The 57,671-nt window shown below is 55.4% G+C and carries 57 protein-coding genes (2 of these 57 running past the window's edge); 19 read left to right on the forward strand and 38 right to left on the reverse strand.

Features of this window, described 5'->3' with window-relative positions; translation table 11 throughout:
- The 3 genes from IEY11_RS05535 to IEY11_RS05545 form a co-directional block, all read left to right on the forward strand.
- On the forward strand, positions 1–90 hold the end of the coding sequence (locus IEY11_RS05535) for a CTP synthase (RefSeq protein WP_188886029.1). Its footprint begins 1,527 nt before the window's first position; 90 of the gene's 1,617 nt are visible here — the last part of the coding sequence; its start codon lies beyond the left edge, outside the window; the stop codon is at positions 88–90.
- Positions 80–1,258, forward strand: coding sequence for an LL-diaminopimelate aminotransferase (locus tag IEY11_RS05540; protein ID WP_188886030.1), 1,179 nt, complete (start codon positions 80–82; stop codon positions 1,256–1,258). The genes IEY11_RS05535 and IEY11_RS05540 overlap by 11 nt, the downstream gene beginning before the upstream one ends.
- Before the next feature lie 72 nt (positions 1,259–1,330).
- Positions 1,331–1,981, forward strand: coding sequence for a ComF family protein (locus IEY11_RS05545; protein WP_188886031.1), 651 nt, complete (start codon positions 1,331–1,333; stop codon positions 1,979–1,981).
- A gap of 30 nt (positions 1,982–2,011) precedes the next feature.
- On the opposite strand, the gene IEY11_RS05550 is transcribed toward IEY11_RS05545, so the two are convergent.
- From IEY11_RS05550 to IEY11_RS05570, 5 genes are all read right to left on the reverse strand, one after another.
- Positions 2,012–3,061: a helix-turn-helix domain-containing protein gene (locus IEY11_RS05550; protein ID WP_194461862.1), complete on the reverse strand. Its 1,050-nt coding sequence runs from the start codon at positions 3,059–3,061 to the stop codon at positions 2,012–2,014.
- Positions 3,062–3,224: 163 nt separating this feature from the next.
- Complete coding sequence (locus IEY11_RS05555) at positions 3,225–4,433, reverse strand: aspartate kinase (protein WP_118478884.1); 1,209 nt, start codon at positions 4,431–4,433, stop codon at positions 3,225–3,227.
- A 54-nt stretch (positions 4,434–4,487) separates the two neighbouring features.
- On the reverse strand, positions 4,488–5,378 hold the full coding sequence (thrB, locus tag IEY11_RS05560; RefSeq protein ID WP_118360693.1) for a homoserine kinase: 891 nt from the start codon (positions 5,376–5,378) through the stop codon (positions 4,488–4,490).
- A 15-nt stretch (positions 5,379–5,393) separates the two neighbouring features.
- Complete coding sequence (locus tag IEY11_RS05565) at positions 5,394–6,605, reverse strand: homoserine dehydrogenase (RefSeq protein WP_188886033.1); 1,212 nt, start codon at positions 6,603–6,605, stop codon at positions 5,394–5,396.
- A 52-nt stretch (positions 6,606–6,657) separates the two neighbouring features.
- A complete protein-coding gene (locus tag IEY11_RS05570; protein WP_117489913.1) occupies positions 6,658–7,098 on the reverse strand; it encodes an ACT domain-containing protein in 441 nt (146 codons plus the stop codon).
- A gap of 229 nt (positions 7,099–7,327) precedes the next feature.
- Here IEY11_RS05570 and IEY11_RS05575 point away from each other — a divergent pair, with 229 nt between their 5' ends.
- Complete coding sequence (locus tag IEY11_RS05575; protein ID WP_188886034.1) at positions 7,328–8,653, forward strand: sodium-dependent transporter; 1,326 nt, start codon at positions 7,328–7,330, stop codon at positions 8,651–8,653.
- A gap of 184 nt (positions 8,654–8,837) precedes the next feature.
- Here IEY11_RS05575 and IEY11_RS05580 read toward each other — a convergent pair whose 3' ends face one another.
- The 10 genes from IEY11_RS05580 to IEY11_RS05625 all read right to left on the reverse strand — a co-directional run bounded on the left by IEY11_RS05580 (position 8,838) and on the right by IEY11_RS05625 (position 18,773).
- Positions 8,838–9,038: a helix-turn-helix transcriptional regulator gene (locus IEY11_RS05580; protein WP_188886064.1), complete on the reverse strand. Its 201-nt coding sequence runs from the start codon at positions 9,036–9,038 to the stop codon at positions 8,838–8,840.
- Positions 9,039–9,040: 2 nt separating this feature from the next.
- Positions 9,041–9,493 carry a hypothetical protein gene (locus IEY11_RS05585; protein WP_188886035.1) on the reverse strand — a complete coding sequence of 151 codons (453 nt, stop codon included), beginning with the start codon at positions 9,491–9,493 and terminating at the stop codon, positions 9,041–9,043.
- Between the two features lie 12 nt (positions 9,494–9,505).
- Entirely contained in the window at positions 9,506–9,961 is a 456-nt protein-coding gene (locus IEY11_RS05590; RefSeq protein WP_188886036.1) for a hypothetical protein, read from the reverse strand.
- 11 nt (positions 9,962–9,972) lie between these two features.
- Complete coding sequence (locus IEY11_RS05595) at positions 9,973–10,440, reverse strand: hypothetical protein (RefSeq protein WP_188886037.1); 468 nt, start codon at positions 10,438–10,440, stop codon at positions 9,973–9,975.
- Positions 10,441–10,591: 151 nt separating this feature from the next.
- On the reverse strand, positions 10,592–12,550 hold the full coding sequence (gene ftsH / locus IEY11_RS05600; RefSeq protein ID WP_118285015.1) for an ATP-dependent zinc metalloprotease FtsH: 1,959 nt from the start codon (positions 12,548–12,550) through the stop codon (positions 10,592–10,594).
- Positions 12,551–12,587: 37 nt separating this feature from the next.
- Positions 12,588–13,142 (reverse strand): hypoxanthine phosphoribosyltransferase, encoded by a 555-nt coding sequence (hpt, locus tag IEY11_RS05605; protein ID WP_243022094.1) that lies wholly within the window; start codon positions 13,140–13,142, stop codon positions 12,588–12,590.
- Complete coding sequence (tilS, locus tag IEY11_RS05610) at positions 13,132–14,484, reverse strand: tRNA lysidine(34) synthetase TilS (protein WP_188886038.1); 1,353 nt, start codon at positions 14,482–14,484, stop codon at positions 13,132–13,134. The genes hpt and tilS overlap by 11 nt, the downstream gene beginning before the upstream one ends.
- A 3-nt stretch (positions 14,485–14,487) precedes the next feature.
- Positions 14,488–15,855 (reverse strand): replicative DNA helicase, encoded by a 1,368-nt coding sequence (gene dnaB, locus IEY11_RS05615; RefSeq protein ID WP_188886039.1) that lies wholly within the window; start codon positions 15,853–15,855, stop codon positions 14,488–14,490.
- 367 nt (positions 15,856–16,222) lie between these two features.
- Positions 16,223–16,669, reverse strand: a complete 447-nt coding sequence (rplI, locus tag IEY11_RS05620) for a 50S ribosomal protein L9 (RefSeq protein WP_110436125.1) — start codon at positions 16,667–16,669, stop codon at positions 16,223–16,225.
- Between the two features lie 103 nt (positions 16,670–16,772).
- On the reverse strand, positions 16,773–18,773 hold the full coding sequence (locus tag IEY11_RS05625; protein ID WP_116705160.1) for a DHH family phosphoesterase: 2,001 nt from the start codon (positions 18,771–18,773) through the stop codon (positions 16,773–16,775).
- A 168-nt stretch (positions 18,774–18,941) separates the two neighbouring features.
- Between IEY11_RS05625 and IEY11_RS05630 the strand changes: the two genes are divergently transcribed.
- From IEY11_RS05630 to IEY11_RS05640, 3 genes are all read left to right on the forward strand, one after another.
- Positions 18,942–19,310, forward strand: a complete 369-nt coding sequence (locus IEY11_RS05630) for a VOC family protein (protein WP_110436123.1) — start codon at positions 18,942–18,944, stop codon at positions 19,308–19,310.
- A 125-nt stretch (positions 19,311–19,435) separates the two neighbouring features.
- Complete coding sequence (locus tag IEY11_RS05635) at positions 19,436–19,978, forward strand: chromate transporter (RefSeq protein ID WP_188886040.1); 543 nt, start codon at positions 19,436–19,438, stop codon at positions 19,976–19,978.
- Positions 19,975–20,541 carry a chromate transporter gene (locus tag IEY11_RS05640; RefSeq protein WP_118284982.1) on the forward strand — a complete coding sequence of 189 codons (567 nt, stop codon included), beginning with the start codon at positions 19,975–19,977 and terminating at the stop codon, positions 20,539–20,541. Before IEY11_RS05635 ends, IEY11_RS05640 begins: the two co-directional genes overlap by 4 nt.
- Before the next feature lie 198 nt (positions 20,542–20,739).
- On the opposite strand, the gene IEY11_RS05645 is transcribed toward IEY11_RS05640, so the two are convergent.
- The 4 genes from IEY11_RS05645 to IEY11_RS05660 form a co-directional block, all read right to left on the reverse strand.
- Positions 20,740–21,144 carry a C-GCAxxG-C-C family protein gene (locus IEY11_RS05645; RefSeq protein WP_188886041.1) on the reverse strand — a complete coding sequence of 135 codons (405 nt, stop codon included), beginning with the start codon at positions 21,142–21,144 and terminating at the stop codon, positions 20,740–20,742.
- A 57-nt stretch (positions 21,145–21,201) separates the two neighbouring features.
- Entirely contained in the window at positions 21,202–23,010 is a 1,809-nt protein-coding gene (locus IEY11_RS05650; protein ID WP_188886042.1) for an N-acetylmuramoyl-L-alanine amidase, read from the reverse strand.
- 171 nt (positions 23,011–23,181) lie between these two features.
- A complete protein-coding gene (locus IEY11_RS05655; RefSeq protein ID WP_118478860.1) occupies positions 23,182–23,748 on the reverse strand; it encodes a hydrolase in 567 nt (188 codons plus the stop codon).
- Positions 23,749–23,801: 53 nt separating this feature from the next.
- Positions 23,802–24,947: an FtsW/RodA/SpoVE family cell cycle protein gene (locus IEY11_RS05660; protein WP_158578275.1), complete on the reverse strand. Its 1,146-nt coding sequence runs from the start codon at positions 24,945–24,947 to the stop codon at positions 23,802–23,804.
- Positions 24,948–25,446: 499 nt separating this feature from the next.
- On the opposite strand from IEY11_RS05660, the gene IEY11_RS05665 reads away from it, so the two are divergent.
- On the forward strand, positions 25,447–27,117 hold the full coding sequence (locus IEY11_RS05665; RefSeq protein ID WP_118729117.1) for a formate--tetrahydrofolate ligase: 1,671 nt from the start codon (positions 25,447–25,449) through the stop codon (positions 27,115–27,117).
- Between the two features lie 125 nt (positions 27,118–27,242).
- Positions 27,243–28,175, forward strand: a complete 933-nt coding sequence (locus IEY11_RS05670; protein ID WP_188886043.1) for an AEC family transporter — start codon at positions 27,243–27,245, stop codon at positions 28,173–28,175.
- 44 nt (positions 28,176–28,219) lie between these two features.
- On the opposite strand, the gene IEY11_RS14870 is transcribed toward IEY11_RS05670, so the two are convergent.
- Positions 28,220–29,458, reverse strand: a complete 1,239-nt coding sequence (locus IEY11_RS14870; RefSeq protein WP_243183963.1) for an HAD-IA family hydrolase — start codon at positions 29,456–29,458, stop codon at positions 28,220–28,222.
- Positions 29,459–29,541: 83 nt separating this feature from the next.
- Entirely contained in the window at positions 29,542–31,035 is a 1,494-nt protein-coding gene (gene malQ, locus IEY11_RS05680; RefSeq protein WP_188886044.1) for a 4-alpha-glucanotransferase, read from the reverse strand.
- A 287-nt stretch (positions 31,036–31,322) separates the two neighbouring features.
- Between malQ and trmB the strand changes: the two genes are divergently transcribed.
- Positions 31,323–31,982: a tRNA (guanosine(46)-N7)-methyltransferase TrmB gene (gene trmB, locus IEY11_RS05685; protein WP_110436112.1), complete on the forward strand. Its 660-nt coding sequence runs from the start codon at positions 31,323–31,325 to the stop codon at positions 31,980–31,982.
- A 532-nt stretch (positions 31,983–32,514) separates the two neighbouring features.
- Here the strand turns inward: trmB and IEY11_RS05690 are convergent.
- The gene (locus IEY11_RS05690; protein WP_118360675.1) at positions 32,515–33,153 is read right to left on the reverse strand and encodes a phosphoribosyltransferase; all 639 of its coding nucleotides are present in this window, start codon (positions 33,151–33,153) and stop codon (positions 32,515–32,517) included.
- A gap of 60 nt (positions 33,154–33,213) precedes the next feature.
- Positions 33,214–34,059 (reverse strand): PfkB family carbohydrate kinase, encoded by an 846-nt coding sequence (locus tag IEY11_RS05695; RefSeq protein ID WP_118761270.1) that lies wholly within the window; start codon positions 34,057–34,059, stop codon positions 33,214–33,216.
- Positions 34,060–34,310: 251 nt separating this feature from the next.
- Between IEY11_RS05695 and IEY11_RS05700 the strand changes: the two genes are divergently transcribed.
- The 5 genes from IEY11_RS05700 to IEY11_RS05720 all read left to right on the forward strand — a co-directional run bounded on the left by IEY11_RS05700 (position 34,311) and on the right by IEY11_RS05720 (position 38,165).
- The gene (locus IEY11_RS05700; protein ID WP_188886045.1) at positions 34,311–35,609 is read left to right on the forward strand and encodes a glycoside hydrolase family 10 protein; all 1,299 of its coding nucleotides are present in this window, start codon (positions 34,311–34,313) and stop codon (positions 35,607–35,609) included.
- Between the two features lie 28 nt (positions 35,610–35,637).
- On the forward strand, positions 35,638–36,378 hold the full coding sequence (locus IEY11_RS05705) for an acyl-[acyl-carrier-protein] thioesterase (protein ID WP_188886046.1): 741 nt from the start codon (positions 35,638–35,640) through the stop codon (positions 36,376–36,378).
- A complete protein-coding gene (locus tag IEY11_RS05710) occupies positions 36,375–36,686 on the forward strand; it encodes a hypothetical protein (protein WP_118360671.1) in 312 nt (103 codons plus the stop codon). Before IEY11_RS05705 ends, IEY11_RS05710 begins: the two co-directional genes overlap by 4 nt.
- Complete coding sequence (locus IEY11_RS05715) at positions 36,670–37,116, forward strand: HEPN domain-containing protein (protein WP_117489955.1); 447 nt, start codon at positions 36,670–36,672, stop codon at positions 37,114–37,116. The genes IEY11_RS05710 and IEY11_RS05715 overlap by 17 nt, the downstream gene beginning before the upstream one ends.
- A gap of 524 nt (positions 37,117–37,640) precedes the next feature.
- Complete coding sequence (locus IEY11_RS05720) at positions 37,641–38,165, forward strand: transcription repressor NadR (RefSeq protein ID WP_118360670.1); 525 nt, start codon at positions 37,641–37,643, stop codon at positions 38,163–38,165.
- Between the two features lie 301 nt (positions 38,166–38,466).
- On the opposite strand, the gene IEY11_RS05725 is transcribed toward IEY11_RS05720, so the two are convergent.
- Positions 38,467–38,847, reverse strand: a complete 381-nt coding sequence (locus tag IEY11_RS05725; protein WP_188886047.1) for a metallopeptidase family protein — start codon at positions 38,845–38,847, stop codon at positions 38,467–38,469.
- A gap of 168 nt (positions 38,848–39,015) precedes the next feature.
- Between IEY11_RS05725 and IEY11_RS05730 the strand changes: the two genes are divergently transcribed.
- Entirely contained in the window at positions 39,016–39,579 is a 564-nt protein-coding gene (locus IEY11_RS05730; protein WP_188886048.1) for a hypothetical protein, read from the forward strand.
- A 46-nt stretch (positions 39,580–39,625) separates the two neighbouring features.
- Here IEY11_RS05730 and IEY11_RS05735 read toward each other — a convergent pair whose 3' ends face one another.
- The 4 genes from IEY11_RS05735 to murC form a co-directional block, all read right to left on the reverse strand.
- Positions 39,626–40,252 carry a hypothetical protein gene (locus IEY11_RS05735; protein ID WP_188886049.1) on the reverse strand — a complete coding sequence of 209 codons (627 nt, stop codon included), beginning with the start codon at positions 40,250–40,252 and terminating at the stop codon, positions 39,626–39,628.
- A gap of 64 nt (positions 40,253–40,316) precedes the next feature.
- Positions 40,317–40,697: a hypothetical protein gene (locus IEY11_RS05740; protein ID WP_118729127.1), complete on the reverse strand. Its 381-nt coding sequence runs from the start codon at positions 40,695–40,697 to the stop codon at positions 40,317–40,319.
- Positions 40,698–40,795: 98 nt separating this feature from the next.
- Positions 40,796–41,407, reverse strand: a complete 612-nt coding sequence (locus IEY11_RS05745; RefSeq protein WP_110436100.1) for a cytidylate kinase-like family protein — start codon at positions 41,405–41,407, stop codon at positions 40,796–40,798.
- Positions 41,408–41,688: 281 nt separating this feature from the next.
- On the reverse strand, positions 41,689–43,065 hold the full coding sequence (murC, locus tag IEY11_RS05750) for a UDP-N-acetylmuramate--L-alanine ligase (RefSeq protein WP_118729128.1): 1,377 nt from the start codon (positions 43,063–43,065) through the stop codon (positions 41,689–41,691).
- Positions 43,066–43,326: 261 nt separating this feature from the next.
- On the opposite strand from murC, the gene IEY11_RS05755 reads away from it, so the two are divergent.
- On the forward strand, positions 43,327–44,457 hold the full coding sequence (locus IEY11_RS05755; RefSeq protein WP_110436098.1) for an MGDG synthase family glycosyltransferase: 1,131 nt from the start codon (positions 43,327–43,329) through the stop codon (positions 44,455–44,457).
- A gap of 66 nt (positions 44,458–44,523) precedes the next feature.
- On the opposite strand, the gene IEY11_RS05760 is transcribed toward IEY11_RS05755, so the two are convergent.
- Positions 44,524–45,099, reverse strand: coding sequence for a TetR/AcrR family transcriptional regulator (locus IEY11_RS05760; RefSeq protein ID WP_181967672.1), 576 nt, complete (start codon positions 45,097–45,099; stop codon positions 44,524–44,526).
- A 198-nt stretch (positions 45,100–45,297) separates the two neighbouring features.
- Between IEY11_RS05760 and IEY11_RS05765 the strand changes: the two genes are divergently transcribed.
- Positions 45,298–47,784 (forward strand): efflux RND transporter permease subunit, encoded by a 2,487-nt coding sequence (locus tag IEY11_RS05765; RefSeq protein WP_243183964.1) that lies wholly within the window; start codon positions 45,298–45,300, stop codon positions 47,782–47,784.
- The gene (locus tag IEY11_RS05770) at positions 47,771–49,909 is read left to right on the forward strand and encodes a hypothetical protein (RefSeq protein WP_188886050.1); all 2,139 of its coding nucleotides are present in this window, start codon (positions 47,771–47,773) and stop codon (positions 49,907–49,909) included. Before IEY11_RS05765 ends, IEY11_RS05770 begins: the two co-directional genes overlap by 14 nt.
- A gap of 254 nt (positions 49,910–50,163) precedes the next feature.
- On the opposite strand, the gene IEY11_RS05775 is transcribed toward IEY11_RS05770, so the two are convergent.
- The 9 genes from IEY11_RS05775 to IEY11_RS05815 all read right to left on the reverse strand — a co-directional run.
- Positions 50,164–50,715, reverse strand: a complete 552-nt coding sequence (locus tag IEY11_RS05775) for an ECF transporter S component (RefSeq protein ID WP_118360663.1) — start codon at positions 50,713–50,715, stop codon at positions 50,164–50,166.
- A 102-nt stretch (positions 50,716–50,817) separates the two neighbouring features.
- The gene (locus tag IEY11_RS05780) at positions 50,818–52,566 is read right to left on the reverse strand and encodes an S-layer homology domain-containing protein (RefSeq protein WP_118729131.1); all 1,749 of its coding nucleotides are present in this window, start codon (positions 52,564–52,566) and stop codon (positions 50,818–50,820) included.
- Between the two features lie 54 nt (positions 52,567–52,620).
- Complete coding sequence (locus IEY11_RS05785) at positions 52,621–53,463, reverse strand: hypothetical protein (protein WP_118646382.1); 843 nt, start codon at positions 53,461–53,463, stop codon at positions 52,621–52,623.
- 275 nt (positions 53,464–53,738) lie between these two features.
- Positions 53,739–54,680: a 1-phosphofructokinase family hexose kinase gene (locus IEY11_RS05790; protein ID WP_158557304.1), complete on the reverse strand. Its 942-nt coding sequence runs from the start codon at positions 54,678–54,680 to the stop codon at positions 53,739–53,741.
- Between the two features lie 166 nt (positions 54,681–54,846).
- Entirely contained in the window at positions 54,847–55,071 is a 225-nt protein-coding gene (locus tag IEY11_RS05795; RefSeq protein ID WP_118729133.1) for a hypothetical protein, read from the reverse strand.
- Positions 55,072–55,084: 13 nt separating this feature from the next.
- The gene (gene rlmH, locus IEY11_RS05800; RefSeq protein WP_110436090.1) at positions 55,085–55,567 is read right to left on the reverse strand and encodes a 23S rRNA (pseudouridine(1915)-N(3))-methyltransferase RlmH; all 483 of its coding nucleotides are present in this window, start codon (positions 55,565–55,567) and stop codon (positions 55,085–55,087) included.
- Positions 55,549–56,358 carry an MBL fold metallo-hydrolase gene (locus IEY11_RS05805; protein WP_118360657.1) on the reverse strand — a complete coding sequence of 270 codons (810 nt, stop codon included), beginning with the start codon at positions 56,356–56,358 and terminating at the stop codon, positions 55,549–55,551. The genes rlmH and IEY11_RS05805 overlap by 19 nt, the downstream gene beginning before the upstream one ends.
- A gap of 22 nt (positions 56,359–56,380) precedes the next feature.
- Positions 56,381–56,848 (reverse strand): GNAT family N-acetyltransferase, encoded by a 468-nt coding sequence (locus tag IEY11_RS05810; protein WP_188886051.1) that lies wholly within the window; start codon positions 56,846–56,848, stop codon positions 56,381–56,383.
- Between the two features lie 69 nt (positions 56,849–56,917).
- Positions 56,918–57,671 carry the 3' portion of a UDP-N-acetylglucosamine 1-carboxyvinyltransferase gene (locus IEY11_RS05815; protein WP_118729135.1) on the reverse strand. The gene runs 533 nt beyond the window's last position, so the window shows 754 of its 1,287 coding nt (coding positions 534–1,287); its start codon lies off the right edge, out of view; it ends in the stop codon at positions 56,918–56,920.

The raw sequence follows: 57,671 nt of genomic DNA on the forward strand, positions 1-57,671 counted from the left end.
TTCAAGTCCCGTCCCAACCGCGCTCATCCCCTGTTCAAGGCGTTCGTCGCGGCATCTCTGAAAAGGAGCCAGAACAACAATGCAGACTAACAAGAACTACGACAATCTCGAGCAGAGCTATCTGTTCTCCACCATCGCACGCAAGGTGCGTGAGTACTCCGAAGCACATCCGGAGGCTGATATCATCCGTCTGGGCATCGGCGACGTAACCCGTCCGCTGGTACCGGCTGTTATCGACGCACTGCACGCAGCCGTTGAGGATCAGGCCAAGCAGGAGACCTTCCACGGCTACGGCGATGAGCAGGGCTACGGCTTCCTGCACGAAGCACTGGTCGGCTACTACAAGACCCACGGCGTAGAGCTCGCCACCAATGAGATCTTCATCTCGGACGGCGCAAAGAGCGACCTCGGCAACATCCTCGACATTTTCGGTACCGACAACACTGTTCTGGTTCCGGACCCGGTTTACCCGGTTTACGTTGATACCAACGTTATGGCGGGCCGCAAGATCGTATTCGCTGACGCAAACGAGGCAAACGGCTTCCTGCCGCTGCCGGACGAGTCCGTTCAGTGCGACATCATCTATATCTGCTCTCCGAACAACCCGACCGGCGCTGCTTACGACCGCGCAGGTCTGAAGGCTTGGGTAGATTACGCAAACAAGCAGAACGCCGTTATCCTGTATGACGCAGCTTACGAGTGCTTCATCGAGGATGAGACTCTGCCGCGCTCCATTTACGAGATCGAAGGCGCTAAGTCCTGTGCGATCGAGTTCTGCTCCTTCTCCAAGATGGCAGGCTTCACCGGCACCCGCTGCGGCTGGACCGTTGTTCCGACCGCTCTGCTGGACGGCAAGCTGAACAAGATGTGGCTGCGCCGTCAGACCACCAAGTTCAACGGCGTTCCGTATATTGTACAGCGCGGCGCTGCTGCCTGCTTCACCGAGGAAGGCATGAAGCAGATCAAGGAGACCCTCGGCTACTACAAGCAGAACGCTAAGGTTCTGGCTGAGACCCTTGATGAGCTGGGTATCTGGTACACCGGCGGCAAGAGCAGCCCGTACCTGTGGCTCAAGTGCCCGAACGGCATGGATTCCTGGACCTTCTTCGACTACCTGCTTGAGAATGCCAACGTCGTTGGTACGCCGGGTGCAGGCTTCGGCAAGAACGGCGACAGCTTCTTCCGTCTGACCGCATTCGGCGATCAGGCACGCACCAAGGAAGCTGCTGAGCGTCTGAAAAAGCTGCTCCAGAAGTAAGTTTCCGCAATATCGCATAATCAAAGAGCTGTCCCGCGCGGACAGCTCTTTTTGCATAGTTGAGGTGATTCGATGGGCATTCTTTATGGTCACAGGTGTGTTTTATGCGGCGCAGATTTTCCGGTGACGACCAGCCGCACGCTGCAGCTTTGTCCGGACTGTGCCGCTGCAGTCCGGCGGGAATACCGCTGCAATGAGGTCATCTCCATCGCCGGAGCGGACGGTACGATCGCTCCTCTGTATTACCGCGGCACCGTGCAAAATGCCATGAAGCGGTTCAAGTTCAACGGCGCCGCCTACTGCGCGGATTGGTTTGCGGCGCAAATGTCCGTGGCTCTCACGTCACAGCTGGAGGAATGGCAGCCTGATTTGATTACCTATATGCCGATTGGATTCCTGCACTACCGCAAGCGCGGGTACAATCAGGCGGAGCTGCTGGCAAAGCTCATCGCAAAGCCGCTTTCCCTGCCGTGCGAGGCAACACTGCGCAAGCGATGGTTTGTCGGCAAGCAATCCGCGCAGAAGAATTACGCTGCACGGCAGAGCAACGCAAAAGATGCCGTTCTGCCGAAGGGCAGCGTGGATTTGACCGGAAAATCCGTCGTGCTGGTCGATGATATTATCACCACCGGTGCAACGGCGGCTGCCGCCGTCAAGGCTCTGCGGGAGATGGGCGCAAGCCGCGTTTACGTCCTTGCCGCGACATTTACACCGAGGAAATAACAAAAAAGACCGCTTTCGCGGTCTTTTTTGTTATTGGAAAAACTCACTGCTGTACACTCTGCCGTAATTGTCGGTAATCTCGGCTTTCAGCTGGTACTGATCCAATCCACCTTCCAGATCACGCCAGTCAACCTGTGTATAATAATAAACGTCTCCACCGACTCCTGTTTCTATATTCTCGATCTTCTTCTCTTTGATTTGCTTGCCGTTCTGATACAGCAATATACGACCACTGACCGGTGTCACACTGTCATCGCCGCAGTAAATATACGTTGCCACATTGCCACTGGCTGATGTGGTCTTACCATTAAAGCTAAAGCTACCGTTCTCCCACCACGCACGCACTTCGAGAGAAAAACGCTGCTTCAGGTCATACTCAGAGGCAACCATAATATTACGGATTTCTCCGTCCGTACTTGTCAGCGTCAAATAAACAGAAAACGTATCCACCAGCGGCACGCTGATTTCGCCGCTGTAACCGTTCTTGTTTTCTGCGTCGCACTCCCACGACTGATCGCCGCTGCGGACAACAAACTTTGCGGTTTCGCCGTCCCGCATTTCTTTCGGCACGGCGCTCACTGTCACAAGAAGGTTATCCGCGTTCTGCGGATCTACGGTCACGTTCTCCGACCAGTCGGCTAAATCGTTGTTCTCAGCGCTCGTATTATCCGGATAGTAAATCGTACTCGGCCCGCTCTGCATCCGCAGCTGGTCAATCTGGTTCTGCATGACAATCACGCGCCACAGGCTGACCGCGCTGCATACCACGCTGACGCACAGCAGTCCCGCCGCTGCAATCGCTGCGATTTTCCATTTGCGGTTTACGTTCTTCACCGGCCGGTTTCCATTCTCCGCCGTGTCCTCCGTCTTGGGAACAAGCTCCGCATCCGGACGCAGCAGCGTATCCACCGGCACGCCGAACAGCCTGCTCAGTTCCATTAAGTTATCCATCGTGGGCACTGCCTGATCAGCCTCCCACTTGCTGACCGCCTGACGACTGAGACCCAGCTTTTCGCCGAGCGCCTCTTGACTCATGCCCTGCTCTTTTCGCAGTACCGCGATTTTCTCACCTGTTGTCATCTCTGCCACCTGCCTTTCTTTTCTGTCTCCAGTGTGCCTGAAATGCCGCAAAAGCGCCACCAACCCATCGTTTCTTTTTGTCAACCGACGGTTGCGTACGTCTTTCCGGTTGCAAAAAAGTCCCGAAATGTGTATTTCGGGACTTTTTGATATGCCGTATCGGTTAGGCGTTGAAGAACTCCTCGTGGATAGCCTTAACAGCCTTCTCGCTGTCCTCCTCGTTGATGAGGACGGAGATCTTGATCTCAGAGGTGGAGATCATGCGGATGTTGATGCCGGCGCTTGCCAGAGCCTCGAACATCTTGGAAGCAACGCCGGTAGCGGAAGCCATGCCTGCGCCAACAATGGAAACCTTTGCGACCTTGGTGTTGATGGAAATATCCTCGTAGCCGAGCATCTCCTTCGCGTCGCGCAGGATCTTCTCGACGCGCTCTGCATCGTCCTGACGGATGGTGAACGAGATGGACTTCTTGTTATCGCGGCCGACGGACTGGAGGATGATGTCGATGTTGACATTGTGCTTCGCCATCAGCGAGAATACCTTGAATGCAGTGCCCGGCGTATCGTCCAGATTGATGATTGCTACACGCGCGCAGTTATTATCACGGGCAACACCCGAAACCAGCAGTTTTTCCATATTAGAACCCTCCTTGACTTTGGTACCCGGATTGCGGGTAAAGCTCGAAACGACCTCAAGATCGACATTATACTTCTTTGCCATCTCAACCGAACGGTTGTGCAGCACCTGTGCACCCAGAGATGCCAGCTCCAGCATCTCATCATAGGTGATGGCGTCCAGCTTCTTGGCATCCTTTACGATGCGCGGATCGGCAGTGTAAACGCCGTCTACGTCGGTGTAGATCTGGCAGAGATCCGCGCCGAGCGTTGCTGCAATGGCAACTGCGGTGGTGTCCGAGCCGCCGCGGCCGAGCGTGGTCACGTCGCCCATCTTGTTGATGCCCTGGAAGCCTGCAACAATAACGATGCGGCCGTTATCCAGTTCTGCCTTGAGGCGCTCGCCTGCGATACGCTTGATGCGGGCATCCGAGTAATTGCTGTTGGTTTCCAGACCGATCTGCCAGCCGGTCAGGGATACGACCGGAAAGCCCAGCTTCTGGATGGCCATCGCCAGCAGAGACATGGAGATCATCTCGCCGGTGTTGAGCAGAACGTCCATCTCGCGCTTGGAAGGACGGTCGTTCAGCTCGGCAGCCTTTACGATCAGATCATCCGTGGTATCGCCCTGCGCGGATACAACTACAACAACCTGATTGCCTGCCTGTGCGGTCTTGGTAACAATGTCCGCAACATTCTTCAGTCGCTCGGTGTTGGCAACCGAAGTGCCGCCGAACTTTTGCACAATAAGACTCATACTAACTATGTTTCCTCCTTATATACACGGACGAGAGCACTCATCCGTCCCCTATTACAGTCGTTTTACGGTCGCACCAACCTCATCACAGCGCAGCTGCACGGCTTTCCAGTGCGGATAGTGCTTTTCGCACAGCTCCTGTGCACGGGTGATGTAGTCGCGGTCGCCCTTGTAGACGATAGCCACGATGGACGGGCCTGCGCCGGAAATGAACGCGCCGAGCGCGCCCAGCTTCTTGGCCTCACGCACGATGTCCTCGCCGTTTTCGATCAGACCGAAACGGTACGGCTGGTGCAGACAGTCACCGGTTGCCGCGTCAAGGTTTTCCAGCTTTCCGGTGGTCAGGCTGCCCGCGAGCAGCGCTGCGCGCGCCAGATTGTAAACCGCATCGTGATGGTCGATGGTCTTTGGCAGCGCCGCACGCGCCTTTTCGGTGGACAGCTGGAAATCCGGAATGAATACCACGAAGTCGATCGCGCCGTGAACCGGCACACGCACGTGATGCACATGGCCGTTTTCGAGCAGCGCCACGCAGAAGCCGCCGAGAATCGCCGGTGTGGAGTTATCCGGGTGACCCTCGATGGTAGCCGCCAGATCAATGACCGCGTTGCGGTCGAGCGGCTCACCGAGCAGCATGTTTGCACCCATGATACCCGCAACCGTGCACGCCGAGGACGAACCCAGACCGCGAGTCTGCGGGATAGCGCAGTCCTCAACGATGGTCAAACCGGAAAGCGGCTTGCCGCACTCGTCGTAGACGCGCTTCGCACACTGATAGATCAGGTTGCTCTCGTCCTGCGGAACATACTGACCGTTTTTATCCGAAATATCAATATGATCGTTCTCTGCGAGGTCGATCACGTTGTACAGCTCGAGCGCAATGCCGATGCTGTCATAGCCCGAGCCCATATTGGCGCTCGTAGCAGGAACGGTTACACGAACCATTGTATTTTCTCTCCTTTACAGAATACGCATTGCCGCACGAACTTCACCGCGTGCGTTCAGCTTTTCGGCTGCGGCGTTCATCTCTGCGGTGGACAGCTTGCGGGTCTGAACCACGAATACGCCCTCAGCAGGCTCGGTCAGACTCTCAACCGGCAGCAGCTCCTCAACATCCTTCTGTGCACCCTTGAAGCGAACGTACCATGCACTCTGCAGGGTATCCAGCGGACGGAGCAGGTGCTTGGAGCCATCGCCCCAGAAGATACGGCGGCGTTTGTCCTTGTGCTCGATGCTGTCCAGCATATCGGCAACAACAGCGGAAGCAGTAGCCAGCTTGCCGGCGCCCTTGCCGTAGAACATAACCTCACCGGTCGCATTGCCGTCGATCATGATGGCGTTGAATACGTCCTCAACAGCGGCCAGCGGGCTTTCCTTGTGGATGAGATGCGGTGCAACATAAGCGTAAGCGGTGCCGTCCTCGCAGCGGACCGAGCGGCCCAGCAGCTTGATAACGCAGCCCAGCTTGTCGGCGTTTGCTACGTCCTCGAGGGTGATCTTAGTGATGCCCTCGCAGGAAACCTGATCCGGATCGAACTTATCGCCGTAAGCAAGGTCGGACAGAATGCAGATCTTGCGGCAGGCGTCGTGACCCTCGATATCAGCGGTCGGGTCCTTCTCGGCATAGCCGTTGAGCTGTGCCTGCTTGAGCGCATCCGCAAAGGTAACGCCGTTGTGGATCATCTGGGTGAGAATGTAGTTGGTCGTGCCGTTCAGAATGCCGCAGATTTCGTTAAACTCGTTGGCAGCCAGGCACTGCAGCATCGGACGGATGACCGGAATGCCGCCGCCGACGGAGGCCTCGAACATATAGTTTACGCCGTGCTCCTCGGCAATCTTGAGCAGCTCCTCACCCTTGGTAGCAACCAGCTCCTTGTTGGAGGTGCATACGCTCTTGCCAGCCTCGAGGCAGCGCTTGGTGAACTGGTACGCAGCGCCTACGCCGCCCATCACCTCGGCAACGACTGTTACCTCGGGGTCGTTCTCGATGACAGAGAAATCGGTTACAAATTTATTGCCATACGGCAGAGAGGAGAAGTCGCGCAGGTCGAGGACATACTTTACCTCAACCGGCTCGCCAACGGTCTTGGCGATCTTTTCGGCGTTCATGTCAAAAACCTCGTATACGCCCGAACCGACAGTGCCGTGTCCCATGATTGCTACTTTAATCATATGCTGATTTCCTTTCATCAGTTAAATTAGCGTTCTGTATACCGCCGGACGGTCATTCAGATGCCAGAATTTCCACTTTGCTGACGCCTTCCATTGCTTCTGCACGGTGCACAAGCTCTTCGGATGAGTATTTCATCTCACCGGTGCGGGCCGAAATAGTGACCGACGCCATTCCTCTCATCGGAATGGACTGGTTCACCGTCAGCAGGTTTGCACCCGAGCGTGCCATCAGTCCGAGAATGCTCGACAGAACACCCGGCTGATCGTGCAGCATGAAATGGTAGGTGACGATACGGTCGGTGGTTGCCTCAAAGAAAGGGCGAACGCCGTCCTTATATTTGTAATACGCACTGCGCGACAGACCGGCGATCTTTGCCGCTTCGCTTGCCGTAGCCGCCTTGCCCGAAGCGATGGCTTCATTCGCTTCGATCACGCGCTGAAATACCTCCGGCAGCAGGGTGCGCTCCACGAGATAATACTTTGGTTTTATCATGCGATGTCTGTCCTCCCCAAAAAGACACTTGTCTTTTTCACGCTCATTTATCATACCATATCCATCCACCGAGCGCAAGAGAATAACTGATAAATTTCCCTAAATTCCGACGAGTGTTTTGTTACTTCTGTCAAAAGCTCCCGCTTTTCCTGTGAAAAGTGTAAGTGGCTTTTTGCTTTATTTTGTGTTATACTATGTTTACATCTGTAAACAATCGGAGAGTTTTATTATGCATCAGAAAAACGAAAACGGAACCTTTACCTCAAAAATCGGCTTTGTGCTGGCGGCGGTCGGCTCTGCGGTCGGCATGGGCAACATCTGGATGTTCCCTTACCGCACCGGTCAATACGGCGGCGCGGCTTTTTTAATCCCCTACCTGCTGTTTATCGCACTGTTCGGCTATGTCGGCCTGTCCGGCGAGTTCGCCTTCGGCCGTATGACCGGCACAGGTCCGATCGGCTCGTATGAATTTGCGATGAAGTCCCGCGGCAAAAGGGGCGGCGCCATCCTCGGTACGATTCCGCTACTCGGCTCGCTCGGTATCGCCATCGGCTACGCCATCATCGTCGGCTGGGTGCTGCGGAGCGCGTTCGGTGCACTGACCGGCTCGCTGATGAGCACCGAACCGGAGCAGTTCTTCACGGAAATGAGCAGCACGAATTTTTCCAGTGTGCCGTGGCACACCCTGGTTATCCTGCTGACGGCGGCTGTGCTGATCTTCGGCGTGTCCGGCGGCATTGAAAAGATCAACAAGGTGATGATGCCCGCATTCTTCATTCTGTTCATCATTATTGCTGTCCGCGTAGCCTTCCTGCCGAATGCGATCGAAGGCTACAAATACCTGCTCGTACCGCAGTGGGAATACCTGTTCAACCCGCGCACATGGATCATGGCGATGGGTCAGGCGTTCTTCTCGCTGTCGATCACCGGCTCGGGCATGATCATTTACGGCTCTTACCTGCCGAGAAATGAGGATGTTGTACATTCGTCGTGCATGACCGCTTTGCTCGACACCTGCGCCGCTATGCTGGCCGGCTTCGCCATCCTGCCGAGCGTGTTCGCGTTCGGTCTGGACCCGGCCTCCGGCCCCAAGCTGCTGTTCATCACCCTGCCGCGTGTATTCCAGCAGATGCCGTTCGGCCGTCTGTTCGCGTTCTTCTTCTTTATTTCCGTGCTGTTCGCGGGCATTACCTCGCTGGCGAACATGCTGGAAGCAGTCTCTGAGGCCGCGCAGACGCGCCTCAAGCTGAGCCGAAAGGCCGCTGTCCTGCTGTCGTGCGGCGCCGCATTGGCGGTTGGCCTGTTTATCGAGCGCGATACGCTCATGGGTACGCTGATGGACGTTATCACCATTTACGTCGTGCCGATCGGTGCAATCCTCGGTGCGGTTATGGCGTACTGGGTGCTCGGCATCGACAAGATGGAGCAGGAGCTGATGAACGGCCGCAGCAAGCCGCTCAGCCGCGCCTTTGCGCCGCTTGCGAAGTATGTGTATATCTTCCTTGCCGCACTCGTTGTATTCTTCAGCTTTATTATCCCGGGCGGTATTGGGTAAATCTGTGCTATAAAAAAGGACTTCCTGCGGGAAGTCCTTTTTTCATGCAGGAATGCAGAATGGAAAATGAACGTAAAGATTGCATTTTCCGAACCATTTGCAAACGTGTACCCGCAGGGGCGGCCATTGGCCGCCCAGAATCGAGGTATGCCATCGCACTTCATTCTCCATTTTCAATTCTCAATTACGATTCTTCATCGAGGAAGAAAATCTCCTCAACCGGCCGTTCCAGCAGCCGCGCGGTTTTAATCGCCAGCTCGAGGGTCGGGTCGTATTTATCGTTCTCCATCGCCACGATGGTCTGCCGCGATACCCCGAGCAGCTTTGCCATGTCCTCCTGCCGCAAGCCGCGTGCCTTGCGGAGTTCTTTAATATTGTTCTTCATCTTCAGTGCCAGAACTTCCATATCAAATCTGCGAATATCACGACCGGAATGAAAATACGCTTTACAATATCCCCGGCAAGTGCACGTTGGGACGGCGGATTTTCCTCGTCATCTTTTGTGGCACGGTAGGTTGCGATCGCTCTGTAAACACCCTCGAACACCATGCACACGAACCACAGAATTGCAAACTCGCTCACATTTTTGCCGAATGCAATGATATCCACCAACATCACCACGAACAGTCCGACCGTCATCAAGCGATAGGCGATAATCGCACCATTGCGTGTGATTGTGTTCTGCATTTCGTCCTGCTCCCAGCCGTTGGCCTTCGCGGAAGCGCGTGCACGAGCGGTTTTTCCGGCCTGTCCCCAGTCCTCCCAGAGCATAAAAGCCAGCCAGATTGCCGCAAAAACGACCATTACGACCACGCCTATACCGGTTTCGGTTGTAAACATAGGTGCACCTCCCTACATCCAGAAAACCTTCACCACAATCCACAGATACATCAGATTATTGAACACACTATGTCCTATCTGTTTCCACATTTGCGTTTTATCCTCATCGCCCGCCATATTGCGAATGGTTTTGATGATAATAAACAGCACCTCAGCAACAATGGACACGATTGCCAGGACACTGAGTTCAATCGAGCGATAATCACGGAAAAAGCGGCTGTAACCAAGATAAATGATAACACCGGCCTGCAGCACACGGTAGCCAATCAAGCGGCCCTTCACATTGACGGCGTGCGCCATCTCATCGATATTCCATTCCCAGTCCTTCATGATTTTTCTCGCTCGCGGCGATTGTCCTTCTTCTACCCAGTCGTGCCACAGGCTCGCTGCAAGAATGACCAGCGGCAGCACAATCGCAACCACAACAACCTGCACCTTCTGTGTCATATCGTACATATCCCAGCTCATAAGCGCACCTCCTACCAGTTTTGCGTTAGAACCGTCATTCCGATGGCCAATCCGATCAGCACCGCGCAGAACGTCAGCTTTGCGATAAGGAAAACCAGTCTCGGCGGATGCTCCTCGTCGTCCTTTGCTTTGCGGAACGTCTGCACAAGCATAATAGCCGCCTCCGCCATGCCGGACACGACCAGCAGCGCACACAACTCCATTGCCGCCTGCCCTTTTATCAGCAGCCGATAATACAGGCACGCCAGGATTCCCGCCTGCGTCACTCGGTATGCGACCGCCTGTGCCTGTGTGCTGATGGCGTGCTCCATCTCATCGGTCCTGCTGCCGAGTGCTTTGGCGGCTTTGCGGGCCTTTTTCGATCCTCCGGCATCCATCCAGTCTCTTACCAGCCATGCCGCCAGCAGGAGCACCGGCAGGCCGATGCAGACCCACAATACCTGCATTTTCTCGGCTGATGTGTACAAATCCCACCGCATAAAAGCACCTCCTGCCCTTGATGCCATTCGCTAAAATGTAAAGTTCTCTTTACATCTTCAAGATAACAGGCAGACAGCAAAATGTCAAGAGTATTTGACATTTCAGGTAAGGAAAAACCCCACAGAATTTTCTGTGGGGTTTTGTGAATGTTTACTGATCCTGCTTATCCGGGTCGAGATCCTTTTCGGCTTCTTCGACCTTGGCAAGCTCCTCTGCGGATTCCGCAGGCTTGCTTACCTTGGCGTGCAGCTCCTGCTGCAGCTCGGTCATCAGATCCTCGCCGACGATCTTATCCGGAACGATTTCGCCGTTGTAGACCTTAACAAAGGTCTCGCCGTCCATCGTTTCGTTACGGATGAGATACTCAGCAACGCGCTTCATCTCGTCCATGTGCTCGCTCAGCAGCTTTTCACAGGCGTGATATGCGTGCTCGATAATGCGGTGAATCTCGTCGTCGATCTCCGCCGCCTTAACCTCGGAATAGCCCTTGCCGGCTGCCAGATCGCGGCCGAGGAACACCTCACCGTTATCCGAACCGTAGTCGATCGGGCCGATACGCTCGCTCATGCCGTAGCTGGTGACCATGGCGCGTGCCATCTGGGTTGCCTGCTTGATGTCGCCATAAGCACCGGTGGAGATATCCTCCATCGTCAGCTGCTCGGCCACGCGGCCGCCCAGGCAAACGATGATGTACTCCTCCATATACTTCTTGGTGCGGTAGGCCTGATCCTCCTCAGGCAGCGGCATGGTGAAGCCGCCCGCACCGGACGAGCGCGGGATGATGGTAACATGGTGTACCGGATCCTGCGTCGGCAGAACGTGGAAGCAGATCGCGTGACCGGCCTCGTGGTACGCGGTCAGGCGCTTGTCGTGCTCATTGATGATGTGGCTCTTCTTCTCCACGCCCATAACGACCTTGAGCAGCGACTCCTCGATCTCCTCCTGCGAGATCAGCTTCTTGTTGCGGCGTGCCGCAAGCAGCGCTGCCTCATTGAGCAGGTTTTCGAGGTCTGCACCGGTGAAACCGGCGGTCGTCTTGGCAATTTCAGAGAACTTGACATCCGGGTCGAACTGCTTGTTGCGGGCATGTACCTTGAGCACAGCCTCACGACCCTTGACATCCGGTGCGCCGACATAGACCTGACGGTCAAAACGGCCCGGACGCAGCAGTGCGTTATCCAGAATATCCTTGCGGTTGGTGGCTGCGATGACGATAACGCCCTCGTTTGCACCAAAGCCGTCCATCTCAACGAGCAGCTGGTTCAGAGTCTGCTCGCGCTCGTCATGACCGCCGCCGAGACCTGCGCCGCGCTGACGGCCTACTGCATCGATCTCGTCGATGAACACGATAGCCGGCGCGTTCTTCTTGGCCTGCTCGAACAGGTCGCGCACACGCGATGCGCCGACACCGACGTACAGCTCAACGAAGTCCGAACCCGAAATAGACAGGAACGGTACGCCCGCCTCGCCTGCAACCGCACGCGCGATCAGGGTTTTACCGGTGCCCGGAGGGCCGACCAACAGCACGCCCTTCGGAATACGCGCGCCGATCTGCACGAACTTCTGCGGATTCTTGAGGAACTCGACGATTTCCTGCAGCTCTGCCTTTTCCTCGTCCGCGCCTGCCACATCATTGAAGGTGACCTTGCGCTTATCGTCCTGCGCCAGCTTTGCACGGGCCTTGCCGAACTGCATCGGACCTGCTCCGCCGCCGGACTGCTTGTTCATCATAAAGTACCAGAACGCGATCAGCAGCACGATCAGGATCACATACGGCAGGAACTGTGCCCACCACGGAATGGTCGCCGTGCGGTAATCGACCTTGGTCAGCGTGCCATCCCGCATCTGCTGCTGAATGGTCTCTCCCAGATCGTTATAGAACACGCTTCTGTAGTCGCCCAGATCGTAGGTGTACGTCCGGTTTTCCTTTTTCAGATGCATGGTCAGCGTGGTGTCGTCCACGTCGTACTGGTCAACATCGCCATCCATAAAATAGTTGTAGATCTGATTATAGGACAGCGTTTCTGTCTGCTGTGTCTGGCTGACCACATAGCTGACACCTGCCAACAGGCACACCAGTATGATCAGGTAAAGGCCGAAGCCTTTCATTTTGCCTTTCAAATCGGTTTAACACCTCTTCCCTAAATTACTCGCCGCCGTAAACATACGGCTTAAGTACACCGATATACGGCAGATTGCGATACTTTTCCGCGTAGTCGAGACCGTAGCCGACTACGAACTCGTCCGGAATCTCAAAGCCGAGGTAATCCACATCGACGTTGATCTTGCGGCGCTCCGGCTTGGAGAGCAGCGTGCACAGGCGGATGGAGTTCGCGCCGCGTGCTGCCAGAATCTGCATGAGATAGTGCAGCGTTACGCCGGAATCCAGAATATCCTCCACGATCAGCAGGTCGCGGCCGTCGATCGGCTGTGCGATATCCTTGATGATCTGCACCTCGCCGGAGGTCTTGGTGCCCTTGCCGTAGCTGGATACGACCATGAAATCCACGTTGCACGGCGTATCAATGGCACGGGTCAGGTCGGCCATGAACACATAGGAGCCCTTGAGCACACTGACGATTAGCGGGTTCTTATCGCGGTAATCCTCCGTGATACGCGCACCCAGCTCTGCTACCTTTTCGTGAAGCTGCTCCTCGGTAAAGTAAACTTCCTTGATGTCATCTCGCATATTATAAGCCATTTTTTGATAACCCCTTTACTGTAATCTGCAGTGTATTTGCGTTATTTTTGGCTGTTCTGCTGCAGTCCGCACCGATATCCTGCACCGCGATCACGCCGTTTTTATCCGCGATAACGGCCATCGCATTCCGCATATAGCGCGGAATCTTTCGGTCGATCATCAGCTTTTTGAGCGATCTGCTGCCGCCGTTTTCGGTCAGCCGCAGAGTGTCTCCGGTGCGTCGTGTGCGAACACACAGCGATTCAAAATCTATTGTACCACAATCCAGACAAAAAGTATTGAATGTTTTGTAAAAAACTTCGGATTTTTCTAATTTCTTTGCAGTCAGCCTTACCGTGTCCTTCCAGATCATCCCTGCGAATGGTACGGTAAACGGGATTTCCGGCCGCTCGACCGCGGTTTCAGCCTTGGGAATGATGCGCAGAACGTCATATTCACGTCTTGCGAAACAGCCGTTCGGCAAATCGGTTTCCGCAGACGGAGACGCGGTTTCCAACAGATGCTCGAGCGCTGAAATGTGCTTTGCGGTTACGTCTTTGAGCGGCATATCCGCGTTTTCGAGCAGTAGACGCAATGCTCGGCTGCGAACCGCCGATGCGGCCTCCCGCAGAGGCTGAATCTTCCATGCGCCGTTCCCGACTGCACAAAGTTGTACACAGGTCTGTGCATAACTCTGCAGGCAAGTCTCGTCCTGCCGAAGCTGACGTGAAAGCCGTGCTGCCGCCTGCACCGCCTGCGGATTCAATTCCCGCAGAATGGGAACGACCTCTTGACGGAGGCGGTTGCGCGTATAAGCTGTGTCCGCATTGGTGCTGTCAGTCACGAAATCCTGTTCGCGCTCGCGCAGAAAGGCTTCGATTTCCCGCCGCTCAACCTCGATGAGAGGCCGAATGATGCGTCCGCGCACCGGCGGAATGCCCGTGAGACCTTTCGCACCTGTGCCGCGCACCAAATGGAACAGCATGGTCTCCAGATTGTCGTCCGCATTATGCGCCACCGCGATTTTGGCTCCGTGTGCGGCATGCTCCAGCCGTGCATAGCGAATACGCCGCGCGGTCTCCTCTACCGCGGAATCGCCTGCGGCAGCGGCTATGTCCACGCGCTCGACCGTCAGTTTCACGCCGAGCTTCTCACACAGCCTGCGGCAGAAGGCTTCGTCCCGGTCGGACTCTGCACCGCGCAGACAGTGGTTGAGGTGAAACGCCCGCACAGGATACCCCAGCTCGCGCAGACTCAGCAGAAGCGCTACGGAATCCGCACCGCCGGACAGGGCGACAAGCACATTTTCGCCGGTTTCGAGCATCGTATAGTCGGAAATCGTTCGTTTTACCGTATCCAGCATGGCTTACTCCTCGTGAATGCGGTCCGGGTTGGAGAAGGTCGTGTACTGACCGACCCACTGCAGCTCAATGGTGCCGGTCGCACCGTGACGGTTTTTCGCAATGATAATTTCTGCGATATTTTTGTTCTCGCTCTCGTCATCGTAATAATCATCGCGGTAGATAAACATAACGATGTCAGCGTCCTGCTCGATCGCGCCGGACTCTCGCAGGTCGGACAGCATCGGGCGCTTATCCGAGCGCTGCTCGGACGCACGCGACAGCTGCGACAGACACACGACCGGAACATTGAGTTCCTTCGCCATAATTTTCAGCGAACGTGAAATCTCTGCGACCTCCTGCACACGATTATCCATGTGACGGCCGCCGACGTGCATCAGCTGCAGATAGTCGATGACGATCAGACCGAGTTCGTCACCCAGTCTGCGGCATTTCGCCTTGATCTCCGCAACCGTGATGGCCGGATTGTCGTCCACATAGATATTCAGTCCTGCCAGTACGCCGGACGCACGCGCGATCTTTACCCAATCGTCACCGTCCAGATTACCGGTTTTCAGCTTCTGCGACTCAATGAGCGCCTCACTTGACAGGAAACGGCTGGCCAGCTGTTCCTTGCCCATCTCAAGCTGGAACACGCACACGCCGGTGCCCTTTTTGTCGCCGCGCTCCTTATTCTTAACACTTGCCTTAGCCGCATTGAGCGCCACATTGAGCGCAAACGCGGTCTTGCCCATGCCGGGTCGTGCCGCAATGAGAATCAGGTCGGATTTATTGAGACCGGTCAGCGCCGTGTCCAGCGCGTGGAAGCCGGTGGACATGCCGGGAATTTCACTGTCCGACCGGGCACGCTCGTCCAGTTCGGTATACAGATCAGCGATAACCTCAGAAAGCCGTGACAGACCCTTAATTTCACGTCCCTGACGGATGCTGTAAATACGCTGCTCCGCCAGCTCGGCAATGCCGGAGGCTTCACCGTGGGCTTCGAGGGCGTTCTGCTGAATCTCGCTGCCCGCATCCGCCAGCTGGCGCAGCAGGCTCTTGTCACGCACGATGCGGACGTACTCGTTGACGTTCCGCGCACCCGGCGTGACCTCCATCAGCTGAAAGAGATACGCGCGGCCGCCGGCCTCGTCGTAGTAGCCCATGCGCGTGAGCATATCCAGAACGGTTACCGGGTCAATACGCTGTGCGCCGTTGAACATCGAGTAGATAGTCTCAAAGATGCGCTTGTTTTCTTCCGCGTAAAAATCATCGGCGCGCACCTGCTCGATGACCTCGGGAATGCAGTTCGGATCGACCAACATCGCGCCTAAAAGCGACTGCTCCGCAGTCAGATCCTGCGGCACCTGCCGCATCAAAAGTTCGTCGGGCACTTACTTACCTCCCTCCGCTAACAAATTGAGAATGGAAAATAGAGAATTGAGAATGAGGAACAAAAAATGACAACGCAGGCATCGCCTGCGTCAATCAAATCCTGCTTTGCTTGCAAAGCGCAACCTCAGATGCAGCCGTACCGAATGGTACGGCGAGCATCTCGGTCCCGCCGCAGCGACCGTGCGTTCCACGCACGGCATGAAATAGGACACGGCATTGCCGTGTCCGTAAAAAGTCGCGACATGCGCGTGACTTTTTACACCCCGACCCAGCGCTCTTGGAGCGCGTCCGGGGGTATCGCCGGTCGGTTTCTCCGGAACCGACCGGCGTATATAGGGGGTATTGGATACCCCCTATAGATGCAGATTACGCCTCGACTACCTGCACCAGAATCTCGCCTGCGATATCCTGATACAGCTTTGCCTTTACGCGGTGTACACCGAAGGTCTTGATCGGCTCCTCGAGCACGATCTTCTGCTTCGGTACGTTCAGACCGTACTGCTTGTTCAGCTCCTCAGCGATTTCCTTGGAGGTAACAGCGCCGAACAGACGGCCGCCCGTGCCGCCCTTGGCCGGAACCTTTACCGGGCTCTCCTTGAGCTTCTCGGCTGCCTCGCGGGCTGCCTGCTGCTCGAGTGCGATCTTGCGTGCGTGTGCCTCATCCTGCGCCTTCTTGACGTTCAGGTTATCCGCGGTTGCCGGCTCTGCCAGACCGCGCGGCATCAGGAAGTTGCGGCCGTAGCCCTCGCTGACCTCGATCAGCTCGCCCTTTTTGCCCTTGCCCTTAACGTCGGCCTTGAGAATTACTTTCATGGTGATTACTCCTTTTGTGTTTGCTATATCGAATGCGGCGAACAGCTTCGCCTGCTTTTCGGTCTAATTACGGCTGTCGTGAAACGCCTTTTCCGACAGACTGTTATTTGTTTTCGTCCTGTTTCTCGGTCCGCTGATCGTCGAAGTAGCCGCGAATGGCATCCGTGATCAGCTTGTCGGCCTCCTCCGGCGTGGTGTTTTTTAGCTGTGCACCGGCCGCCGAATGGTTGCCGCCGCCGCCGAGTCTCTCCATCAGCAGCTGCACATTGACGTGGCCTGCCGCACGAGCGGAAACCGCCATATCATCGCCGCTGCGGAACGCAACAACGCTTGCATGTGTGCCGATGATGGACAGCAGCTCGTCTGCTGCCTGTGCGGCCGCAATACGGTCTACCTCCTCGCCGGTGATAGCGAAGATAACGCCCTGACCGCAGTTGCGCGCGGACGAGATCAGCTTCTGACGTTCCATATACTGGTCAAAGCTGGACTGGAACAGGCGCTTGACATCGCTCGACTCCGCACCTGCGCGGCGCAGATACGCTGCCGCCTCAAATGTGCGGACGCCGGTGCGCGTTGCAAAGCCCTTGGTATCCAGATAAATACCTGCCAGCATGGCTTCCGCCTCGCAGGTGAGGATGCCGCTGGTCGGCACAAGATACTGCAGCAGCTCGCTGACCAGCTCGGATGCGGACGACGCATACGGCTCGTGCAGGGATACGACTGCGTTCTCGATATAATCTGCCGCACGGCGGTGATGATCAATGACTGCGATCTTGTTGATGGATTCGAGCAGCGCCGCGCTCTCCACATAGCCGGGACGGTTTACGTCCACCACGATAAGCAGCGTGTTGAAATCGCACGCGATCATCGCATCCTCGGCGCTGATGAACACGCCCTTGTACTCAGACTGGGTTTCCAGCCGTTCGATCAGGTCATTTGCCATGGTGTGCTGACGGTCCACAACAATGTGCACCGGTCTGCCCTTGACACGCGCGGCACAGACCATACCGGCAGCAGCGCCGATGGCGTCCATATCGCTGTTCTTGTGGCCCATGACCAGCACCTGAGACGAGTCGCGGATCAGCTGGCTGAGTGCGTTGGCAACCACGCGGCTCTTGACCTTGGTGCGCTTCTCGACTTCCTCGCTCAATCCGCCGAAGAAGGCAAAGTTAAATTTATTCTTGATAACCGCCTGGTCGCCGCCGCGGGACAGCGCCATGTCGACAGCGAGTCCGGCAAACTGATAGCTTTCTGCAAGCGTTTCGCCGTCGCGTCCGATACCGATGGACAGGGTAGCTACAACGCCCTCGTGGTTCTCAATTTCGCGCACCTCCTGCAGAACAGAGAACTTGCGCGCGACCAGCTTGTCCAGCTCGGCGTTTTCGATCACGAAGATATACTTGTCGCGGTCATACTTGCGCAGTACGGCGCTTGAGTCCTTCACCCAGGCAAACAGACGTTTGTCAATGCCCGCCAGAATGTTGGATTTTTCCGAGTCGGTGGTGTTCTTGACCAGCTCCTCGTAGTTGTCGATCGCGATAACCGCGATAGCCGGACGGGTAGTCTCAGCCGCATCCCGCAGACGGACAAACTCGGTGCAGTCGATAAAATGCAGCATCATCAGCTGTCCCGCACCGCTCTGCACCATACTGCCGAATACATGGTACTGCCGCTTGCCGATGCCAAGCTCTCCCGGGAACGCGGTCTGCCCCTTGATGAGCCAGCCGGTCTCAAACGTCGGTGCGATCTCGCCCATGCGAACGCCGCTTACCGCAGTCCCCCGACCGCTGATTTCCGCAAATGCGTCATTCGCCCATACGATCTCGCCCGTGGTAGCCAGCGCAACAGCTGTCGGCAGCGGCGAGCGCGTCACCGCCGGACGGATCTCTCCGCCGTCTACCTCGATGTTGTTCATCAGCTCCTGCACCTGCCGCCGCCGTGCCGCATTCATGCGCAGCGAAACAATCCGCAGGATGATGCACACCACAATACCTGCCGCACCGTACACGCGGGAGAAATAAAGTCCCACGACTGCAAACAGGAAAAACAGCACATAAAAAATTACGCTGTTGGGAGCCAGCATATTCTGTAATCTCTTTTTCAAACCCCTGCCTCCTTTTTGGGACGCAAATATTCAACCTAATTATAGCAAGCCATTGTAGAAATTTCAACACTAAATGCAAACCGGTTTTGTATCTTTTCGCCGTCCGCTTGCAATTTCTGCGGCTTCATGGTACAGTAACCGTAGATTCGCAATCAGGAGGATATCATTATGCAATTTTCGTTTGCACACAACAATTTTAATGTCCGCGATCTGGACCGCTCGCTTTCTTTTTATAAGGAGGCTCTCGGTCTGACCGAATCCAGCCGCATCAACGCACCGGACGGCAGCTTCATTATTGTATACCTGACCGATGGCGTAACGCCGCATCTGCTCGAGCTGACGTGGCTGCGCGACTGGGACAAGCCGTACAACCTCGGTGACAACGAGTTCCACCTGGCCTTCCGCGTGGATGATTTCGATGCCGCGCACGCAAAGCACAAGGAAATGGACTGCATCTGCTTTGAAAATCCGGCAATGGGCATCTATTTCATCTCCGACCCGGACGGCTACTGGCTGGAAGTCATTCCCGCAAAGTAAACAGAAAACGCTTGGAGCTGCTGCTTTGAGCGTTTTTTTCATTCTCTTAACAGGATTATTCTGTTCATTTTTCGATAACGGGTGTATACTATTGAAGTTATCTCCTGACGAAAGGACTGTATCATTTGAATCCTTACCTTGATCTATATCTCACATGTGCACGGATTGGCGTATGCACGTTCGGCGGCGGCTATGCCATGCTGCCGATTCTGCAGCGCGAGGTCGTTGAAAACCGTCACTGGGCAACTGAGGACGAGCTGATGGACTACTACGCCATCGGCCAGTGCACCCCGGGCGTTATCGCGGTGAACACCGCCACGTTCATCGGCTGCAAGACGCACGGCATTCTCGGCGGCATTGCCGCCACGGCGGGCATGATCACGCCATCGCTGATTATTATCACGATTATCGCCGCATTTATCCAGCAGTTTGCGCATCTGGCTGTCGTGCAGCACGCGTTTGCCGGAATCCGCATCGCGGTCTGCGCGCTCGTGCTGCAGTCCGTGTGGAAAATGGCGAAAAAGGGCGTTGTTGACGTGCCGACCAGCGTTATCCTGCTCGTTACGTTCGCGGCTGTCGCCTTCTTCGGCGTATCGCCGGTTGTGATGGTCATTGTGGCCGCTATTGCCGGTATCGCTATCGGCATGATCAGGAGGAGACGCGCATGATCTTCCTTCAGCTGTTTTACGAATTTTTCAAGGCGGGTCTGTTCGCCATCGGCGGCGGACTGGCGACCCTACCCTTCCTCAAGCAGATTTCGCTGCGGTATCCGTGGTTCACGCCGAACGATCTGATGGACATGATCGCAGTCTCCGAATCCACACCCGGTCCGATGGGTGTCAACTCGGCAACGTATGCAGGCTTCCACGCGGCCGGCATTCCCGGTGCCCTCATGGCAACCTGCTCGCTTGTGCTGCCGTCGGTCATCATCATCATTCTGGTATCGCGTGCGCTTGATAAGTTCCGCGACTCTCCACTGGTCAAGAACGGCTTTTACGGTCTGCGTCCGGCGTCCGCGGGTCTGATCTTCGGCGCAATGCTCGAGGTGTTTGTCGCAGCGCTGCTGCATACGGAAAACTGGTCAGGCATCGCAAGTCTCGGCTCGGTCATCAATGTTCCGGCGATAATTATTTTTCTCGTGCTGTCGCTCGGTATCTGGAAGCTCAAAAAGCTGCACCCGATCGTGTTTATCCTGATCGGCGCGGTATGCGGCATTGTGTTTAATCTGTAAGTTTTGATTTGTTATCGTGCAGATTCTCTGTGGAACGGCGGGATGGGGCATCCCGCCCTACCCGATACATTCTGCCAAATGTTTTGTCGCATACACCATAATCACACGACATACCGTAGGGCGGGGTGACCTCACCCCGCCGCTACCCTCCGAATTGCACAAAAAATCCCTTTCTCAGTCGAGAAAGGGATTTTCTTTTTATTTCGTGAGGTATTCCTCAATCAGCTCACACGCATCCTCAATGCAGCCCGGACAGGAGCGCCGTACATTGCCGTCGGCTACGCCCTTGAGGTCGCGGCACAGATACGCGCCGTTCTTCTGCTCAAACTTCTCCTTGAGCATTTTCGTGACCTTATAGGTCTGACCCTTGGTCGTGCCCGGCTGATCCAGTCCTGCGCTATTCTTCATGCCCGCGAGCATGAACGCACCGCTCAGCGCGCCGCACATCTCCATGCAGCCCATGCCAAAGCCGAAGCCTTCCGCCATTTTATAGGCGGTCTCCCTATCCAGACCAGCCAGATCGCAGTACGCGCAGGCCACCGCCTGTGCGCAGTTGTAGCCCTGATTGTGAAAATCCTGTGCCAGTTTTGCCCGTTCTGTCATAACAAATATCTCCTTCTGTTAAAGCAAACCGCGCCTGAAAGACGCGGTGTTGCCTCTTTAATACTGTACCTGCGTGAAATAATACAGGATCGCATTGCGCTGTGCACGCGCCTGCTTCTGCCAGTCCTCATCACTGTCGATGAACTTCTGGTCCTCCTCGTTATCAATGAAGCAGAATTCACTCGTCAGCGCCGGAATATTCAGCGCCGCTGCTGCACGGTTGGTGTAATAATAATCGCCGTGGCTGCCCTCGCGGAACACGATCTGGCGAATCGGAACACCCAGCTTTTCGTACTCGTCGAGCAGCGCCTGCGCCAGAATTTTGGTCGGGCCGCCGTTCTTGTCCGCAATCTGCGCCAGAATTTCCGCTCCGCGTGCAGTGGTGTTGGCTGCATTGTGGTGGATACTAAAGAACAGGTCCGCCGAGGACGCATACTGTTTCATAACAGCGCCGCGCAGCGTCAGCTCGCTGCCTTCCTCAAGGGTATCGCGCACCATGATAACCTTTGCACCGGCTGCCTCAAGGTACTGCTTGAGGTACTGCGCCACATACAGGTTGACATGCTTCTCATCGAGCGAACCACCGTTGTTCCCGCCGACATCGCTGCCGCCGTGACCCGGGTCGATAATGACCGTCATCACGCCATCAATGTGCGAGGTGCGCGGCGGCTGTATCGGATCGTTATCCTCGTCGCCGCTGACGTAGTCGCGCACGCGCGTCAGGTAAGCCGCACTGCAGTAGCGGCCGCTGCCCGAAGCGTTATCCATGATATGTGCCCAGCCGTTGCTGATGCTGTCAACCGCGATTTCCGCACCGTTTTTCAGCACGCCGACCAGCGTACCGGAGGTGCTCGGGCTCGAGCGGACAGACAGCTCGGAGTCCACGGTTACACGGTACACGCCGCTTGTGAACGTCTCGGCGGGCGTATCCGGCGTTGTCGGCTCAGTCGGCGTCGTCGGCTCGTCGGGAGTCGCCGGTGTACTCGGCGTCGAAGGTGTGCTCGGCTTGGAGACAGTCGGCTCGGTCTGCTTATCGACCGCCGCATTGTAATCTCTTACGCGAACCAGATAATCCGCGCTGCAGTAACGGCCGCTGCCGCCTGCGCTGTCCAGCAGATGTGCCCAGCCGTTCGACAGCTTATCCACGATAACCAGAGCATCCTTGGCGTACTCGCCGACTTCGGAATAGGTTTTGCCCGGACCGCTGCGCACGGTCAGCGCCGAATTGACGTTAACGCGGTACACACCGGTCGTGAACGAAGCCGGAATCGGTGCAGGTGTCGGTGTTTTAAGCGAAACCGTGCGGCTGGGTACGTCGTAATTCGCCGTAAAGCCGAGTGCAGCCGCCATATCGGCAATCTTGTAGTAGTTGTTTCCGTTGATGATGTAACCGTCGAACGAAACCTTTTTGCCGTTCACCTTGACGATAGCCGTGGTGGGTTTGCCTGCCGCGCTGGACAGTGCCTTCGTGTTCAGCTCTCCGCCGACCGCGGTGTAGTTCTTGCCGGTCGTCAGGGTGATAACGTTGGTGGACTTCTCCCAGCCTACCTCAAACTCTGCGGTGCTGTTGCGCAGCAGATACGCTACATCGCGCAGCTTGAAATAATTATACTTGTTAATTAAGTACGCCTGCGGATTGGTCACCGCCTTGCCGTTGAGCTGAAACGCGTGCGTGGTCTTTGCCGCGCTGACGACCGCTCTCGCCTGCGGCAGATCCTGTGTCAGATCCCGCTCGGCGGCAGTCTCGGTCGTGATGGCTGTGGTCTCTGTCTCCGCGGCATCCTGCGGCAATTCTGCGGCCGCCGCACCCGCTGTCATATATATCGCCGCACTCAGAAATACCGCGATCATTCGTTTGAAACGCATTCTTGAACCTCCATGCTGTTTCGCCGGTGGGTTGCTTTCCTGCATGCCCGCTGCGGGCATTCTTAATGGTATTTTACCACAAAACATGGCACATTTCAACGAAATATGACGAAACCGGGGCATTGTAATATTACAAATGCCCCGATTATTCCATATAAGTACAATATTTCGTTAAATCTCTTCCATCTGCCTGTTGATGGAATCCTCGCAGGAACGCATGGCGTCCAACGTTTGCTGCCACAACTCCTCGAGCGTCAGTCCGCACAGCTCTGCGCCGCGCTCGATGACCTCACGCGAGCAGCCTGCCGCGAACTTTTTATCCTTGTATTTCTTCTTCAGGCTCTTGAGCTCCATGTCCTGCACGCTCTTGGACGGGCGCATGAGCGCCGCCGCACCGATCAGACCAGTCAGCTCATCGGCTGCATACAGCAGCTTTTCCATCTCGTGCTCCGGCTTGATGTCCACGCAAATCGCCCATCCGTGGCTGCATACCGCATGAATAATGCTCTCATCTGCACCGCCTTCGCGCAGCAGCTCAGATGCCTTGACACAGTGCTGCTCCGGCCACTGCTCGAAATCAATGTCGTGCAGCAGGCCGACAATGCCCCAGAATTCCGGGTCATAGCCGCGCTGCTCCGCAAAACAGCGCATGACGCCCTCAACCGTCAGCGCATGCCGTAAATGGAACGGCTCCGCGTTGTACCTGCGAAGAAGCTCCCATGCTTGTTGTCTGGTCATTTTACAAAATCCTTTCTGGCATTTTCAATGTATGCATAGGGGGAGTGCCCATATCAGTTCTGCAGCCAGCTTGGCTTTTCTCGCATTCTGACGCCTGCGGCGATGCCGAGCGCGGCGAACATGGTTACGATAGACGTACCGCCGTAGGAGAAGAACGGCAGCGTCAGGCCCATGACAGGCAGCAGACCGACATTCATAAAGATATTCATAAAGGTCTGGAACAGCAGCATGCCGCTTACACCGACCGCAATCAGCGCCGAAAACGGCGTGGAGGCGCGGTACGCCACATAAAACAAACGGATGATCAGCGCCATCAGCAGAATGATGATGAGCAGGCAGCCGAGGAAGCCCAGTTCCTCACCTGCGACCGAGAAAATGTAGTCGGTCTGGTTCTCCGGCACATACTGCATCTGGGTCATCGTGCCGTTGGTCCAGCCCTGACCGGTGAACTGCCCCGAGCCGATGGCGATCTTGCCGTAGGTCGCCTGTCGGGACTGCTCCACGTCAATGGACGGGTCAAACAGCACGAGGATGCGCGTTTTCTGGTAATCCTTGAGCACATAATTCCACAGGATCGGCACGCTTGCGATACCGACTCCGGCAGCAATGCCCAGCCACTTGAGCGGCAGACCGGCCGAGAACAGCATGATAACCGCGATCATCAGGTACTGGATCGCCATGCCGGTGTCGCCCGACGAGAGCACGACCGCCCCCATCATTACCAGCGTGTGCAGACCGACCGAAACCAGTCCGCGCCATTCGGTGATATGATCCTGTATTTCGGTCATGTGCGCGGCAATCGTGAAGATGAAGATCAGCTTGCCGAGCTCACCCGGCTGCAGGCTTGTCACGCCCAGATTGAGCCATGCACGCTGGCCGTTGACCTCAGTGCCGAGCGGCGTAAACAGCAGAAACTGCAGCAGAATGTTGCCGATCACGAATATTTTCCATAGGTCGCCCAGATTTTCCAAGTCAATCAGACTGAGCGCAATAAATGCCGCCAGACCGAGAATGATCGCGGCACCCTGTACATACAGGTTTTTCGTCGAGCCGTCCAGTGCCGTCACCGGGTTGAGCGTTGCCGAGTAAATGAGGAACATGCCGTAGATCGAGCAGATCAGTCCCAGCAGCATCAGATACAGGTCGGTGTTTTTGATATAATGCGTAACAGAGTGTACAATGGAACGAGCAGTGTCCATCAAACCCCTCCCTTTCAAAATGGAAAATTGAGAATTGAGCATCGGAAATTAAGGTATCGCCGCAAAGCGGCGGAATTAAGGCAATACCGCATAATTGAACAAGAGTGATTTGCGAGTAAATTTTGCGTACTGACGAGGCACAGTTTTGCGGTAATACTTGATGTATTACCGTAAAACTTCGGCAGCGCGGACGGAACTCGCGCAAGGAACCGAAGCCAAAGTCAGGACACAAAATTTCCGCAAAGCACCGCGGCAGTGCGACCGGAGCCTGCACAAGGAGCCGCCGCTTTAATTGTGCGGTGTTGCCTTAAATTGCAGTGCTTTGCACTGCCACACTCATTTTCCATCCTCAATTACATTTCTATATGATACCACAACACACCCCTCTTTGCGAGTAACAATTTCGGCAAATTTTTCGCGTGCTTGTATGGAAAACCGGACGAAGTATTGATATAATGAATATATTATGTTACCCGCTGCAAAATAGAGGAGGAATTTCATGTTATCCGATATTGAAATCGCACAGGGCTGTCAGATGCGCCCGATCACCGAGGTTGCCGCCGCTGCCGGTCTGGATGCCGATGATCTGGAACTGTACGGCAAGTACAAGGCAAAGCTGTCCGCAGACGTGTGGACCAAGGTGAAGGAAAAGGAAAACGGCAAGCTGGTCCTCGTTACCGCCATCAACCCGACGCCTGCCGGCGAGGGCAAGACCACGACCTCGGTCGGTCTGGGTCAGGCACTGTGCAAACAGGGCAAAAACGCGATTATCGCACTGCGTGAGCCGTCTCTCGGTCCGGTATTCGGCATCAAGGGCGGCGCGGCAGGCGGCGGCTACGCGCAGGTTGTTCCAATGGAGGACATCAATCTGCACTTTACCGGCGATATGCACGCCATCACGGCAGCAAACAACCTGCTGTGCGCCATGCTGGACAACCACATGCAGCAGGGCAATCTGCTGAACATTGATCCGCGCCGTATTGTGTTCACCCGCGTAATGGACATGAACGACCGTGCTCTCCGCAACATCACCATCGGTCTGGGCGGCAAGGTGAACGGTGTGCCGCGCGAGGACCACTTCATGATCACCGTAGCGTCCGAGGTTATGGCTATCCTGTGTCTGGCCGCTGATCTGGACGACCTGAAAAAGCGTTTCGGTGATATTCTGGTGGCATACAGCTACACCGGCAAGCCGATCTACGCACGCGACCTGCATGCAGAGGGCGCCATGACGGCACTGATGAAGGATGCCATCAAGCCCAACCTGATTCAGACGCTCGAGGGCACGCCCTGTCTGATGCACGGCGGTCCGTTCGCCAATATCGCACACGGCTGCAACAGCGTGCAGGCAACCAAGCTGGCACTCAAACTGGGCGATATTGCCATCACGGAGGCAGGCTTCGGTGCTGACCTCGGCGCAGAGAAATTCATGGACATCAAGTGCCGCAAGGCTGGACTGGCTCCGGACTGCATCGTACTGGTTGCGACCGTCCGCGCGCTCAAGTACAACGGCGGTGTAGCCAAGGCTGATCTCAATCAGCCGAACATGGATGCGCTGAAGCACGGTATCTGCAATCTGGATGCACATCTGGATAACATGAAGAAGTTCGGCGTACCGGTCGTTGTTGCCGTCAACGCATTCCCGACCGACACTGACGAGGAGATGGATTTCATCCGCGAGCACTGTGCCGAGCGCGGTGTGCGCGTAGCACTCTCCGAGGTATTTGCCAAGGGCGGCGAAGGCGGTCAGGCGCTGGCCGACGAGGTTCTGGCTGTGCTCGACGAGGGCAAGGCCGACTTCCACATGCTGTATGAGGATTCGCTCCCGCTCGAGGACAAGATCCGCAAGATCGCCAAGGAGATTTACGGTGCACTCGGCGTGACCATCGCGCCTGCCGCAAAGAAGGAGCTGGCAAACATCACCGAGATGGGCTACGGCCACCTGCCGGTCTGCGTTGCAAAGACGCAGTATTCACTCTCCGATGACGCATCGCTGCTCGGCCGTCCGACCGAATTTGTTGTCAACGTACGCACCGCTCGTCTGGCTGCCGGTGCAGGCTTTGTTGTTGTAGAGACCGGCTCGATCATGACCATGCCCGGTCTGCCCAAGGTTCCGGCTGCAGAGAAGATCGACGTAGACAGCAACGGTAAGATCACCGGTCTGTTCTAAGGCAACACCGCACAATTAAAGCTGCGGCGGTATTGCCCTAAATACAATGCAAATGAAGAGTGGAGAGAACACCGGCTGCGGTATGCTCTCCACTTTTCCCTCTTTTTTGCTGTGAAAGTGATATTATGCAAATCAGTCTTATTTTAGCGCAGCAGATTGCCGAGCTGTTTCTCATTCTTCTGATCGGCTGCGTGCTCGTCAAGGCCCGGCTGCTCAAAAGTGCGGACAGCCGCGTGCTGTCGGTCGTGATGGTGTATGCGGTTATGCCATGCGTCATCATCAACGCCTTTCAGGTGGATTACACCCCTGCCGTTGTTACCGGATTGCTGTACGCCTTTGTACTGGCGATTGCGCTGCACGCGCTGCTTCTTCTGCTGGCGCGGCTGCTACGCCGTCCGCTGCGGCTGGATGTGATCGAGCGCACCTGCATCATCTACACGAATGCGGGCATTCTGGTCATTCCGTTGGTGCGAGCGCTGCTCGGCGAGGATTATGTGATCTATTCCTGTGCGTTCCTCGTCGTACAGCAGGTTCTCCTGTGGACGCACTGCCGCAGTCTGCTCTGCGGTACGCGCGGCTTCGAGTGGAAAAAGATCATCGGCAATGTCAATATCATCGCTATTTTGATCGGCGGTGCACTGTTCATCCTGCGGCTGCCGCTGCCCGGTCTGGTGAACGATTTGTTTTCTCAGCTTGGCGCGATGGTCGGCCCGATCGGCATGCTGCTGGCCGGTATCGTTATTGCGGACACGCCGCTCCGCCAGCTGTTTATGCGCCGTCGGCATTATGTTCCTGTGCTGCTGCGGCTGATTATCTGTCCGATTATCACAGTACTGCTGCTTCGCGTCATCGGTGCGGCAAGCTGGATTCCAGATGGACACAGCATTCTGCTGACCGTGTATCTCGCGTGCATCACGCCTGCATGCGCTACGGTTACTTCGATGGCGCAGCTTTATGACCGCGATGCTGAGTATTCCAGCGCACTGTATGTGCTCACAACGCTGTTTTCCATTCTCACCATGCCGCTGATGGTATGGGTGTTTGAGGTGCTCATTTAACAAAAAACCGTGTATTTCAGATGAAATACACGGTTTTCTTTTTGTCAGAAGCCCAGTTTTTCACCGATGAGCACGACCTCACAGCTTTCAAATCCGCTCGGCACGCCCATATGAATGACCATGGCGCGGCAGATACGCTCCGGACTTTTACAGTTGTGACACCTGCCGTCAACCGCACAAGGCGTTTTTTTATTCAGCCGCTTGGCATTGAGCGGAGCGGCAATATTTCTTGCCCGCTCGATGGCGCTCTGCAGGTCGGGACGCAGCTTGTTCACGCCGCACACAAAAATGCAGCGTTTTGGTCCGAACAGCGTGGCCGCCACGCGATTGCACTTGCCGTCGATATTGACGATCTCGCCAGTCTCGCTCAGTCCGTTCGCTGAAGAAAGGTAAATGTCCGGCATCTGGCAGTACACGCCCTTGTCGATCCAATGCCAGTGCGCGTCCGTGCTGTCCGCAAAGTTCTCCGGAAAACCAAGCTGCTTCATCGTCATTGAGCCGCCCATCGACACGGATTTGCCTGCACAGGTGTCTCTCAGGTAGGAAACTGCCTCATCTTTCGTTTCAAAGTAGCGGAAACCAAAGCCGTAATCGGTCAGAGCCTTTTCCGCCTTGCTTACATCGGGCACGCCGTACGCAAACAGCGGCAGCAGATCGCTCGGCTCATATGCGAGCGCGTCCGCACCGGATGCACGCAGTTCCTCCGCCGAGCGGAATCCCCAGGTAACACCGATGGCGGTCAGTCCTGCGTTTACTGCGGTCTGCATATCGGTCGCGCTGTCACCGATGTACAGCGTGGTTTCCTTTTGACCGCCCAGCTCGTCCAACAGTCCGAGCACACTCGTCGGATCCGGCTTGCGTGGGATATTCGGCCGTTCGCCATAGGTAATGTGCACCAGATTGCCGAAATAGTGCTCAATCAGCGCTTTCGCAGCGGAATCGTACTTATTCGACAGCACACCGACCGTCACGCCGTTCTCCTTGAGCGTTTCGAGCACCGAAACAATGCCCTCATACGGATGCGTGCGATTCATCATGTGCTCTCCGTAGAACGCGCGGAAATCCGCCAGACAGGTATCGATCATCTCGTCCGTGCGGCTCTCCTCGGGAATGCTGCGCTCGACCAGCTTGCGCACGCCGTTGCCGATACGGATGCGCGTCTGCTCCATGCTCACCGGCGGAAAGCCATGCTTCTCGACGGCATAGGTCACGCTGTCGCGCAGATCACCGAGCGTGTTGAGCAGCGTACCGTCCAAATCAAAAATGGCCGTTGTAATTTTCATACATATTCGTCCTTTTCTTGTCCATGAAAATAGAATACCGCACCACAGAATCCCGTGATGCGGTATCATTATAGCACATTTTCTTACCCGCGCATATACGTCTTGGTAATTTCACCGAGCATGGACGAAACCGTCGGGTTGAGCGCTTCCGCGCGCACGCGCCAGCGCCAGTTTTTGCCGCCGATGGTGGCAGGCGTATTCATGCGGGAATCCGCACCGAGCGAGAGCAGATCCTGCAGGGTCGTCATAGCGATGTTCGCCGAGGACGCCCATACGCACTTGATGGCACTCCAGCCCATGGCCTCGGCGTGCGAGGTACGCAGATACCGGTATGCAAACTGCTTTTCCGACTCGGAGCAGATGTCCATGATCTGCTCGCACACGGTCTGCGAGTCATGGGTCGAGGTGTAGACGATGCTGTTCGGCTTATAGTTGTGCGGCAGATGCTCGTTGTCGTAATCCGGCGTAAAGCCGAAAATCAGCACGCGCATGCCCGGGAAACCGCTTTCTTCGAGCAGCTTCTTGACCTCATCGGTCTGCACGCCGAGATCCTCCGCGATGAGCGGCACCGGACCGAGCGCCTTCTCGATGGCGTTAAACAGCTCCATGCCGGGACCCTTGCGCCACTTGCCGTTGATGGCGGTCTCCTCGTCCGCGCCGACCTCCCAGTAAGCGGCAAAACCGCGGAAATGGTCGAGACGCACCACGTCGAACAGCGCCATGTTGCTCTTCATGCGCCAGATCCACCACGCGTAGTTTTCCGCCTTGTGCGCCGTCCAGTTGTACACGGGGTTGCCCCACAGCTGACCGGTTGCAGAATAGTAATCAGGCGGTACGCCTGCTACCAGCTTGGGGCTGCGGTCAGGCTTTAGCTTGAACAGCTTGGGGTGTGTCCATACATCGGACGAGTCGGCGGAAACGTAAATCGGGATGTCACCGATGATCTGAATGCCCTTTTCGTTGGCATACTCGCGCAGCGCCGTCCACTGCTTGAAGAAGATATACTGCAGGAAAATCCGGAAATCCACCTCGTCACGCAGTTCTTCCGTCACTTTTTCAAGTGCTGCAGGCTTGCGGTCGCGCACATCCTTGTCCGGCCACATGTAGACCGGCATGTGATGGTATTTCTCCTCCTTGAGCGCCATAAACAGCGCGTAATCCGGCAGCCATTCGCTGTTCTTCTCGGTGAAGGCGGCGATTTTCTCGCGCATTTCCGGTGTCACGCGGCTGTACGCCTTGCGGAACAGCGGCCAGCGGGTATCGGCCAGCTGCTCGAAATCCGCGGCATCCGCCGAAGCGTTGAAGTCGCCCTGACGAACCTCATCCGCGGTGAGCAGACCGTCCTCAACGAGCAGATCCATGTCGATCAGATACGGATTGCCTGCCGCTGCCGAAAAGCACTGGTACGGCGAATCGCCGAAGCCGGTATGACCGAGCGGAAGCACCTGCCAGTAGGTCTGGTGCGCCGCCGCCAGAAAATCTACAAAATCACGGGCGGTCTTGCCCATGGTGCCCACGCCGTGCGGCGAAGGCAGTGAAGTGACGTGCGCAAGCACGCCACTGGAACGCTTAAACATATCCTTCTCTCCCTCTGTCAGTGGATCTGTTGTTATTATAGCACAGATGTAGCATTTAACCAAGAACTATCTGCAAATTTGCATATTTTTTGTGAAAGTTGTGGTCTTTCTGTAAATTTAGCTGAGATAACGGTTGTGTCATACTATATCTCTGTGGTATAATATTATGTCTATTATTGCAGAAGATGTGCCGCAGACCGGAGTATTCTGCGGCAGCTTACTCTTTTTTCGTCCCGTTTGAGGACAGTTTTCCGTACTATAACACTGATGTAAGGGGTTTATCACGCATGAGAATGCGCAAAAAGAAAAACTTGGACGTTCGATTTGCCGCCTGCGCGGACGTTATGGCGTTTGAGCCGAAGGAAAAACGCGGCAAGTGGCGCGCCCTGTTCGGCAACGACAATCCGATCCATCTGGAGATCGGCTGCGGCAAGGGCCGTTTTGCCATCGGCATGGCTGAGCAGCACCCGGATGTGAACTTTATCGCGGTCGAGCGCGAGGAAGGCGCGCTCATTATGGCAGCCGAGCGCTGCCAGCAGCAGCCGCTGCCCAATCTGCGGTTTGTATCCTTCGACGCGGCTGAGCTGCGCGAGGTGTTCGCGCCCGGTGAGGTGGACCGCATTTACCTGAATTTTTCCGATCCGTGGCCGCCTAATCGTCAGCGCAAGCGCCGCCTGACCTGGCGTGCGTATCTGGAAGTATATGACGAAATCCTGCGTCAGCAGGGTGACCTGTGCTTCAAGACCGACAACCAGCGCTTTTTCGAGTGGAGTCTGCAGGAGATCTGCCAGTTTGGCTGGCTGATTCAGAATATCTCGCTCGATCTGCATAACTCGGACTTTGAGGGCAATGTCATGACCGAGTATGAGGAGAAGTTCTCCGCGGAGGGCTACCGGATTTATCGTCTGGAGGCACGCCGCCGTCTGCCGGAATTTCTGAAAAAGTAAACGAAAGAGGAAGGTCTTTACCTTCCTCTTTTGCTTTTTCAAAGTTCCGGTTATCAGTATTGTTTGTTAGTCTCTGCCAGACGGTGGTTGAGCGCTTGCGAAGCGAACGAAATCTTGCCTGCCCGGCAGGAGCACAAGAGGGTAGACACCAAGGTTTCCACCCTCTTGTGAATCACCCCTTTCCTAAGATAGTCTGGCGCAGACCAGAGACCGGCGACCGCTTCGAAAATGGGGAACGGCAGAGGATTTTTTCTTCCGTAGGGGCGCACAGAGTGCGCCCATTTCTCTACCTATTCGCAGTGTCAGATTCCATACTGCTACACATACCATTTCATCTCTGCAAGCGCGACACAAGGTGAATTGCCCGAAGGGCAAGAGAGGAGCCCCTGGGGGATGACAGTGTCGCGCAACTCGTTTGCGCGTTGTTACGGACGGCACCTACGAATTTCACCTATTCGTCAACTCCTACCTCCTACCTTGTGGAATCTCTGCACACGAAAAAAGAGGAAAGCACACGCTTTCCTCTTGCCCGTTACAGCTTATTGTACCCTCTCGGGGTGACGATTGCATCCAGCGGAGTGCCTGCGGCACAGTCCGGGCAGGCTTTGCCGCGCACAAAGTTCTGGTAATGCGGGAAATCCGCGCCGGAGAACAGGCTGACAACCTTTTTTCCGCTCAGCTCGCTGATATTGGAGAACAACGCCGCAAAGCCGGAAACGCGGCCGCCGTAATACTCAACGCACTCCTTCGCCTGCGAGAAGGTCTGACCGGTGGATGCGGAATTGACCAGCACAAGCACATTACGGTGCTCGATCATATGGCGCAGGTTATCCGAGAACACAAACTGACCGTTAACGTTGCTGTCCGGCTCGACAAGATAAATATCCTTGCCGCTGTTGACATTGCCCATGCCCACGCTCGACAGCTCACCGGCGAGATACGCGCCGATGTACTCCGTGCCTTCCATGCACAGCAGTGTATCAATGCTGGTGGACGATAACTGATATGCAATGCTGCGCGCGGCTTCTCTGGACATTGCCATGCTGTGCTTGATCTCGGACATATCAATATAGTAGTTGATGTGCGAATGATTCGTGGCAAAATGCCCCGGTATCGCGTCCGCGTAAAGTCGCTTGTTCACACGGGAGGTAATGCGGATCGACTGCTTCATACAAAAACCACCTTTCTTACAGCGCACCCCTATCGGGGAATATCTGAGAATCTATCTATATTATACCTCAGTCCGGTTCTCGTGGCAAGAAAAAAGGCGCGGCAGCAGCTTTTCAAATTGCACACCATGCATAGGGTCGGTATGCTGCGCGGCAGTGTAGGCGATGCAGTCCTTGACGAACTCGCCGGCGAGCGCACAGGCATCGGCAAGCGCCCTGCCGTTCAGCAGTGCGCCGAGCACGACCGCCGCAAACAGGTCTCCGGTGCCGGGGTAATACTGCGCGATCCTCTCGTGCAGACTGATGGTGCCGCCATCCGCAGACAGACAGCCGGAGCCGACCTTCCCAGGCTCGTAATCCAGGCCGGTCAGCACAACCTGTGCGCCGTAGCGGCTGTGAAGTGCATGCAGCCACTCCTGCGCTTCCGTTTCGTTCTGCGGTGCGGAGGCCGGGTCGCGGTCGAGCAGGATCGCCGCTTCGGTCGTATTCGGCGTGATGATATCCGCAATTTCGCACAGTTCGCGCATACGCGTGCACATTTCAGGTGTATAGGTAGCGTAGACCTCGCCGTTATCGCCCATCACCGGGTCGATGAACGCCGTGCCGTTTTCGGATTTCAGCCGCAGCACAGCATCCCGCACACAGTCGATCTGATCCGCTGAGCCGAGAAAGCCCGCGTACACCGACTCAAACCGTAACCCTAACCGGTCGTACTGGTCAATAACACGCGGCATAACGCCGGTCAGATCGACTGTTTCCCAGCCGGGAATGGCCATGTGCGTGGAAAAATATGCGGTCGGCAGCGGCACGCACTGGTGTCCTGCCGCCGAAATCGCTGCAATGATCGGCACAAGCGACGAACGTCCGAAACCCGACAGATCGTGCAGCGCTAAAACCTTTTTCTGCATGGATTTGCTCTCCTTCTCACTCTATGGCAACACCGTACAATTAAAGCTGCGGCGGTATTGCCCTGTCTGTATTTCAGCATACAATGAAAAGCCTTTTCTGTCAACGCACCTGTCTGCCAGAATTCACATTATGTACTTAAATTTCCCGATCGGTTGTGGTATAATATAGGGTAACAAATTGGCGAAGCTGCTTTCACAAGCAGGGTATGCAATGGTTATGAAAGCAGCTTCCGGATAAAAGGAGATTCTTCATGCTGAAAAAACGCATTCTATCCATCGTGCTGGCGCTGACCATGCTGATGGTACCGGGCGCTTACGCCGCTCAGCCCGCAAAGGACGATATGCGCGGTGTCTGGGTCGCGTCCGTACATAATATTGATTTTCCCTCCGAGCAGGGCATGACCGCCGACCAGCTCAAGGCCGAGGCCGATACCGAGCTGGACAATATTGCCGCAATGGGCCTGAACACGGTCTTCCTGCAGGTGCGGCCTTCCGCAGATGCGCTGTATCCGTCCGAGCTGTTCCCGTGGAGCCGCTATGTCAGCGGCACGACCGGTCAGGCACCGGACGGCAGCTTTGACATCCTCGGCTACTGGGTAACCGCAGCGCACGAGCGCGGTCTGCAGCTGCACGCATGGATTAACCCATACCGCATTACGATTGACGGCGAGGACGAATGGAATGCAATCCCGGATTCCAGTCCGGCCAAGCAGCATCCGGAGTGGGTTGTCAAATACAACGACAACTACTACTTCGATCCCGGTATTCCGGCGGTGCAGCAGCTTGTCGTGGACGGTGCGGCTGAGATCGTCAAGAATTACGACGTGGACGGCATCCATCTGGATGATTATTTCTATCCGGGTACGGATTTTGCCGATGAGGCGACTTACGAGCGCTACGGTCAGGATTTCAGCAAGATCGGTGACTGGAGACGCGACAACGTCAACACACTCATCGCTGCTCTGGATGAGACACTGCATACGCTGGATAAGAACCTCTCGTTCGGTGTCAGTCCCGCCGGTATCTGGGAAAACAAGAGCGCAAACTCCAAGGGCAGCAACACGCAGGGGCAGTCCTCGTTCAGCGAGCTGTACTGCGATTCCCTGCAGTGGATCAACGCCGGTACCGTAGACTATATCTGTCCGCAGCTGTACTGGTCGATCGGCTTTGAGCCTGCTGACTTCCAGACGCTCGTCAAGTGGTGGCAGAAGGCGGTTTCCACCAGCGATGTAGCGCTGTACATCGGCATCGGCGCATACCGTTCGGCGGAAGCGCAGCCCGGTGATACCTGGTACGGCACGGATGAAATCGAGCGTCAGCTTACTCTGCTCGATGACAGCATTGATATTCAGGGCGAGGTATTTTTCAGCTATGCCTCTCTCGAGTCCATCGACGGCTGTCCGGCCTTCCTGACCGCGCACTACGCGGCGGATAAGCCGGTCACCAAGCCGGATGCCGACAATTCCGGCACCATCACCCAGGAGGAAGCACAGCGGCAGGCTACCCTGCTGGATATGCTTTCCCGCTTTATCGTTTCCCTGTTCCGCTGACCGCACATTTTTTCGGAGGTGCATTCCCATGGTCGATCTACTCACCCGTGAATATGAGGTGAATTACAGCCACATTGACAACCGCGGCATTGCCAAGCCGTCCTTCCTGTGGAATATCATGCAGGACGCAGCGACCGTCCACGCAGAAGCGCTGCACATCGGTCCGCTCGATCTGCGGATCGTGTGGGTGCTCTCGCGTATGAAAGCGCGGCTGACACGTCCGCTGCTGCCGTATGAGCGGCTGCGGTGCGAAACGTGGTGTCCGGGCATCAAAGGTGCAAGCTGGTACCGCAGTTTCTCGTTCTTTGTGGATAACAAGCCGGTCGGCGACGCACAGTCCATGTGGGTAACGCTCGACCCGGAGACCCGCCGTATTGTGCGTCCGGGCGCATTTCCCGAAGCCGAGCAGTATCTGCACACCTCCCGCGGAGAGCTGTTTGCGCCGCTGCCCAAGCTGTCGTGCGACAATGTGCGCCTGCATCATGTTCACGAGGTCCGTTATTCGGATCTGGATGTCAACAATCATGTCAACAACGTGCGTGCGGTCGAGCTGATCTCGGACGCGCTCGACCTGTACAAGCAGCCGGGTTTTGTCTCCGAGCTGCAGGTCAACTACACCGCCGAAACCGCCTGCGGCGAATCGCTTTCGCTGCTGACCGGCACGGCGGACAGCGCACGTTACATTCGCGGTGAAGCCGATGGCAAAACCCGCTTCGAGGCGCTTGCCACGCTTTCGCCGCTGCCCGACCCGAAGGAGGGATTGGTATGACACAAGCGATCGAGCAGGCTGTATGCGATATTTTGGGCGCGTGCCAGCCGGTCAAAATCATCCTGTATGCGGAAAAGCGTACGATGGCAACCGACAAGCTCAAGGCATTCAGCCTTTGCATTATCGTGCCGGAAAGCGCCAACTGCCGCACACTGCGCACACACCTGCACCTGGCGATCACGGTTTCCGTGCCCGTCAGTCTGAGCGTTTACACCACCGAGGAATGGGCGGAGCTTTGCACGGACAGTACCTCGTATGCCGCATGGATTGCCCGGAAAGGCAAGGTGATTTATGACCAGGCGACGTAAAGGTGCATCCGACAGCTGTTTTTACTACAAATGGCTGGACAAGGCGCTGTGCGATCTGCAGGCCGCACGTCTGCTGCTGACCTATGGCGGCGATCATTACAACATCGCGTTCCACTGCCAGCAGGCGATTGAAAAGGCGCTGAAAGGCTATCTGCTGTTCCGCACCGGACGGCATTTTGACGGACACAATCTGACGTACCTGTGCCGTCAGGCGATTCAGCTGGACTCGAAGGCGTTCTCCGAATATCTGGACGAGAGTGCAGCGCTCAACGATTTATATATTGAGACGCGGTATCCAACCGACCTGCCGTTTGAGATTGATGAGCTGGAGGTCCGCCGGTATCTGGATATGGCAGAGCGGATGTTTGCCGCGATTCGGCAGCAGCTGTATGAGGGCGGGAGACCGCATGAGATTGTGCAAAGACGATAAATCTGTCTTAAAACGTGAAATTTTCGCTTGCGAAGCGAACGGAATCTTGCCTACCCGGCAGGGGCACAAGAGGGTAGACACCTGCGGTTTCCACCCTCTTGTGAATCACCCCTTTCCCTTAGAAAGCACGGCGAAATTTTCAGAACTGAGACTATAAAGGAACGGCAAAGGATTTTTTCTACCGTAGGGGCGGACCAATGTGTCCGCCCATTTCTTTACCTCTACGCAATGCCAGATTCCTTGCTGCTACACATATCGGCTACTCTCCGCAGGCGCGGCACAAGGTGAATTGCCCGAAGGGCAAGAGAAGGTGCCCTGGGGTGCGACCTCGGCGCACCGTTTGTCAACCATCTGCACATTGCCTAACCGCAGGGGCGGCCAGTGGCCGCCCCTGCAACGCCCAATCATTACAAAACTCCTACCTCCTCACTCCTAACTCCTACCTTGCATAATCTCTCCCATCTTGACACTTGCATACTCCGTCAACTTTTGCTATCATATAAGGATGTAAGGAGTGACTAACCATGAACGCTGCGGAACGACGCACTAAAATCACCCACCTGCTTGCACAGGCGAACGGGCCGTTATCGGCGACCGCGCTGGCTGCGCAATGCGGTGTCAGCCGCCAGATTATTGTAGGCGATGTTGCGCTGCTGCGTGCAGGCGGATTGGCCGTGCTCGCTACGCCGCGCGGATATATTCTGGAGAACACCTCGGCGCCGACCTGTGCGGAGCGGCACATTGTCAGCCACCACGACAACAGCCGCATGCTTGAGGAGTTATACACGGTCGTCGATCTCGGCGGAGCCGTGATTGATGTGACGGTCGAGCACGCTGTATACGGCCAAATCTGTGCACCGCTGCACATTTTCTCGCGGTATGATGCCGACGCGTTTAACGAGAAGATTCAGCAGTCCGGCTCCCGGCCGCTGTCCAACCTGACCGGCGGCATCCACCTGCACACCATCCGCGCCACAGATGAGAAAACGCTCGAGCGCGTAATTCAGGGGCTCAAGGACAAAGGCTTTCTGCTGCTCGAGGATAACTAAAAAACCACCCGAACGAAATCTATCGTTCGGGTGGTTCAGTCTATCAATAAAGTCCGTTTTCGCGATGCTGACGCTGCCGCGCGGCAGCGCGCATGAAATAGAATTTGCTGTGCAAATTCGTAAAAAGTCGGAGCATGTATCTGGCTTTTTACACTTCTGGAGGAAAAAAGTTTCGACCATCGGGAGGAACTTTCGTACGACTTTGGAACGGCCTACGGTCCGTTCCTGCTTGTCGGCGAAACTGTAGTTTCGCGACAGCCTCAACCACCCGAACGATAAATTTCGTTCGGGTGGTTTTCTTTTACTCGTTATCTGCCTGCTGCTTCTTATACATAGCGATCTGCTCTGCGTCCCATACCTCCAGATCACGCACACCGGCGCGTCCCTCGACGTGATGACGGAATTCATGCCGCAGGACTTTTCGCATTTCTTCGGTCAACTCGTCCTCATCCAAGTGGCGGTACGCCCGCTTGAACGAGCCGTAGTACATTACAATATACTTGCCCATCGCCGGATCAATGCGGTACTGCCCCATCACATACAGCGTGCCGTTGCGGTCCTCCGGGTGCAGAAGATACCCGGGTTCCACGACGATACCACCGTTCAGCTCCTCGTAAAACGACTGCGGAATCTCCTCCGCGAGATCGGATAATATTTCTTCAAATCGGTCGATCGAGATCATGCCTGTCTTCCTTTCTGACCTTGCTGCTTGTCTGCCATTACTATATCACAACCTGTTTTTTCAGGCAACCAAACTTTTTATGAACAAGGTGTCTTGACAGGTGTTGTTCTATGTTGTATACTTCTATCTGTTCACAAATAAAGGGATCGGAAAGGAATTGTATCACTTATGACTATGACGAAAAACAAGCTGTACCACATGGTGCTGGCCGGTATTCTTTGTGCCATTGGCATTATTGTCCCGATGTTTATGCCGCGTATCGTACTTGGCCCGATGTCCTTCACGCTGGCAAGCCACGTTGCCGTATTTCTCGGCATGTTCATCTCTCCGGCGGTTGCCGTAGCGGTCTGCATCGGCACAACCATTGGCTTCTTCCTTACCACGCCGGCAATCATTGCACTGCGTGCGGCGTCCCATATCGTGTTCGCGTTCATCGGTGCAGCCTATCTCAAGCGCAATCCGGATATCATCAACCGCCCGGTTGCAAGCACCGTATTCAACTTCATTATTGCACTGCTGCACGCTGCCGCCGAGATGATCATCGTTACGCCGTTCTTTATGTCCGGTGCGCTGTTCACTGCTGAGCAGCTCGCAAACGGTTTTGTTGCAAGCGTTGTTCTGCTGGTTGGTCTCGGCACGGTCATTCACTCCATGCTGGACTACTCTATTTCCATCCTGGTTTGGAAGCCGCTGTGCGTTGCAATGCCGCAGCTGCGTACCTCGCAGGATTAAATCCCCTAAAAGAAAAACCGCCGAAATTTCGGCGGTTTTTTTGTGCTTACTTCACCTCGCAGCCGCCCCATTCAACGACGGTGAAGCCGTCTCTCGCAAACGGCGTGAATGTCTGCGGCTCGATGGTCTGCGGCCTGCCCAGCGGCTTCCACGCCATGAATACGCGGAGAACGCTGTCCGGTGTCGGGTCAATGTCCAGCTTGGCGGTGTCCGTGTAGCGCTCGGACTGGAACGAAATAAGGTTGTACGGGTTATCCTGCATCTTGGGCAGCCAGTACACGATAAATTCGTTGTACTCGCGCGGTGTCAAGCCGATCTCGGCCAGTTTTTCGCGGAGAAAATCCGCCGTGTCCGCTCCGGCGACGCAGAAGCCCTTGGAGAAGTCGTAGTCGGTGTTGTTCTCGCCCTCCCAGAACAGGTAGGAGTATTCGTTTCCGTTCTCATCGTACAGCGTGCCGTCCGGCTCGGCGGTGACGCGCCAGCCGTCCTCATACGCCGGATAGGTCGCGGTCAGCGTGCCCGCGTAGTCCAGCGACACGGAAACCGCTGTCTTCTGTTCGGGATATAGGTAGATGACGGGTTTTTCAGTTAACGGCTCATCTGCCGGCTCAGCGCATCCTGTCAATCCAAGCACCAGCGCCGCTGTGAGTGTTCCTGCAAGCAATCTTTTCATAGCGATTCCTCCTTTGTTCGGTTAGACGAAATCGGGGCGGTTTGGTTCCCTGTTCTGCGGAAATTTACGGTCGTACCCACTCACCGGTCAGCGCATTCTTCTGCAGAACCAGATGGAATCCGTCGGCATCATTAAAATAAACCGCCTTATCCATATCCTCAATCGGCAGGACAACGGTGTATCCCGCACTCATCGTGTTTGCACTGCCGAATGCGTTGTAAAATGTGAGATAATGTTCGCCGTTCTTCGGCTCGTCCTTATAATCCCGGATATCCTCAATCGGCGGAAAGACAGCTGCATGGAGTGTCAGCGTTTTCCCATCCTCGGAAACCGTATAATCGCGCAGTGTGACATTCTGCTGCTCGGTCAATCCCGATCCCACACGAAATAGCAGAAACGGTACAAAAACCGCTGCGAATACAGCAATAATTCTTCGTATTTTCATCGTTTTTCTCCTATCCTTTTATCTGTAAAAATGCGAAAGGCCGTCCGCAAGGGACGACCTTTCCGCACTCTCTCTTTTCTCTTTTCCCTATACAGCAGTTACTTCTTCAGGCGATTGATGTACTCCAGAATAATATCGGTGGAATATTCAACGCCCAGACGGCCTGCGTTAATGCAGAGGTCGTAATGGTCGCACTTGCCCCATACCTTGCCGGTATAGTAATTGTAATAGGTAGAACGCTGCTTATCCATCTTTTCGAGAGCAGCCTCGGGCGTCTTGCCCTCGATGACGTAATCACCGCAGGTCTGAACGCGCTTTACACGGTCCTCAATCGAGCCATGGATGAAGAAATCGAACTTATTCGGGAAGTCACGCAGTACATGGTCTGCACAGCGGCCGACGATAACACACGAGGAATCCTCTGCCATCTCGCGGATGATATTGGACTGAGCCAGATACAGCTGATCGGTCAGGCTCATGCCGTTCAGACCAACCGAACCGAACATCGTCAGCGAGTACAGGAAGCTGTTGGTCGCACGCTTGTCGAGCTGCTCAAACAGTTTTTCGTCAAATCCGGTCTTTTTAGCCGCACGGGTAATAAGTTCCCGGTCATAGAACGGAACGCCCAGACGGAGCGCCAGCTTCTGACCGATCTCACGACCACCGGTACCATATTCACGACCAATAGTAATAATCAAGTTGTTATTCATAACGCACCCTCCTTACCAACCGGAATTATACAAATTGTACAATTCTCTATATCTGTAGTATGAACCATTTATGCGTTTTTGTCAAGTAGGATTCAAAAATTTTTTCATTCTGTAAATTTGATTGGTTTTCGCTTCAAAGCGAACGGGTCTTGCCTGCCCGGCAGGGGCACAAGGTGAATTGCCCGAAAGGCAAGAGAAGGTGCCCCAGGGTACAACTCGGCACACCGTATCTATTTTGACAAAAGAAAACCCGCTCGAAAGCGGGTTTTCTCGTTATCTCTTTACTTATTCTTGATCAGCATCGGTCCGACTTCATTGATATTGCCGGCGCCCATGGTGAGCACCAGATCATTCGGGCCTGCCTCCTTACGGAGATAATCCGCAATCTCGTCAAAGCTGTCAAACGATACCGCGCCCGGCACCTCCCTGGCGATATCCGAGGAATAAATGCCGATGGTATTCTTCTCGCGGGCGGCGTAGATCGGAGCAAGAACCGCCTGATCGCACAGCTTGAGCGCATCTACGAACTCAGGGAACAGCGCCTTGGTGCGGGTATAGGTGTGCGGCTGGAACGCGCACAGGATACGGTCGAAGTGCATTTCCTTCGCGGTGTTCAGCGTGGCCTTCATCTCGCTCGGATGATGCGCGTAATCGTCTACGACGGTTGCGCCGTTCGGCATTTTGCCGACCAGCTGGAAACGGCGGGACGAACCGGTGAACTTGTTCAGACCGCGCTCGGCAGCGTCACCCGGCACACCGAGAAACTCGGCAGCGGCGCAGCACGCCAGAGCGTTCAGCATGTTATGACGACCCGGAACGGACAGTGCCACCTTAGCGTACTCCTTCCCCTCTACCATAACGGTAAAGCGGTAGTAGCCGTTCTCATCGCGCACGTCGGTCGGGTAAACGTCCGAGGTTGCGCTCGTGCCGAAGGTACGGACCTTGCGGTTGATGCCTGCCACACTGCGCATTGCATGCGGGTCATCGCCGTTGACGACAACAAGACCGTTCATCGGGGTCAGCTCGGCAAACTCATGGAACGAGTGGATGATGTCGTTGATATCCTTGAAGAAGTCGAGATGATCCTCCTCTACATTGAGGATAACCGCAACGGTCGGTGCAAAGCGCAGGAACGAGTTGCAGTATTCGCAGCTTTCAGCCACAAAACAGCCCTTGCCGCCGATACGGAGCGTACCGCCGATGGCAGGCAGGTTGCTGCCGACCATAACGGTCGGGTCCATCTGCGCTTCCATGGTCATGAGCGTCATCATCGAGGTGGAAGTTGTCTTGCCGTGCGTGCCGGCCAGACAGACCACGTTGTCATAATCGCGCATGAGGTGTCCCCATGCCTCGGCACGCTCCATGACCGGAATGCCCAGCTCATGGGCGCGGACAATCTCCGGATTTTCGTCATGCACAGCAGCTGTGCGCACGATGAGCGACGCACCCTCGACGTTCTCCGGCTTGTGCTCGTAGGTAATCTTTGCACCCAGAGCCTCCAGCCGTGCGGTAACATCCGTACGCAGACGGTCGGAGCCGGAAATCGGCACACCGCGGCTGAGCAGCAGCTCGCCAAGCGAATTCATGGATACGCCGCCGATGCCGATCAGGTGGATGCGTTCCTTATTTTCAATGTAGGGCTTAATAGACAGAGCCATTTCCCTAAGCCTCCTGTATTTTTGTTTATCAGATTTATTATAGTACAAAATCGCCCGGAATAAAATAGCTAACCGAGAAAAACTCCTGCCGGACCTGAAAAAAAGGAATATATGATACCGGAAATACCGCTGCATATCGCTTATCCGCATACATTTAACTAAAGTGTAGTTTGATTTTTTCACATGTTTACGATAAAATATCTTTAGGCGTGCTGTCCGGTCCGGTCAGCACAAACGCCGCAATATAAGGAGAGGCATTGTATGAGAGTACTGATTTTATCCGTCACCGCCGGATTCGGCCACCATGCCACCGCAAAGGCCATCGGCGACATGCTGGAATCCAAGGGCGCGGAAGTTCACACACTGGATGTTTACGCCTATATCAGCAACCTGATCAAAACCACCATCGACAAGGGCTATCTGTTCTCCTCCAAACACATGCAGACGCTATACCGTCTGGTCTACCAACTGGCCGAGAACAACGGCGCAAGCTATTTTAACTCTGCGCCGAGTATTATCAATATCATCAACGCACTCGGTGCGTCCAAGTTTGCCAAGGTCATCGCAAACCATGTGCCCGATGTTATCATCTGTACGCACGTTTTTGCGGCGCAGATGGTCGATGAACTGAAAAAACGCAAAAAACTCGCCGATATTGAGACCATCGGCATTGTTACCGACTACACGCTCCACCCGTACTGGGAGGATGTGCCGCGCGTGCAGTACATCGTCACCGCGAGTGAACTGCTCACCTACCGCTGTGTGCAGCGCGGCATTCCGGAGGACCGCATCCTGCCGTTCGGCATTCCGGTGCACCCGAAATTCAACGAAAAGCTGTCCCGCGAGGACGCGGCGGCACAGCTCGGCATTGACCCGAAAATGAAAACCATCCTGCTGATGGGCGGCAGCATGGGCCACGCCGACCATGTGAAGAACATCGAAAGCCTGTCGCAGATCGGCACGCCGTTCCAGTTTCTTGTGGTATGCGGCAACAACAAAAAGATGCTCTACCATGTAGAGCAGTTTGCCGCGCATTATCAGGGCAGCTGCAGGATCTATCCCTACGGCTTTGTACACAACGTAGAGGTGATGATGAGCGCGTCCGACTGCATTGTATCCAAGCCGGGCGGTCTTACCGTGTCCGAGGCTCTGGCGAAAAACCTGCCGATGCTGCTGTTCGATCCGATCCCCGGTCACGAGGAGCGCAATGTTGATTTTCTGGTCAACAACGGCATGGCGGCGCTCATTACCAAGCACTTCCCGATCGACGAGGCGGTGTACGAGCTGTTCTGCAATCCGGTGCGGCTGGAGACCGTGCGGAGAACCATGAGCGAGATTGCCCATCCGGATGCCACCGAGCGGCTGGCTGAATTTGTCCTGCGTAAACGATAATACAGTGAAAGGGAGTGCCCGCCTGCGGGTACTCCCTTTCGTGCCGTTAAATTCCTACTGATTTACTCAGTTCTGCGCTGCATCCGACTGCGGCACCAACGGTGTCAGCGGTGTCAGCAGCTTAGTGATCAGGCTGACCATCTCGGTCTTCGGGATGGGCTGCGACTCGGTGATCCACTTTTCGGTCATGCCGATGACGCCGGTCGCAAGAAAGCGTGCAGCATACGCATCCTCGACACTGCGGTACGGCAGCAGCTCCATGCGGCATTCCTCGATAACGCCGATCATCTTTTTGCCGAAACCATCCGGCGCATTGACCTTGATGAGTGCGGTGACGATCTCACGATTCTCCTCCAGATAATCCATCAGACGGCTGAGCACCAGCTTGAGCGTTACCGTCTCACTCGGACGGATGGCTGCGATCATCCCGCGGAAATCCTCGATCATCCCTGTCTCGATCTTATCGCGCAGGTCATACACGTCCCGATAATGCGCATAAAATGTGCCGCGGTTGATATCCGCTTCGCGCACTACGTCGGTCACGGTGATGCTCTGGAAGTCCTTCTGCTGCATCAGCCGCGTCAGTGCCTGCCGCAGCAGCTTTTTCGTTCGTCGGATGCGCTTATCCTCCACTTCTGCCATGGTATCCCACTCCATTCATATTGTTTTTCCGTTCCATTTCCGTAATTTGCATTTTAACGAACACATATAATATTTATGTGCATTATCATTCACTCTTATCATATTTGATTATTGCGTTCGTTATCCTTATGTACTATACTATATCACGAAAAGAAATCCTACACAATATCTATTTCTGAGAAAGATGGTGTTTTCTTTGTGAAACTTAAAGGACATAGCCCTGTTGACCTGATCATTAACAATCGAAAACTGATTGAAAAGATTTATATCGTACTGGTCATCTTCAGTTTGATCTGTGTGCCGATGGTTGGGATCAACTACGATTTAACAAAATACCTGCCGGATTCCTCTCCGTCCGCACAGGCGCTGGACATCATGGAGGACGAATTTACCTATCCCGGCATGGGCCGCGTCATGCTGGAGGATGTGACGCTGTACGAAGCCAAAAATATAAAGGACCGCATCGCGGACGTTGACGGCGTGGATATGGTCATGTGGTGCGATATGGCCACCAATATCTACGGCTCGAGCGAATTCATCAACTACGACAATATCGACGACTACTACAAGGATAACACCGCCTATATGGATGTTATCTTCACCGACAAGGACTCGTCCAACCAGACCCACAAGGCGGTGCATGAGATTGAAAACATCGTCGGCGATAAAGGTCTGGTAGCAGGCTCCGCTGTATCGGATACCAACCTCGGCCCGACCATTAACAAAGAGGTCGCCCGTGTTATGGCACTGGCCGTCGTCATTATTTACATCATTCTGACGATCACGACCACCTCGTGGTTTGAGCCGGTGCTGTTCCTGTCCGTGCTCGGCATTGCAATCCTCATCAACATGGGCACGAACATCATCTTCGGCGAGATTTCGTTCCTGTCCAACGCCGTTGGTGCGGTGCTGCAGCTGGCCTGCTCGATGGACTACTCCATCTTCCTGCTGCACGCCTTCACGCAGGAGCGCGCAACCGGTGCAGAACCCGAACAGGCGATGGCGAACGCCTGGCGAACCGCCTTTTCATCCATCGGTGCTTCCGGCATGACGACCATCGTCGGCTTTGCCGCCATGGCACTGATGAACTTCGGCATCGGCCCGGATATGGGCTTCGTACTGGCAAAGGGCATCGCGCTCAGTCTGCTGACCGTGCTGCTGCTCATGCCGGCGCTCATCCTGCGTTCGCAGAACATCATTGCCAAGACGCAGCACCGTCCGTTTATCCCCAAACAGGGCCGCGGCATCGGTGAATTTGCGTACAAAATCCGTCGCATCGTATTTCTTGTGGTTGTTATCATCATCATTCCGTGCTACATTGCACAGGGTATGGCGAATTTCTCTTACGGCAACGAGGCCGTTGCAAACTCACCCGGTACACCGGTTTACGAGGCCGAGCAGCAGATGAATGCCAAGTTCGGCAAAAGCAACATGATGATCGCGCTTGTCCCGCCCGACAGCAACATCACCGAGAAAAAGATGACCGAGGAGATCGACGACCTGTCCTACGTCAAGTACGCGCTCAGCCTGTCGTCCGTTCTGCCGGAAGGCATTCCCGAGGATTTCCTGCCGGAGAACATCACCAGCCTGATGCACTCGAAAAACTGGGCACGCGTGATCATCAACGTGCGTTCCGCCGGTGAAAGTGACGATGCCTTCAAATTTTCGGACGACATCCGCGCGATCATTGACAAGTATTACCCGAACGAAACGACCTACCTTGTCGGCGTAACGCCGTCCACGCAGGATATTAAGGATATTATTGTACCGGACTACAACCGCGTCAACATCGTTTCCCTGCTGGGTGTAGCACTCGTTATCGCGATCACCTACAAGGCACTGATCCTGCCGATCGTCGTGCTCATCCCGATTGAATGCGCGATCTTCATCAACACCGCTCTGCCGTACATTTACGGTCAGCGAACCATGTACCTCGGCTTTATCATCGTCGGCTGTATCCAGCTGGGCGCGACGGTTGACTATTCAATATTGATGACCGGCAACTATCTGGATGCCCGCTCACAAGGGGATAAAAAGGAAGCCGCCATACGGGCGGTATCGGTCAGCGCCGAATCGGTTATGACCTCCGGCCTGATCGTTATGACGGTTGCCTACGGTCTGTACTTCATGACCTCGGTCGAAGCGATTTCCGGTCTGGGCCAGCTGATCGGCCGCGGTGCACTGATTTCGGTTATTCTGGTCCTGTTCTTCCTGCCGATGTGCCTGATGCTGTTCGACCGCTGGATCGTCAAGTCGGATTACGCAGAAAAGAAGCACGCCAAGATGAACAAGATCCGCGCGACCAAGATCAAGCTTCCGATTCTGAGCGAGCTGCGTCAGCAGCGCGTCAACCTGCAGAACCAGATCCGCGAGAACCGCAAGGCGCGCAACAAGGAACTGCACCTCAAGCTCAAGAACCTGATGAACGGCGAGGGCTTCAAGCTGCCGCAGAACTACACTCCGCCGACGCAGGACCCGTCCAAACAGCAGCAGACCGAAGAATCTGCACACAAGCGCATGATTGGCAAAAAGCTGCGTATGCGTATCCATAACCGCATTGAGATGCGTAAGGAGCAGCTTGAACATCTGGCCCAGCGCCTCGGCAGCGACAAAAACAAACCGAACAACAGCCAGAACGACAACCAGAACGATAATACGGAGGAGAACGACCATGAAAACAGATAAGCTGCGCCGACTGACCGCAGCCTCGCTTGTTCTTGCGTTCACACTGCCGCAGGCGGCACAGGCCGCCGCGCCCACGGTAGAAACCGACGAATCGGTATATATCAACATGGATTACTACGGTGCGCCGACCAATACGCGCATCGTAAAGGGTGTCAGCCTGAACGGCCACACCGAGTTCACCGATTTCGGCAGCTACGCAGATGTGTACAACATGAGCACCTACGACGAGCCGGTCATCAAAGACAATTCGGTGTACTGGAAGCTGTCCGACACCAGCAAGCAGCGCTTCTACTATGAGTGCATTCCGACCGACAAGGTCAATATCCAGATGCCGTGGAACTTTGATGTTTCCTACAAGCTGAACGGCGTTTCGGTCAAGGCGGAGGACTGTGCAGGCGCAAACGGTCTGGTAGAGATCACCATTCACGCGGTGCCGAACAGCTACGCGAGCGACTACTACAAAAACAATATGATGCTCGTCTGCGGCACCGGTATCGACATGAGCAAGGCGCTTTCCATTGATGCACCGGGTGCACAGGTTCAGTCCGTGGGAACCTACAAGCTGGTCGTATTCATGGGTATGCCGGGCGAGGAAAGCACGTTCACCGTGCGTATCGGCTCGGATAACTTTGAGAACATGGGTATGTTCATGTTTATGACGCCGGCTACCCTGTCCTCGCTGGATATCATCTCCGACCTGAAGGACGTCAAGGACCGCCTAAGCGATTCCGGCGACAGCCTGTACTCCGGCATGAGCAGCATGCTCGACACCATGCAGTCCATGCAGAACGGCATGGGTACGATGTCGAGCGGTATTTCGGGCATCAATGCCGTGCGCCAGCAGCTGATCAAGGACCGCGGCACGATTGATCCCAAAACGGATGCCGCGCTGACCGCTCTGGAAAAGCTGACCGGCGAAAGCGATTCGCTGATCCCGGAGCTGAATAACACCAAGGACACGCTCGTTAAGCTGAACGCTACCACGAACAGCATTCTCGATACGCTCGAGGAGTCCGGTGCGGATATCACCGAGTACCAGACGCTGCTGCAGAATATCCGTACCTCGCTGAATAATCTCGAGGATCTCATGGATGATCTGGATGATAAGACCGGTTCGGAGTGGCTGTATATCAGTGAGCTGCAGAGTGATCTTTCCAATATGAAGAAGGATCTGAAGAACATTAAGAGCGATATGAATGATCTGAACGACCGTATCAAGGCTCTGAATGATCTGAACGGTTCTATCAATACCGCAATGACGAACATATTGACGACCTTGGTCAAAAAAGGTGTGATTACTGAGGATATGGCTGCAAGCATAGGTCAACTGCTCAGCGCAATCTCCAGCAGCACCAAGAATCTGTTGGACGCGCTGCAGAGCGCAGCCGGCAACCTGTCGAGTGCCTCCAGCTCGCTGTCCGGCTTCCTCGACACCTCGGATTCCATCCTCGACAATCTCGACGATATCTGCGACGTACTCGACGATTACAAGGGTCTCGGTCAGGACTTCACCACCGAGGGCAAAAAGCTGACCGAACTCGCCAACACCACACTTGGCCGCGTCAACCAGCAGCTGACCGAGATTCCGGCACTGACCGAGTCGCTCAACCAGCTGACCTCGATCACCTCGTCCTCCATCGACAAGGGCACCGAGCTGATCGGCACCACTACCAAAACGCTCACTGCGTCCTACCAGCTGCTCGACACGGTCAACAGCACGCTGCGCTCGGTTCGCAGCGACGCGGATGCCAGCACACAGACCACGCTCGACGGCCTGCTCGATGTGCTCGATAAGGCTTCCCGCTCGAACAGCTCGAATAAGCTGCAGAACGCGACCGATGATATTCATAATGCCATCGACAACGCTAAGACCGACCTTGAGGACGATACCAACATCCTCAATATCGACTCCTCGGCCGACCTGCAGTCTGTCACGAGCAGTATGAACCCGACACCGAGCAGTCTGCAGTTCATCCTGCGCACGCAGGAGATTTCGACCGACGATGACGATGATGCTGTCACCTCGGATCAGGATGCTGCCGACGAAGGCGTTCTTGCGCGTATCGTGAATATCTTCAAGAAGCTCGCAAGCGCGATTTACGGCGTATTTGTTTCGGAAGAGTAACCGCATATAGACCAAAAGGACAGGAAAATTTCCTGTCCTTTTTTCATTATCCACAGGTTGGGGATAATTGCGTAACCGTATGGTGTGAAACCGTTTGTCAAATCCATTTATATCATCGACGTTGATTGGTGCAATTCAAGTAGAAACAGCGGGGTGAGGTCCCCCCGCCGTTCCACAGAGAATCACACAATAACAAATCAAAATTCGCATAAAAAAACGGTTCCGGAGACGGAACCGTTTTTCCTATCCATTTATCAAGCGCGAATCTTCTCGCCCATCTCCGCGCTTGCGTGACTGAGTACCGGAAGCAGCACCGCACCAACGATGATGCCCGCAATGCCCTGCACGATATTCATCGGCACGCCGAGAACAACCGCGGCTGCCGCAGCGCCCATGCTGCTGCCCATCACGACCTCCATGCCGACCTCGTACACAAAGTAGCCCAGAACCATGACGATCTCTGCCGGAATGCCGCACAGAACCACACGGGTAATCGTATTCATGCCCTTGCCTGCCATGCGGTGGTACAGCCAGCCGCCGAGCAGAGCGGTCAGCGCCTTGATGGCAAACGTGCCGGGCACCCATGCCATGTAGCCGCCGATAAGGTCCGCCATCATCGAGCCGATACCGGCTGCCAGTGCACCCAGACCGGGACCGAGCAGAATGCCGCAGATCAGCACCATGCCGTCACCGAGGTGAATGTAACCCTGTGTCGGTGTCGGAATGCGGATGATCATCGTAGCAACTGCCGTCAGTGCCGCCAGCAGTGCTGCCAGCACAAGCTTTCTGATGTTTTTTCCTGTCATATCGCATACCCTCTTTTCCAGTAATTCTGTCTGTAAGCCTATTGTATGCGATATTGTGGCTTTAGGAAAGTGTCAGTTCACGCAAGTTTCACAAGGTCAGTTTCAGGCATTCGCCTTGAAATTATTGATGTAGTAATCGCCGTTTTCGTCGTCCATCACAACGCAGACCAGCTTGCCCTTGGAGACAACCTTGGCCTCATCAACGCCTACGCAGATCCACTTGCGCGGGTCGACCGTGGTCTTGAGCTTAGCCGCTGCGTCTGCGGCCTGCTTTTCATCCGCAAAGCGCAGAACAACGATGGAATGTGCCTGCGAAGTAATCATAGACTCGGAGGCCACGCCTGCCTCAAACTTGATATCATCCGTGCCAAGGTACCAGAACAGGCCGCGGCTCATGCCGTCCTCACCCATGCCGTTGTAGAGCGCCTCCTCAGCAACGCCCATGCCGCCAAACGGATGCGCACCGTAAATCTTGCTCACCAGCGCGGAAAGCTGCTTATCCACCTTGACGGTCTCCGGCTGCTCCGGCTCGCTCACCTCCGGCTTTTTATAACCCCAGACAGCCTCGCCGTACTTCTTCATGAACAGATCGTAATTCTCGTTGTAGCGCTTCTTATACACGCTTTCAATCTGCGGGTCAAAGGTGTACGCCGTACCGTCAATGGTGATCTCGGTCCACGCGTGAACCGATTCACTGCCCTTGGGCGAAACGCCGGTTCCAGGAATCGCCTGTGCGTCAAAGCCGACCTGACGAGCGAGGTAAGTAAAGCCTGCCGCCCACGAGTAGCAGTTGCCCTTGTGGGTCTTAAGCATATCAGTCGCGGAGGTCAGCGCCCAGTCGCTCTTCGAAGTGTCAGCCGCGCCGATGCCGAGGTAACCGAACGTATTCTTCGCGTAATCATACACCGCACGCAGCTTCTGCTGCTGGGTCATGCTGTCCTTGACAACGCTCTTTACTGCCGAAGCCAGCAGCGCGTCCAGTTCGGTCGAGCCGGTGATGTAGTAGCCGTTGTGGTCAAGCTCGAGCGAGCCGATGAACTTGTCATGGTCAAACTGCTTGTCCTCATTGACATGGAACAGCTTGCCGCCAATGTTATGCCAGCCCGGCGTCAAATCGGTGGTCTCCTTATCGAATGAGGTCCACTGTTCGGAGCCGCTCGACTTGTCAAACTTATGGTCGGTGGTTGCCTCAAGCATATCCCAGTATGCCCAGTGCGTGTTCGGCACGTCCGGCATAATACGGATGCCCTCACTCGTATTGATCGTAAACTCGTCCGCCTGACGGCCGAGCACACGGTTGAGGATGGTTACCGTCTCCGCACGGGTAATCGGCGCATTCGGACGGAAATTCGTGCCTGCCGAAATCCAGCCCTGAGCCAGAGCAGTCTGCACCGCGTTGTACGCCCAGCTGGTCTTGGGTACATCGGCGAACGACTTGTCCGTGCCGATATCGGTGTGCGGGAAGCGCGACAGAATCGCTACAAACTCCGCACGGGTAATCTTAGCGTTCGGCTTGAACGTGCCGTCCGTATAACCGTTCACCAGACCGAAACCGGTCATTTGACGAACAGCGTCCGCATACCACGCGGAAACCGAAACGTCATTAAACAGATGGTCCTCATTCTTGACCTTGTTCACCAGCAGAGAGGCCAGCAGCTTGCTCGCCTCTGCACGGGTGATGGATGCATCCGGACGGAAGGTGCCGTCCGTGTAGCCGTTCATATACTGCATGTGCTCTGCGGTATTCAGCTGCGGCTGCGGTGCCGAATTCTGAGCCGCGCACGCGGAAATCGGCAGAGTTGCCGCCATCAAAGCCGCAAGCGCACCTGCGGTCATTCGTTTTTTCATCATACTTCCATACTCTCCTTCAAATCGTTTTCGGGGATAGTATTGAATTAGACGGAATCACTCGTCATTTGGTTCCCTGTTTCGCTCATCTTTTTTACTTTTTTCTTTTTCGGGATCGAGCACAACCGGAATGAGCGCTGCTGCCAGCTTGCCCTTGCCGCGGTGCTTGACGTAGAAGAAGCCGATGATGGAAAACGCGATCGCACCGATGCAGTTGACCTGCAGATCCTTCATCGTGTCGATCAGGCCAATATCCAGATAGCCGCCAAGCTGCTCCGTCCAGTCCTCACCGTTAACGCTGACCGACTCAATCTGCACATGCACCGGCACATTCAGGCCGTCCGGGTTGAGCGACACCGAGTTGACCTCGTGCACGACATAGTCCTTCTGCATGTCCGTGTGCATCACCTGATCGGCGGTGAACTCGAAAAATTCCCACAGCACGCCGACCGTCATGGAGAAGCAAAACGCCACGATAGCCAGGAACAGCGGCGACAGCTTGAAGGTAAACCGTTCGCTTCGGTTAAACAGGTCAACCAGGCAGAAGCCGACCGCCGCGACCAGAAATCCGTTTATCGTGTGCAGCATGGTGTCCCATCCGGGAATGATGGTGTAGAACGAATTGATCTCACCCAGGATCTCGGCGGCATAGATGAAGCAGTAGATGATAGCTTCCATCATCGGCGGGATGTCGATGGCAAGCTGTTTTTCAATCAGCGTCGGCATCGCCAGCAGCACAAGCGACAGCACGCACACGAACATATTCTCATACCGCTGCATGAACGCACAGCGGATGAATGTCAGCACGACCAGAAGCGACAGTACGCCGCGAATGGTCAGTCTGCGGCGTACGCGGCGGCGCTGCTCCGTGACGCGCTGCTGTAATTGTTTTTTATCCATATTTGTTAACTCCTTAAAGTAATTGCGAAAAGCGTAAAAGAGAGAACAACAATCTGTTGTTCTCTCCATTTCTCAACTAACTACCAGATTTCATCGTCCCGCGCGGCAGCGCGTATAAAATAGCATTTGCATTGCAAATGCCAAAAAAGAGGGAGCATATATCACTCTTTTTGACTTTAAGAGGAAGAAAGTTTCTGTATAGGAACTTTCGGACGACTTTGGAACGGCCTGCGGTCCGTTCCTGCTTGTCGGCGGAACCGTGATTCCGCGACAGCTCAGAGAACGTAAACCTGCGTGGTCTCGTACACCTCGTAAACCTTCTTGAGAGAGGCCATCTCGGTGCCGGCCAGACGGGCACATGCACGGCCCATCGCAACAGCGTAGCGTGCCACCTCGTCAAACTTCATGCCCGCGTGCATAGCGTTTGCAATCGCGCCGACCATTGCATCACCGGTACCGACCGCACCTTCGTCGTAGATTTTCGGGGTGGTAGTAACGTACAGCGACTCCGGCTCGTCCTTTGCGGTCAGCAGAGCGCCCTCCTGACCCATGGAAACACAAACAGCCTTTGCGCCCATATCCAGCATCTTGCGTGCGGAATGTACAACGACCTCGGGATCGGCGGACGGCTTGTCGCCTACAGCCTCAGCCAGCTCGAAGATGTTCGGCTTTACAAAGTCCGGCTCGCACCTCAGTGCCTCCTGCAGCAGCTCGCCCTGTGCGTCGATGATCAGCTTGCAGCCGTGCTTCTTGATGGTCTTGCACAGCTTACGGTAGTTCTTCAGCGGGAACTCCGGCGGCGTAGAACCCGACAGAACGAAGATATTGCCCTCGTCCAGATAGTTCTCCATGCGGTCGAGCAAACGCAGGAAATCCGAATCATCCAGCTTGTTGCCCGGCTCATTTACCTCGGTATGGCCGCCCTGCGCATCAATGATCTGCGTATTGACACGGAGTTGTCCCGCAATATCAACAAAATCGTGGTGAATGTCCGCTGCTGTCAGCATGTCCTTCATAATGCGGCCGTTTGTGCCCGCACTGAAGCCAAGCGCAATACTGCTGCCGCCCAACGCCTTGATCGCGCGTGACACGTTGATGCCCTTGCCGCCCGGTTCCAGATGACTGGACACCGCGCGATTAAGCTTGCCCACCTGCAGCGGGTGCTCGATACGCTGCGTACGGTCCAGTGCAGCGTTAAGCGTTATCGTGATAATCATGGGACGCCCCTCCTGAAATATAATTTCCCTCATCGCGGCTTCGCATTTGTCCCGTGCGAATAACCGCGTTCTCATCTATATTACATTTTACAAAATCTTATGAATAAAGTAAATGGTTTTTCTTGATGTTAGCCACATTTAACCGGGTTGTTTTTATACCCAAACTTTATTTGAGCCAGCCGGAGTCTCCGCACCACGGACACTCCCACTGTTTGCCCGTGACTTTTGCTTCCGCGCCGCACATCGGACAGCGCATTTTACCGGTTTTCGGCAGCGGCCTCGGCTTTGGCGGCTCTTTCGGCGGTTCCTGCTGCCGACGGTACAGCCGCACAAAAAAGACTACGCCGAGCAGCAGCACCACGGCGATCGCCGCGAGCTGTTCTTTTGTCATGCTGTCCCTCTTCTCACTTGTGGTACTTGCCGCCTGCCGCGATATTGAGCGCGCGGTAAATCTGCTCGAGCACCATCACTCTTGCTAAATGATGCGGAAACGTCATCGGTGACATGGACAGCCGCAGCGCCGCCTTCTTTTTCACCCGCTCGGACAGGCCGCACGAGCCGCCAATGAGCACGCAGATCTTGCTTGTCCCCGATACGGTCAGCTTGCCGAAATAGTCCGCCAGCTGCTCAGAGGACATCGGCTTGCCTTCCACGCACATCGCAATCACAGACGCGCCGGGCAGCAGCTTGCTCTCGATGAGCGCGGCTTCCTTTTCGAGCGCCTGCGCGATCTCGCCCTCAGAGGGCGTCTGCGGCAAGCGCTGCTCGGGCAGCTCGATGATCTCTAATTTACAATATGCACCGAGGCGCTTGGTATATTCCTTTACAGCGTCTGCCCAGAATTTTTCTCCGAGCTTTCCGACGCAGATCAGCCGGACAGAGAGCATAGCCTTTCCTCCCCAAATGATACCGGATGCTCCATGTGCTCCTTCGGCGCAACGAGCACCTCGCACGCGGGCAGTCCGCGCAGCGCCGACAGCGTTTGCTGCCGCGCCAGCTCCGGCATGTTGTTTTTCTCACTCAGGTGCGCCAGCACAAGCGTTCGCGTGCCGCTTTTCACCAGATCCGCTGCAAACACGGCGCAGTCCGGATTGGACAGGTGCCCGCTCGGTCCGGCAACGCGCATCTTGAGTGAATACGGGTACGGACCGGCCTGCAGCATATGCGGATCGTGGTTGCTCTCCAGCACAACCATTTCGCAGCCGCGCATAAGCTCGGCCGCATCGCGCGGCACAAAGCCGAGGTCGGTGGCAAAGCCGAACCGGCTGCCGCCGTGCTCGAATATGTAGCCCGTGCTCTCAGCTGCGTCATGCGGCGTCGGGAACGGCACAACGTCCACATCCCTGACCCAGAAGCGCTCGCCGCTGTCGAATACGTTCAGACGGTCGGCGTACTCCGGATTCTTTTCCTCGAAAGCCTCGGCTGTGCCGCGAGTGGCGAACACCGGCGCCTTCGCTTTTTTAAGAAACATCGGCAGTCCCTTCACATGGTCGATGTGCTCATGCGTCAGCACCACCGCCGAAATATCCTCCAGCGTGAGCGACAGTGCCTTCAGCGCAGTCGTAATCCTGCGCAGCGACACACCGAGATCGATCAGGATCGCGGTGCCGTCCGCCATATATAAGCCGCAGTTGCCGCTCGAACCGCTGGCGATACTGTAATAATAATGCTCTGCCATGGTACTCCTTCAGCAGTTGTTTTCATCCGTTTGTGTGCTGCAAAAAGGCAGTTCGCGTTAGAATCATCGGTGTGACGTTTCCGCAGTAGAATGCAAACGGGTCCCCGGCAATCTCCGCGCCGAATCCGGTAAGAATGTGCACCGTTGCGTCTCTCGCTTCGAGGAAAATGTTATCCACATCCTGTGCAAAAACATCTTCCAGCACACGTTTCAGCAGAAAAATTCCCTTGTGCTGTCCGCGCAGCCTGTGCGCGACCGTGATACGGCCCATGTGCCACTGCCCGCCCTCACGGTAAATGGCCGCTGTGCCGACGAGTTCGCCGTCCTGCTCCATGCACCACCACTGCGGCTGCTTATCCGCTGGGATGAAGTTCAGCTCCTTCGGAATATCCTGCTCATCCGCAAAAATCTGCGCGGCCAAAGCGAGAACTGCATCCATGTCCGCATCAGACGCACGCCGAACCATACACTCTGCTTTCATTCTGCTCATCTGCCTTATATTCTGCAAAAAAGGCGAAAGGATGCTCCCTCCGCCTTTTTTCCTCATTACAATTAGAAATTACTTGTTCTCGGCGCTTTCCGGAATCTCGGAGCGATACATATCCGCACCCAGAGCAACAAACTTCTCTACGAGCGTCTCATAGCCGCGCTCGATGTTCTGCACCTGCTCGACCTCGGTAACACCCTTGGCTGCCAGACCAGCGATAACCATCGCCGCGCCTGCGCGCAGGTCGTGTGCACGGACCGGAGCACCATTCAGCTCCTTGACGCCCTCAACAACCGCGATCGCGCCATCCACATGAATGTTCGCACCCATGCGGGTCAGCTCCTCGGTATAGCGGTAGCGGCTGCCCCAGATCCCCTCGGTGATGATGCTGGTGCCCTCTGCCAGACACAGCGCCGTTGTCATCTGCGGCTGCATGTCGGTCGGGAAGCCCGGATACGGCAGAGTCTTGATGTTGGTCTTGGTCAGCTTGCCCTCGCGGCGAACGAGCACCGCATCGTCAAACTCGGTGACCTCAACGCTCATCTCGCGCAGCTTTGCGGTGATGCACTCCAGATGACGCGGAATAACATTCTTCACCAGAACCGAACCGCCGCAGGCTGCAACGGCTGCCATGAAGGTGCCCGCCTCGATCTGATCCGGAATGATGGAGTAACTGCCGCCGTGCAGGCTCTCTACACCGCGGATCTTGATCACATCGGTGCCGGCGCCCTTAACATCCGCACCCATTGCATTCAGGAAGTTCGCCAGATCGACAATGTGCGGCTCCTTCGCGCAGTTCTCCATAATCGTCTGACCCTTGGCCAGA

The organism is Butyricicoccus faecihominis, from assembly GCF_014648015.1.
GTDB classification, from domain to species: Bacteria; Bacillota; Clostridia; order Oscillospirales; family Butyricicoccaceae; genus Agathobaculum; species Agathobaculum butyriciproducens.

Coding starts and splice junctions, on each gene's coding strand:
- IEY11_RS05540 (WP_188886030.1), top strand. CDS start 80: ATGCAGACTAACAAGAACTACGACAATCTCGAGCAGAGCTATCTGTTC.
- IEY11_RS05545 (WP_188886031.1), top strand. CDS start 1,331: ATGGGCATTCTTTATGGTCACAGGTGTGTTTTATGCGGCGCAGATTTT.
- IEY11_RS05550 (WP_194461862.1), bottom strand. CDS start 3,061: ATGACAACAGGTGAGAAAATCGCGGTACTGCGAAAAGAGCAGGGCATG.
- IEY11_RS05555 (WP_118478884.1), bottom strand. CDS start 4,433: ATGAGTCTTATTGTGCAAAAGTTCGGCGGCACTTCGGTTGCCAACACC.
- thrB (WP_118360693.1), bottom strand. CDS start 5,378: ATGGTTCGTGTAACCGTTCCTGCTACGAGCGCCAATATGGGCTCGGGC.
- IEY11_RS05565 (WP_188886033.1), bottom strand. CDS start 6,605: ATGATTAAAGTAGCAATCATGGGACACGGCACTGTCGGTTCGGGCGTA.
- IEY11_RS05570 (WP_117489913.1), bottom strand. CDS start 7,098: ATGATAAAACCAAAGTATTATCTCGTGGAGCGCACCCTGCTGCCGGAG.
- IEY11_RS05575 (WP_188886034.1), top strand. CDS start 7,328: ATGCATCAGAAAAACGAAAACGGAACCTTTACCTCAAAAATCGGCTTT.
- IEY11_RS05580 (WP_188886064.1), bottom strand. CDS start 9,038: ATGAAGAACAATATTAAAGAACTCCGCAAGGCACGCGGCTTGCGGCAG.
- IEY11_RS05585 (WP_188886035.1), bottom strand. CDS start 9,493: ATGTTTACAACCGAAACCGGTATAGGCGTGGTCGTAATGGTCGTTTTT.
- IEY11_RS05590 (WP_188886036.1), bottom strand. CDS start 9,961: ATGAGCTGGGATATGTACGATATGACACAGAAGGTGCAGGTTGTTGTG.
- IEY11_RS05595 (WP_188886037.1), bottom strand. CDS start 10,440: ATGCGGTGGGATTTGTACACATCAGCCGAGAAAATGCAGGTATTGTGG.
- ftsH (WP_118285015.1), bottom strand. CDS start 12,550: ATGAAAGGCTTCGGCCTTTACCTGATCATACTGGTGTGCCTGTTGGCA.
- hpt (WP_243022094.1), bottom strand. CDS start 13,142: ATGGCTTATAATATGCGAGATGACATCAAGGAAGTTTACTTTACCGAG.
- tilS (WP_188886038.1), bottom strand. CDS start 14,484: ATGCTGGATACGGTAAAACGAACGATTTCCGACTATACGATGCTCGAA.
- rplI (WP_110436125.1), bottom strand. CDS start 16,669: ATGAAAGTAATTCTCAAGGCCGACGTTAAGGGCAAGGGCAAAAAGGGC.
- IEY11_RS05630 (WP_110436123.1), top strand. CDS start 18,942: ATGCAATTTTCGTTTGCACACAACAATTTTAATGTCCGCGATCTGGAC.
- IEY11_RS05640 (WP_118284982.1), top strand. CDS start 19,975: ATGATCTTCCTTCAGCTGTTTTACGAATTTTTCAAGGCGGGTCTGTTC.
- IEY11_RS05645 (WP_188886041.1), bottom strand. CDS start 21,144: ATGACAGAACGGGCAAAACTGGCACAGGATTTTCACAATCAGGGCTAC.
- IEY11_RS05650 (WP_188886042.1), bottom strand. CDS start 23,010: ATGCGTTTCAAACGAATGATCGCGGTATTTCTGAGTGCGGCGATATAT.
- IEY11_RS05655 (WP_118478860.1), bottom strand. CDS start 23,748: ATGACCAGACAACAAGCATGGGAGCTTCTTCGCAGGTACAACGCGGAG.
- IEY11_RS05660 (WP_158578275.1), bottom strand. CDS start 24,947: ATGGACACTGCTCGTTCCATTGTACACTCTGTTACGCATTATATCAAA.
- IEY11_RS05665 (WP_118729117.1), top strand. CDS start 25,447: ATGTTATCCGATATTGAAATCGCACAGGGCTGTCAGATGCGCCCGATC.
- IEY11_RS05670 (WP_188886043.1), top strand. CDS start 27,243: ATGCAAATCAGTCTTATTTTAGCGCAGCAGATTGCCGAGCTGTTTCTC.
- IEY11_RS14870 (WP_243183963.1), bottom strand. CDS start 29,458: ATGAAAATTACAACGGCCATTTTTGATTTGGACGGTACGCTGCTCAAC.
- malQ (WP_188886044.1), bottom strand. CDS start 31,035: ATGTTTAAGCGTTCCAGTGGCGTGCTTGCGCACGTCACTTCACTGCCT.
- trmB (WP_110436112.1), top strand. CDS start 31,323: ATGAGAATGCGCAAAAAGAAAAACTTGGACGTTCGATTTGCCGCCTGC.
- IEY11_RS05690 (WP_118360675.1), bottom strand. CDS start 33,153: ATGAAGCAGTCGATCCGCATTACCTCCCGTGTGAACAAGCGACTTTAC.
- IEY11_RS05695 (WP_118761270.1), bottom strand. CDS start 34,059: ATGCAGAAAAAGGTTTTAGCGCTGCACGATCTGTCGGGTTTCGGACGT.
- IEY11_RS05700 (WP_188886045.1), top strand. CDS start 34,311: ATGCTGAAAAAACGCATTCTATCCATCGTGCTGGCGCTGACCATGCTG.
- IEY11_RS05705 (WP_188886046.1), top strand. CDS start 35,638: ATGGTCGATCTACTCACCCGTGAATATGAGGTGAATTACAGCCACATT.
- IEY11_RS05710 (WP_118360671.1), top strand. CDS start 36,375: ATGACACAAGCGATCGAGCAGGCTGTATGCGATATTTTGGGCGCGTGC.
- IEY11_RS05715 (WP_117489955.1), top strand. CDS start 36,670: ATGACCAGGCGACGTAAAGGTGCATCCGACAGCTGTTTTTACTACAAA.
- IEY11_RS05720 (WP_118360670.1), top strand. CDS start 37,641: ATGAACGCTGCGGAACGACGCACTAAAATCACCCACCTGCTTGCACAG.
- IEY11_RS05725 (WP_188886047.1), bottom strand. CDS start 38,847: ATGATCTCGATCGACCGATTTGAAGAAATATTATCCGATCTCGCGGAG.
- IEY11_RS05730 (WP_188886048.1), top strand. CDS start 39,016: ATGACTATGACGAAAAACAAGCTGTACCACATGGTGCTGGCCGGTATT.
- IEY11_RS05735 (WP_188886049.1), bottom strand. CDS start 40,252: ATGAAAAGATTGCTTGCAGGAACACTCACAGCGGCGCTGGTGCTTGGA.
- IEY11_RS05740 (WP_118729127.1), bottom strand. CDS start 40,697: ATGAAAATACGAAGAATTATTGCTGTATTCGCAGCGGTTTTTGTACCG.
- IEY11_RS05745 (WP_110436100.1), bottom strand. CDS start 41,407: ATGAATAACAACTTGATTATTACTATTGGTCGTGAATATGGTACCGGT.
- murC (WP_118729128.1), bottom strand. CDS start 43,065: ATGGCTCTGTCTATTAAGCCCTACATTGAAAATAAGGAACGCATCCAC.
- IEY11_RS05755 (WP_110436098.1), top strand. CDS start 43,327: ATGAGAGTACTGATTTTATCCGTCACCGCCGGATTCGGCCACCATGCC.
- IEY11_RS05760 (WP_181967672.1), bottom strand. CDS start 45,099: ATGGCAGAAGTGGAGGATAAGCGCATCCGACGAACGAAAAAGCTGCTG.
- IEY11_RS05770 (WP_188886050.1), top strand. CDS start 47,771: ATGAAAACAGATAAGCTGCGCCGACTGACCGCAGCCTCGCTTGTTCTT.
- IEY11_RS05775 (WP_118360663.1), bottom strand. CDS start 50,715: ATGACAGGAAAAAACATCAGAAAGCTTGTGCTGGCAGCACTGCTGGCG.
- IEY11_RS05780 (WP_118729131.1), bottom strand. CDS start 52,566: ATGATGAAAAAACGAATGACCGCAGGTGCGCTTGCGGCTTTGATGGCG.
- IEY11_RS05785 (WP_118646382.1), bottom strand. CDS start 53,463: ATGGATAAAAAACAATTACAGCAGCGCGTCACGGAGCAGCGCCGCCGC.
- IEY11_RS05790 (WP_158557304.1), bottom strand. CDS start 54,680: ATGATTATCACGATAACGCTTAACGCTGCACTGGACCGTACGCAGCGT.
- IEY11_RS05795 (WP_118729133.1), bottom strand. CDS start 55,071: ATGACAAAAGAACAGCTCGCGGCGATCGCCGTGGTGCTGCTGCTCGGC.
- rlmH (WP_110436090.1), bottom strand. CDS start 55,567: ATGCTCTCTGTCCGGCTGATCTGCGTCGGAAAGCTCGGAGAAAAATTC.
- IEY11_RS05805 (WP_118360657.1), bottom strand. CDS start 56,358: ATGGCAGAGCATTATTATTACAGTATCGCCAGCGGTTCGAGCGGCAAC.
- IEY11_RS05810 (WP_188886051.1), bottom strand. CDS start 56,848: ATGAGCAGAATGAAAGCAGAGTGTATGGTTCGGCGTGCGTCTGATGCG.